Source organism: Variovorax sp. P1_G12 (assembly GCF_056405555.1).
Genome location: NZ_JBFUBW010000009.1, coordinates 56,182 through 109,919 on the forward strand (window position 1 = coordinate 56,182; position 53,738 = coordinate 109,919).

Genomic DNA, 53,738 nt, shown 5'->3' on the forward strand with positions numbered 1-53,738 from the left:
TTGACGGATGCATGCATGAGGATCTCCTGGAGTTGCACAGGCCCCACGCCCTGCGCCGTGCCATGGGCGGCGCGTGGGGCCTGTTGCCACTCTAGGCCGCCAGTCTGAGACGGGAATGAGCGAAGAATGAGTTCAGGATGAGCCCGGCAGATACACCCGCGCCCGCAGGCCCGCGCCATCGGACCGGTTCGCGAGCACGATGCGCAGGCCATTTCGCAGCGCGGCCGCCTGCGCGATGGCCAGGCCCAGTCCGCTGCCGCCGGCCGGCGCGCCCGCCACGCGGAAGAAGCGGTTGAAGACACGCTCGAGCTGGTCGGCCGGAATGCCCGGCCCGTCGTCGAGCACGTCGACCACCGGATGTCCATCGACCAGGTGCAGCCGGACGTCGACCACGCCGCCTTCCGGCGCATAGCGCACCGCGTTGTCAATGAGGTTGTCGAACACGCTGCGCAGTTCGGCCGGGGGCGCCAAGACGAGCGGTGCGATACCGCCTTCGAAGCCCACGTCGATGCGCCGCTGGTCGGCCAGGACCATCAGCTGGCCCATGCTGTCGCGCAGCAGCGTCGCCACGTCGACCGGTCCACGCGCGCTCGCCGCGGGCGCGTCCTGGCGCGACAGCCGCAGCAATTGCTCGATGAGATGCTGGGCGCGCTTGACGCCGCTTTCGAGCTGGGCGAAGCGCTCGACAGCGGCGCCGGCCGGCACGTGGGCGCGCAGATTCTCGATCTGCAGGCCGATCGCGGCCATCGGCGTGCGCAGCTCGTGCGCCGCATCCTGCATGAAGCGACGCTGCGTCGACAGCGCATTGCGCAGCCGGCCGAGAAGGCTGTTGAAGGCGATGACCAGCGGCGCGATCTCCTCCGGCACGCTGGCGATGGGGACCTCGGCCGGATCGCCCTCGTTCTGCGCCGCCACATCGCGCGCGACGGCGCGCAGCGAGCGCGAGGCGGCCGACACGATGAACAGCAGGATCAGCAGCGTGACGGGCAGCATCAGCAGGATCGGCAGGCTCTCCAGCAGCGCGCGGCGCACGATGCGGTTGCGGCGGAAGCTGTCGTTCTGCACCACCTGCACGCGCGGCATGGCCGCGAGCGTTCCGGCCTCGGCGGTGAAGACGCGCCAGGCGTCCTCCCTCCGGGTGCCGGTGCGCACGTCGCTGAAACCCGGCTCCGGCTGCAGCGCCAGGTCGAGCCCGGGCCACGAGGAGGCGAGCAGCGTGCGGCCGTCCGCGCTCCAGATCTGGACGACGAAGCTGCCGCGGCGGATGGCGTCATCGCCGGAGGCAGGCTGCAAGGCCGGAGGCCGGCGGTGGCTCGCGTGCGAATCGGCCACCAGGCGCATCTGGTCGTCCATGAAGTTGTTGACCAGCCGGCCGTAGGCCCCGTACGAGAGCCAGACCGTGGCCGCGATCGCCACCAGGTGCAGCGCAACGAGCCACAGCAGCAGCCGTCCGCGCAGCGACTGGAGCCGAAAGGGCGCCCTCACGCCGGAACGACCCGCCAACCGAGCCCGCGCACGTTGCGTATCGCCTCGGCGCCGAGCTTGCGCCGCATGCCGTGGATCACGACGTCGATCGCATTGCTGGTGACCTCCTCGCCCCAGCCGTAGATGCGGTCCTCGAGTTGCTCGCGCGACAGGATCGCGCCGGGGCGCTCCAGCAGGGCGTGCAGCAGCGCGAACTCGCGCGCGGTCAGGACCTCGCGCACGCCGTTGACGATCACGTCGCGCGTGGTCAGGTCGAGCTGGAGCGCCGCGGTGCCGATCACCGAGTGCGCCGCGCCGTCGCGGCGCCGCACCACGGCGCGCATGCGCGCCAGCAACTCGCGCAGCTCGAACGGCTTGAGCAGGTAGTCGTCGGCGCCGAGGTCGAGGGTCTGGATGCGGTCGTCGAGCCCGTCGCGCGCGGTGAGCACCAGCACCGGCGTGGCGTCGCCGCGCTTGCGCGCGCGGCGCAGGACTTCGGTGCCGTCTTCCTGGGGCAGACCGAGGTCGAGCAGCACGCAGGTGTAGCCGCCGTCGGCCAGGGCGCTGTGCGCCAGCACGCCGTCGCGCACCCAGTCGACCGACCATCCGGCGTTGTCGAGCGCATGCACGAGGCTGCGGCCGATCATTTCGTCGTCTTCCACGAGCAAGGCGCGCACAGGATCTCTCCTTGAGTCCGACACACAATCGCGGGTGAGGCTACGCCTGATTTCTTAGTCCCGCATGAGCGCGTCTTGCTGCACCGCAACAGAATTGGTCAGGTGGTCTTCAGTGAGCGCGCGCAGGATGACCGCTCCGTCACACATCGTTTCAGGAGCACCCCGAATGAATTCTGCCCTCAAGACATGGCTGGTCGCGGCCGGCCTTCTGGGCGCGCTCGGCGCCCAGGCCCAGCAGCTTCCGGCAAGCGCGCCGGCAGGAAGCACCGTCCAGTGCAAGGATGGGAGCTTTGCCTCGCCCGACACCAAGTCGGGCGCCTGCCGTGGTCACAAGGGCATCGAGACCTGGTACGGAAAGGCCGACGCCAAGGCGGCCGCAGCGCCCGCTGCGGCTGCGGCGCCGGCGGCCCAGACCCAGTCGGCGGCCGTCAACAAGACCGGCGTCGCCCCCAGCACCAGCGCAGCCACCAAGGCGCCCGCCAAGGCCGATCCTTCGACGATGGCCGCAGCGCCCGGTGGCGGCGCCGGCAAGGTCTGGGCCAACAGCGAGACCAAGGTCTACCACTGCATGGGCGACCGCTACTATGGCAAGACCAAGAAGGGCGAGTACCTGAGCGAAGCGGACGCCAAGGCCAAGGGGATGCACGCGTCGCACAACAAGGCATGTGGTTGAGCTCACCCCAAGTTGGCTCACTTCGTGTAGCCGCCCACCCCCTCGCCGGGGGCGATACCAGCGGCCCGGCAAAGCCGGTTCCGCGGTATTCCTGGTATTCCTGGAACTGGACGACGCGGCGGCCTAGAAGCGCTCGTTGAGCCCGAGGTAGCGCCACTGCCCGACCGGCAGGTTGCCCAGCACCACGTGGCCGATGCGGATGCGCTTCAGGCCCACGACCTTGAGCCCGACCTGCTCGCACATGCGGCGGATCTGGCGCTTCTTGCCTTCGGTCAGCACGAAGCGCAGCTGCTCGGGGTTCTGCCAGTCGACCTTGGCCGGCTTCAGTGGCTGGCCGTCCAGGCTCAGGCCGTGGCGCAGCCGGGCCAGTTCCTCGCGCGGAAAAGCGGCTTGCGAGTTCTGCGCCACCGGGCCGTAGGAGACCCGCACCAGGTATTCCTTCTCGATGCCCGAGTCCTCGCCGATCAGCTGACGCGCCACGCGGCCATCCTGCGTCAGCACCAGCAGGCCGACCGAGTCGATGTCGAGCCGGCCGGCGGGCGCCAGGCCGCGAAGCTGCGGCGGCGAGAAGCGGTTGCGGCTCGGGTCCTCGCGCCAGTGGGTGCGCGGGTTGATCAGCACGATCGCCGGCTCGTGGCCGTCCTCGGCCTGGCCGCTGACGTAGCCCATCGGCTTGTGCAGCAGGATCGTGACCTGCTGCTGTTGCTGGTTCTGCGCCTTCTTGTCGACTTCGATGCGGTCGGCGGGCAGCACCTTGACACCCATTTCGGCCACCTGGCCATTGACCTTGACCCAGCCCTGGGCGATCCAGTCGTCGGCCTCGCGGCGCGAACACAGGCCCAGCTCGGCCATGCGCTTGTTGAGACGGGAGGGTGCGGGGATATCGGGCATGGGGACGTCTGGCTGGGGTTCGGATCGCGCTTCCCGCGGAAACGGCAGGCTCGGCGGAGCATTCTCCGCCATTCGCGCGCTCCGGGCGGACCGGCGACAGCGCCCTCGGCGCCGTGCGTTTTTCACGCAAGCCGCGGCTGTTGCAATCGGGCGCGCCGCGGCGTGATTTCCTTGCTGTGCGGGCGCGCATCGGGTGCGTACAACCGGTCCCATGAACTGAGCAAGGGGCACGCCATGGACACCGATGCCATCGCACTGATCGTCGACGAACCGATCGCCGGCCATTTTTACTGGGTGCTGCAGAAGCAGGACGGCGGCGACTGCCGGCCGATCGACGCCGCCGAGGGCCCGATGCCCACCTACGGCGCGGCCATGATGGCCGGGATCGCGGCGCTGCAGCGGCGCGCCGATGCGCGCGGGCCCGACGCGCGCGACATCCCGATCGTCACCGCCTACGTGGACCCGCGAGAGGATTTCGGGCCGCCCGCGATCCACTGACGCGGCTCGAACTCTCGGTTCGAGACGGCGGGCATCTCCAATCGCGAGCCCTGGGCACCTCTCGTTGGGGCACACTCCCGGCGCATGTGCGCCGCACCGCGGTGCCCGAACGACGAGACTCCCCGATGATCCGAAAGCTGCTCACCATCGCCGCCCTGGCGCTGGCATTCACCGCCGCGCAGGCCCAGCCCTACCCCGCCAAGCCGATCCGCCTGATCGTGCCCTTCCCGCCCGGAGGCGGCACCGACATCCTGTCGCGGCTGGTCGCCAACAAGCTCACGGAGACCAGCAAGTGGACCGTGGTGCCCGACAACCGCGCCGGTGCCGGCGGCACCATCGGCATTGCCGAGGCGGTGCGTGCGGCGCCCACCGGCTACGACATGGTGATGGGCCAGAAGGACAACATGGTGGTCGCGCCCTGGCTCTACAAGAACCTCAGCTACGACCCGACCAAGGACCTGACGGCCGTGGCGCACGTGGCCTACACGCCGGTGGTGATCGTCACCCGCAGCGAGTCGAAGTTCAAGACGCTGGCCGACGTCGTCGCCGCCGCGCGCGCGGCACCCGACTCGATCACCTACGGCTCGCCCGGCAACGGCACCACCATCCACCTGGCCGGCGAGATCTTCAAGACCGCCGCCGGCATCAAGATGCGCCACGTGCCCTACAAGGGCTCCAACGCCGCGATGATGGACGTGCTGGCCGGCAACGTCGACCTGATGGTGTCGTCGCTGCCTTCGGCCATGGGGCAGATCAAGTCGGGCAAGCTGCGGCCGCTGGCCGTGACCTCGGCGCGCCGCAGCAGCTCGCTGCCCGAGGTGCCCACGGTGGCCGAGCTGGGCTACAAGGACTTCGACGTCAGCACCTGGTATGGCCTCTTCATGCCCGCGGGCACGCCGAAGGACATCGTCGCCACCGTCAACGCCGAGGTCAACAAGCTGCTCGCGACCCCCGAAATGAAGGCCGCGATCGTGGCCCAGGGCGCCGAGCCGCAGGCGATGACACCGGAACAGCTCGAAGCCCTGCTCAAGAACGACTACCAGAAGTGGCGCGGCATCGTGCAGGCCTCTGGAGCAGTGATCGAGTAAACCCCCAGGTTGGCTCACTGCGTGTAGCCGCCCACCCCCTTGCAGGGGGCAACACCAGCGGCCCGGCGAAGCCGGTTCCGCGGTGGCACTCTTGCTCGCCCCCAGGTTGGGCTCACTGCGTGTAGCCCGCCCACCCCCTGCCGGGGGCAACACCAGCGGCCCGGCGAAGCCGGTTCCGCGGTGTTTCACCAACAGGCCTGGCTGCGCCGGCCGGGTGCGGTCAGTCTCGGATATCGGCCACTGGATTGCTGCCGAAATCGGGGCGCTCCAGGTACTTGAGGATCTTGGCGGCGGCTGATGCGGGCGTGTCCAGCAGGCCATCGGCCTTGAGCTTCTCGAAGCGCACGCGGTCCGGGAACATGTCGGCCTCGCTCCCGCGCAGGGCGACCTGCATGTCGGTGTCGATGATGCCGGGCGCCAGCGACACGATGCGCGCGCCGCGGGTCGCCGCCTTCTCTTCGAGCGCCACGGCGCGCGAGAAGTGGTCCATGCCGGCCTTGGCCGCGCAATAGGGCGCCTGGCTGCCCATCGCGTTGCGGCCCAGGCCGGACGAGATATTGAGCACCTTGCGGTCGGCGCGCCAGGTCTTGGTCGCGCCAAGGAAAGCGGACGCCAGCAGCATGGGCGCCTCCAGCCCGACGCGCAGCGCCTGCGCGAGCTCGCCCGCCACCGCCTCCGACAGCGGGCGCGGGCGGCCGACCGTGCCGGCGTTGTTGATCAGGGTGGCGCTGTCGAAGGCGCCTGCCTCGAGGCCTTGCAGCCAGGCGGCCAGCCGCGCCGCGGCCGGCACCGGATCGGAGAGGTCCAGTTGCCACTGTTCGAGTTCGGCGCCGGCTTCGCGGGCGCGGGCGGCGAGCTGCTCGTCGCTCCGGCGGGAAATGCACAGCAGGCGCTGGCCCGGTTGCAGCAACTGCTCGGCCATGGCGCGGCCCAGACCGCGGGAAGCGCCGGTGATGATGGTGAGGCGGGATGAAGTCATGGTGGTTTCGTGGATTTTCGTGAGCTAAGGCGCGCCGGCGGCTGTTGCGCCCTTCCCGGCCCTTCCAATGGTATCGGCGGCTGACTAGAATCGGCCCGCCTCCACACCCTCCCGGTCATGCCCACCTACTACCAAGCGGCAAGCGAGCCGAGCCACTTCGCCAAGCGCTTCGGTCTCGCCTGCAGTCCGGAGGCCTCGCTGATCCGCCCGGGCCAGCAGGGTTGGTTCGTGCGGCGCCCTCGCGCCGACGGCACGGCAAAGCACCCCTTGGCCCGCTGCGAGATCGCCCCCGGGCGCTGGGGCCTGATCCCCCTGTTCAGCAAGGACGGCCAGGATCTCCACACCCACGAGGCGCGCAGCGAGACCGCCTTCGCCGAGCGCAATTTCTACCAGCCCTGGAAGCGCGGCCATCGCTGCGTGATCCTCGCCGATGCCGTGTTTCAGTCCGGCGACAGCGACGACTCGACCGTGCGCGTGTCGCGCATCGACGGCCAGCCGCTCGCACTGGCCGGCCTCTGGAACGGCTGGCGCTCGCCGGCCGGCGAGTGCGTCGAGAGCTTCGCGCTCCTGACCTTCGGCTTGCCGGACCATCCGCAACAGCAGCGCCGCACCGCCATCCTGCGGGATGCCTGGATCGACGACTGGCTGCATTGCCCGGTGGAGGAAACCACGGCCTACCTGCGCCCCTACATCGACGAGAAGCTGGCGCGGGACACGCTGCCGGTCGACGTCGCGAGCTAGTCCGCCAAGCGCAGCGCCTCGATCAGTCCGGCGATGTTGCCGACCTCGAGCTTCTCGTAGATCGCCTGGATCTGGTTGCGCACGGTGGCCGGCGAACGGGTCAGCGTCTGCGCGATCTCCTTGTGGGTGTCGCCCTTGGCAATCAGCTTGGCGATGGTGAACTCGCGTGCGGTCAGGCCGTCGGCGCGGCAGCGCGGCCGGGCCTTGAGGAACAGCAGCTGCTGTTCGATGCGCGCGTCCACCACCAGCGCACGGCCGCGAAAGCGCTCACCGTTCTGCTGGAAATGGGCCGACAGCTCGGCCGGCAGCCGGCGCTCCTGCCAATCGTCCCATTCCTCGCCCGCGAGCGCCGCGAAGCGCGCATCGGCGTGGTAGACGACGCCGCGCAGATCGGCGATCGCGCTGCCGCGGGCCACTGCGCCCGGCTCCACCGGACTGAGGCGCTCCAGGTGCATCTTGCGGTTGATCGCCAGCGCCTCCATCACGTGCGGCGCCAGCAGTTCGAGCCGGGCGATCTCCTCGGGCGTGTAGCCGGCATCGCGGTTGGCCCGATAGAGCAGGATCCAGTGGGCGAATCGGGTCGACGGGTCGATGACCGTGGTGGCCAGCATGTTCTCGATCTCGAATCGCCGCATGACGTCGCGGATCTCGCGCTGGCCAGGCTCGCAGAACCAGCGATCGAGGCTGAAGCCGCGCGTCGCCCGCGGCTGGGCGAACATGCCCGCGACCGCCGTGTCCAGGTGCTTCACCGGCTCGTAGGCCGTCAGCATGTCGGGCGATTTGTTGTGCAGGTGCACGGTGTGGATATCGGGTCCGTCCTGCGAGGGGGCCGCAGTGCCCCATAGCGAGGAGTCGAAAGGCAGCACCCCCTTGACGAGATCGAGCGCCGCATCCTGGAAGTCGGCGATCGGCAGCTCCTGGGCCATGCGGTAGAGCCGCAGGAGCAATTGGCTGTAGCGCTGCAATTCGTCAAGTGTTGCCATCTGTGCGTGTTGTTGTGGTTGGAAATATCGCGGGTGGATTGTCCATGCCGGCCGGCAGGCACGCTCGGGCGGGGCTACGGCACGCCCATCCCTGCGGTCCCGCTCGCGCGCAGCGCCGCCAGGTCGAGCACGCGCAGCCCGCCATACTCGACCCGGATGGCGCCCTGCGCCTGCAGCGTGCGCAAGGCCTCGTTGACCCGCTGGCGCGACAGCCCGATCAGGTAGGCCAGCTCCTGCTGCGTGATGCGCAGCAGCTCGCCCACGCCGGGAAACAGCACCGGGTTGAACAGCGCCGCGAGATTGCGCGCCACGCGCGCGTCGGGGTCGTTGAGGCGATCGGTCTCGCGCGCCGCGATGAACTGGGCCAGCCGCTCGTTGAGCTGGTTCATCACGAAGCGGTTGAAGCCGATCGAGTGGTCGAGCAGCCAGTGGAAATCGTCGATCGGCAAGCCCGCCACCACGCTGTGCCGCAGCGCCTGGACGTTGTAGCGGTAGGGCTCGCGCTTGAGCACCGTGCCCTCGCCGAACCAGCCGCCCGGCGGCAGGCCGCTGTACGTCATCGAGGTGCCGTCGGCGTTGTCGTTGCTCATCTTGAGCAGGCCCGCGACGACGCCGAACCAGTAGGTCGGCGGCCGGCCGATGCGGCAGACGAGATCGCCCGGCTCGGCATCGCTGACCACCACGGCCGCCTCGGCGCGGCGGCGCTCGGCGGGCGTGAGCGCGTTCATCCAGGGGATGTTGTCGAGCTCGCCGCCGCTGGCCGGACGCACCCGGTCACGGATCGAGGAAGTGCCGCTGTCAGTGCCGACATGCATCGGGAAACTCCGGAGAGTGTTGTCCCTAGGATTGTCGTTGAAACGACAAGCTGGCGTCAAAGTTGGTCCTAAAGTCCGCCCATCGTGCAGACCACCGCCACCACTTTTCCTCGCCTTCTGCTGAGCCATGCCGCGCAGCAGCCCAACGCACCCGCCGTGCGCGAGAAGGATCTCGGCATCTGGCAGACCTGGAGTTGGGGGGCCGCGGCGCGCGAGGTGCGCGAGCTGGCCTGCGGCCTCGCCAGCCTGGGCTTCAAGGCCGGCGACAACCTCGCGATCATCGGCGCCAACCGGCCGCATCTCTACCTCGCGGTGGTCGCGGCGCAGTGCCTGCGCGGCGTGCCGGTGCCGCTCTACCAGGACGCGGTGGCGGCCGAGATGGTCTTCATGCTGCAGGACGCCGCGGTCGAGTTCGTGATCGCCGAGGACCAGGAGCAGGTCGACAAGCTGCTCGAGTGCCGCGAAGCCGCGCCGGCGATCCGCCACATCGTCTATGACGATCCGCGCGGCCTGCGCCACTACAACCAGCCGGGCGTCCTGGGCTACGCGCAGCTGTGCGAACTGGGCCGGGCCTGGGACGCGGCGCATCCGGGCTTCTTCGAGCAGAGCGTGGCGAGCGGCGAGCCCGGCGACGTTGCCGTGATCCTCTACACCTCGGGCACCACCGGGCGGCCCAAGGGCGTGTGCCAGACCCATGCGAGCTTCATCGCGGCGGGGCGTGGCGGCGTCGAGACCGACAAGCTGGGCCCCGGCGACAACATCATGAGCTACCTGCCGATGGCCTGGGTCGGCGACCACCTGTTCTCGGTGGCGCAATGGCTGGTGGGCGGCTTCACCCTCAACTGTCCCGAGTCGGCCGAGACCGTGATGAACGACATGCGCGAGATCGGGCCGAGCTACTACTTCGGCCCGCCGCGCACCTTCGAGGGCCTGCTGACGGCCGTGTCGATCCGCATGGAGGACGCCGCCGCGCCCAAGCGCTGGCTGTACGCGAAATTCATGGCACTGGCGCGGCGCGTGGGCGCCGACATCCTCAACGGCGCGCCGGTCGGCTTCGGCGACCGCGTGCTGTACGGTCTCGGCAACCTGATGGTCTACGGGCCGCTGCGCAACGTGCTGGGCATGAGCCGCATTCGCGTGGCCTACACCGCGGGCGCGGCGATCGGCCCCGACCTGTTCCGCTTCTATCGCTCGATCGGCGTCAACCTGAAGCAGTTCTACGGCCAGACCGAAACCTGCGCCTACGTCTGCCTGCAGCAGGACGGCAAGGTCAAGCTGCAGACCGTGGGCAGCGCGGCGCCCGGCATCGAGCTGCGGATCGCCGACGACGGCGAGGTGCTGGTGCGCGGCGTGTCGGTGCTGAAGGAATACTACAAGCGGCCCGACGCGACCGCCGAGGTGCTCGATGCCGACGGCTACTTCCACACCGGCGACGCCGGCGTGCTCGATGCCGAAGGGCACCTGCGCATCATCGACCGGGCCAAGGACGTGGGCCGGATGCGCGGCGGCGCGATGTTCGCGCCCAACTACATCGAGAACAAGCTCAAGTTCTTCCCGCAGATCAAGGAAGCGGTGTGCTTCGGCGACCAGCGCCAGGAAGTCTGCGCCTTCATCAACATCGACTTCGAGGCGGTGGGCAACTGGGCCGAGCGGCGCGGACTGGCCTACGGCGGCTACGTCGACCTCGCGGGCAAGCCCGAGGTGCTGACGCTGGTGGCCGAGTGCATCGCCCAGGTCAACGCCGACCTGGCGAGCGAGGAAGGCATGGACGACACGCAGATCGCGCGCTTCCTGGTGCTGCACAAGGAACTCGACCCGGACGACGACGAACTCACGCGCACACGCAAGGTGCGGCGCGGCTTCATCGCCGACAAGTATGCGGTGCTGGTCGAGGCGCTGTATGCCGGCAAGACGGAGCAGTTCATCCAGACGCAGGTCAAATTCGAGGACGGCCGCACCGGCGCGGTCAGCGCGACCTTGAAGATCGTCGAGGCCAAGCGCTTCCCCCCCATGAAGGCAGCGGCATGAGCAGCAGGAAAGTCGGCGAGGTCATCCTCGACGTGCAGAACATTTCCCTGAGCTTCGGCGGCGTGAAGGCGCTGACCGACATCAGCTTCGACGTCCGCGAGCACGAGGTGCGCGCGATCATCGGGCCCAACGGCGCCGGCAAGAGCTCGATGCTCAACTGCATCAACGGCGTCTACCAGCCGCAGCAGGGCCAGATCACTTTCCGCGGCCAGCACTTCAAGCACATGAACTCGCGCCAGGTGGCCGAGATGGGCGTGGCGCGCACCTTCCAGAATCTGGCGCTGTTCAAGGGCATGAGCGTGCTCGACAACATCATGACCGGGCGCAACCTCAAGATGAAGAGCGGACTGCTGGCCCAGGCGCTGCGCTGGGGGCCGGCTCAGCGCGAGGAGATCGCGCAGCGCGAGTTCGTCGAACGCATCATCGACTTCCTCGAGATCCAGCTGCATCGCAAGACGCCCGTGGGCCGCCTTCCCTACGGCCTGCAGAAGCGCGTCGACCTCGGCCGCGCGCTGGCGATGGAGCCGCAGGTGCTGCTGCTCGACGAGCCGATGGCCGGCATGAACGTGGAGGAAAAGCAGGACATGAGCCGCTTCATCCTCGACGTCAACGACGAGTTCGGCACCACCATCGTGCTGATCGAGCACGACATGGGCGTGGTGATGGACATCTCGGACCGCGTGGTGGTGCTGGACTACGGCAAGAAGATCGGCGACGGCACGCCCGACGAGGTTCGCAACAACGAGGACGTGATCCGAGCCTATCTCGGGACGGAACACTGATGGGCTTTTTTCTCGAAACACTGTTCGGCGGCCTGATGGCCGGCATGCTCTACGCCCTGGTGGCGATCGGCTTCGTGCTGATCTTCAAGGCCTCGGGCGTCTTCAACTTCGCGCAGGGCGCGATGGTGCTGTTCGCGGCGCTCACGATGGCGCGCTTCGCCGAATGGATCCCGCGCTGGACCGGCCTCGAGAACATGCTGCTGGTCAATCTTCTGGCGGCCTGCGTGGCGGCCGCGGCGATGGTCGTCGTGGCCTGGCTGGTCGAGCGGCTGGTGCTGCGCCACCTGGTGAACCAGGAAGGCATCACGCTGCTGATGGCGACGCTGGGCATCAGCTACTTCCTCGACGGCGCCGGCCAGTTGCTGTTCGGCAGCAGCACCTACAAGATCGACGTCGGCATGCCGAAGGACCCGATGATCGTGCTCGAAAACACCTTCCAGGGCGGCCTGCTGCTGAGCAAGGAAGACCTCTACGCCGCGGGCATGGCGGCGGTGCTGGTGGTGCTGCTGTCGCTGTTCTTCCAGAAGACCAAGACCGGCCGGGCCCTGCGCGCAGTGGCCGACGACCACCAGGCCGCGCAGTCGATCGGCATTCCGCTGTCGCGCATCTGGGTGATCGTGTGGTCGGTCGGCGGCCTGGTCGCGCTGGTGGCCGGGATCATCTGGGGCTCCAAGCTCGGCGTGCAGTATTCGATCTCGCTGGTGGCGCTCAAGGCCTTCCCGGTGGTGATCCTCGGCGGCCTGACCTCGGTGCCGGGCGCCATTCTCGGCGGGCTGATCATCGGCGTCGGCGAGAAGCTGTCCGAGATCTACATCGGGCCGATGGTCGGCGGCGGGATCGAGAACTGGTTCGCCTACGTGCTGGCATTGGCTTTCCTGCTGGTCCGCCCGCAGGGTTTGTTCGGCGACAAGATCATCGACCGCGTCTAGGGCTTCAAGAACATGTTCTATCGCGAAAACGGTCAGTTCAAGACCAGCTACCAAAGCGACCTGCAGATCTTCCCGGTCGCGCAGGACCGCATCGCGCTCGCGCTGTTTGCGCTGGTGGCTTTCGTCGCCGTGCCGATGCTGGCCAGCGACTACCTGTTCCGGGCCGTGCTGGTGCCCTTCCTGATCCTGTCGCTGGCGGCCATCGGGCTCAACGTGCTGGTCGGCTACTGCGGACAGATCTCGCTCGGCACCGGGGCCTTCATGGCGGTCGGAGCCTATGCGGCCTACAACCTGAACGTGCGCATCGAGGGCATGCCCCTGCTGCTGTCGCTGATCGGCGGCGGGCTCTGCGCGATGGTCTTCGGCATCCTGTTCGGCATTCCGAGCCTGCGCATCCGAGGGCTCTATCTGGCAGTGGCGACGCTGGCGGCGCAGTTCTTCGTCGACTGGTTCACCAACCGCGTGGCCTGGGTCACGAACGGCTCCTCTTCGGGCTCCGTCAGCATCTCGGCCCTGAGCCTGTTCGGCCTTCCGCTCGACACGCCGGCGCGCAAGTACCTGCTGTGCCTCTCGCTGCTGGTGCTGCTCGGCCTGATGGCCAAGAACCTGGTGCGCGGCGCCATCGGCCGCGAATGGATGGCGATGCGCGACATGGACGTGGCGGCCGCGGTGATCGGCATCCGCCCGGTCTACGCCAAGCTCAGCGCCTTCGCGGTGAGCTCCTTCATCGTCGGCGTCGCCGGCGCGCTGTGGGGATTCGTGCACCTGGGGTCCTGGGAGCCGGCGGCCTTCGGCATCGACAAGTCCTTCCAGCTGCTGTTCATGGTGATCATCGGCGGGCTCGGATCGATCGTCGGCGCGGTGTTCGGCGCCGCCTTCATCGTGCTCCTGCCGCTGTTTCTGAACCTGGTGCCGCACTGGCTCGGCCTGTCGATCTCGACCGGCACCGCCTCCTTTCTCGAACACATGATCTTCGGCGCGCTGATCGTCTTCTTCCTGATCGTCGAGCCGCATGGCCTGGCGCAGCTGTGGTCCACCGCACGGCAGAAGCTGCGCCTGTGGCCCTTCCCCCATTGACCGCATCGATTCCGCACCCCGTCCATTCAACAACAGGAGACAACGCATGAAGTTCCAGTCCATTGCCCTCGCGGCGGCCATCGCGGCTGCCGGGCTGTCGTCCGCGATGCTGCCGACGCCCGCCCAGGCCCAGGCGGCGGGCGAGCAGTTCATTCCGCTCTTGGTCTACCGCACCGGCCAGTTCGCGCCGCTGGGCATCCCCTGGGCCGACGGCAAGCAGGACTACCTGAAGCTGGTGAATGCGCGCGACGGCGGCGTCAACGGCGTCAAGCTGGCGTACGAGGAATGCGAGACCGCCTACGACGCCGCCAAGGGCGTCGAATGCTACGACCGGCTGAAGGCCAAGGGCACCGGCGCCTCGGGCTTCGACCCCCAATCGACCGGCATCACCTTCGCGGTCACCGACAAGGCCTTCAACGACAAGGTCTCGATCGAGACCATGGGCTACGGGCTCTCGCAGTCGGTCGACGGCACGGTGTTCGAATGGAACTTCCCGCTGCTGGGCACCTACTGGACCGCCACCGACGTGATCCTGCAGGACATCGCCAAGAAGGAGAAGGGCACCCTCAAGGGCAAGAAGATCGCGCTGGTCTACCACGACTCGCCGTACGGCAAGGAGCCGATCCTGCTGCTGCAGAAGCTGGCGGCGCAGGACGGCTTCGAGCTGGCGTTGTTCCCGGTCACGCCGCCCGGCGTCGAGCAGAAGTCGACCTGGCTGCAGATCCGCCAGCAAAAGCCCGACTACGTGCTGTTCTGGAGCGCGGGCGTGATGACGCCGGCCGGCATCCGCGAGGCCCAGGCCAGCGGCTTCCCGCGCGAGAAGATGTACTCGGTCTGGTGGGCCGGCTCCGACCATGACGTGAAGGACATCGGCGCGGGCGCCAAGGGCTACAACACGGTGACGATCCACAACAGCGCGTCGCGCGACAAGGTGCACGACGACCTGAAGAAGTTCGTCTACGACAAGGGCCAGGGCTCGGCGCCGAGCACCAGCGAGATCGGCGTGATGGCGCACACCCGGGGCATGATGATCGCGATGCTGCAGGTCGAGGCGATCCGCGCCGCGCAGGAGAAATTCGGCAAGGGCAAGGCGCTGACGTCCGAGCAGGTGCGCTGGGGCTACGAGAACCTCGACCTCACGGCCGACAAGCTCAAGGCGCTCGGCTTCGGCGAGATCATGCGGCCGGTCAAGACCTCCTGCAGCAACCACATGGGCACCGACTGGGCCCGCGTCGCGCAATGGGACGGATCGAAGTGGGCGGTGCAGCCCGACTGGTACCAGGCACGCAAGGCCAACCTCGACCCGCTGGTGGCGGAGTACTCGGCCAAGTACGCCAAAGACAAGAACATCAAGCCGCGTTCCTGTTCATGACCACCCCCGTTGCTTGCTCACTTCGTGTAGGCGCCTCCCCCCTCGAGGGGGCAACACCAGCGGCCCGGCAAAGCCGGTTCCGCGGTGTTCCCCGAACGGGCATCGCTTCGCTTGCCGTCCTCAAGCCTTCATGATCTCCGGACCACGTCATCCATGACCAGCGTCACCGCATCCACCCCTTCCGCAGCGCCGCCGCTGCTGGACGTCAATGGCATCGAGGTCATCTACAACCATGTGATCCTGGTGCTCAAGGGCGTCTCGCTCACGGTCCCCGAGGGCGGCATCGTCGCGCTGCTGGGCGGCAACGGCGCCGGCAAGACGACCACGCTGCGCGCCGTATCGAATCTGCTGGCGGGCGAACGCGGTGCGGTGACCAAGGGCACGATCCAGCTGCGCGGCGAGCGCATCGAGGCGCTCTCGCCCGCGGAGCTGGTGAAGCGCGGCCTGGTCCAGGTGATGGAGGGGCGCCACTGCTTCGCCCACCTGACGATCGAGGACAACCTGATGACCGGCGCCTACACGCGCAGCGACGGCAAGGCCGCGATCGCGCAGACGCTGGAAAAGGTCTACGCCTACTTTCCGCGCCTGAAGACGCGGCGCACCTCGCAGGCGGCCTACACCTCGGGCGGCGAGCAGCAGATGTGCGCCATCGGCCGCGCGCTGATGGCGAACCCGAACATGGTGCTGCTCGACGAGCCCTCCATGGGGCTGGCGCCGCAGATCGTCGACGAGGTGTTCGGCATCGTGAAGGACCTGAACGAGAAGGAAGGCGTGACTTTCCTGCTGGCCGAGCAGAACACCAACATGGCGCTGCGCTATGCCGACTACGGCTACATCCTGGAGAACGGCCGCATCGTGATGGACGGTGAGGCGAAGAGCCTGCGCGAGAACGAGGACGTCAAGGAGTTCTACCTCGGCGTCGGCGGCGCGGACCGCAAGAGCTTCCGCGACGTGAAGAGCTACAAGCGCAGAAAGCGGTGGCTGGCATGAATGTGGCTCGCCACGAATGGGGCAGTGACTTGTTGGATGGGAGCCAACGGCGATGACCGACTACTACGACGCGCTCGAAGCGCGCGACCCCGAGGAGCGCGAGCGCGACCTGCTCTCGGCGCTGCCGAAGCAGATCCTTCAGGCACAGACGGCGACCGCGGCCTTCGCGAAGATCCTCGACGGCGTGAAGCCGGCCGAGATCACGAGCCGTGCGGCGCTGGCGAAGCTGCCGGTGACGCGCAAGTCCGAACTGCTGGCACTGCAGAAGGAGCGCCGCGCGAGCGACCCCTTCGGCGGCTTCTCGGCGATCCGCTTCGGGTCGCGCATGACGCGCGTGTTCGCGAGCCCCGGCACGATCTATGAACCCGAGGGCGAGGCGAGAGACTACTGGCGTACCGCGCGCGCGCTGTACGCGGCGGGCTTCCGCGGCGGCGAGTTGGTGCACAACAGCTTCAGCTACCACATGACCCCCGCCGGCTCGATCATGGAAAGCGGCGCGCACGCGCTCGGCTGCACCGTGTTCGCGGGCGGCACCGGGCAGACCGAGCAGCAGGTGGAGGCGATCGCCGAACTGCGGCCCGCGGGCTACATCGGCACGCCGAGCTTCCTGAAGATCCTGATCGAGAAAGCGGCCGAGAAGAACCTCGCCCTGCCCTCGCTCACCAAGGCGCTGGTGTCGGGCGAGGCCTTCCCGCCCAGCCTGCGCGACTGGATCGCCGAGCGGGGCGTGGCCGGCATGCAGTGCTACGCAAGCGCCGACCTGGGCCTCATCGCCTACGAGACCAGCGCCCGCGAAGGCCTGGTGCTCGACGAAGGCGTGGTCGTCGAGATCGTGCGGCCGGGCACCGGCGATCCGGTGCCGCAAGGAGAGGTCGGCGAAATCGTCGTCACCACCCTGAATCCCGACTACCCGCTGATCCGCTTCGGCACCGGCGATCTGTCCGCCGTGCTGCCCGGGCACTGCCCCACGGGCCGCACCAACGCACGCATCAAGGGCTGGCTCGGTCGGGCCGACCAGACCACCAAGGTGCGCGGCATGTTCGTTCATCCCGCCCAGGTGGCCGAGATCGCACGACGCTTTCCCGAAGTGCAGCGGGCGCGGCTGGTGGTCGAGGGCGAGATGGCCGACGACCGCATGACGCTGAAGGTCGAGTGCCCTGCGGCCCCCGAAGGCCTGGCCGGGCGCATCGCCGAGGCGATCCGCGACGTCACCAAGCTGCGCGGCACCGTCGAGTTCGTGGCGCCCGGCAGCCTGCCGAACGACGGCAAGGTGATCGAAGACGCGCGCAGCTACCAATAAGAGGGCAAAGGTGGCAAGCTGCCAGCAGGAGCACCGATATGACCATCCATGACCTGTACCAGCAGAAACTGGCGCCCGCCGCCGAGGCGATCCGCCACGTGCGCGACGGCGACCTGATCATCGTCCCCACCGGGGTCGGCGAGCCGCCCGCGCTGCTCACCGCCCTGTCCGAGCAGCGGCTCGACTTCCAGGACGTCAAGGTGGCGCAGATCCTCGCGATGCGCAAGTACGCCTACATCGACCCGACCACCACGCAGCACGTCCGCCACGTCGCGCTGTTCTTCGGCGGCGCGACCCGCGCGGGCGGGCAGGAAGGCTGGATCGACTTCATTCCGAACTACTTCTCGGAGATCCCGGCGCAGATCGAGCGCGGCCAGATTCCCGCCGACGTGGTCTTCAGCATGGCCTCGCCGATGGACGCCCATGGCTACTTCGCGCTCAGCCTGGGGGCCGACTACACCATGGCGGCCGTCGCCCGGGCACGCGCGGTGGTGCTCGAGGTGAATCCCAACGTGCCCTTCACGTACGGCAACTGCCACGTCCACATCTCGCAGGTCGCGGCGCTGGTCGAAAGCAGCGACCCCGTGCTCGAGGTCGGACTGCCGACGATCGGCCCCGTGCAGCAAGCCATCGGCAAGCATGTCGCCGACCTGATCGACGACGGCTCGACGTTGCAGATCGGCTACGGCGGCATCCCCGACGCCGTGGTCATGCAACTCACGGAAAAGCGCGACCTCGGCATCCACACCGAGATGCTCGGCGACGGCATCCTGAAGCTGATCGAATCGGGCGCCGTCACCAACCGCCGCAAGAACTACCTGCCCGGCAAGACGGTGGCCACCTTCGCGCTCGGTTCGAACAAGCTGTACCGTTTCATGGACCGCAATCCGGGGGTGGAGATCCACCCGGTCGACTTCACCAACGACCCGTCGCAGGCGGGCCGCAACGACAAGCTGATCGCCATCAACGCCACGCTGCAGATCGACCTGCTGGGGCAGTGCGGCTCGGAAAGCCTGGGCCATGCGCCCTTCTCCGGCACCGGCGGCCAGTCCGACTTCGTTCGCGCCGCCAACCGTTCGCGCGGCGGCAAGGCCTTCATCGTGCTGCCCTCGACCGCCAAGGGCGACACCGTCTCGCGGATCGTCCCCTCGCTCTCGCCCGGCACCCATGTCAGCACGAGCAAGAACGACATCAACTACGTCGTCACGGAATACGGCATCGCCCAGCTGCGCGGCAAGTCGGCCAAGCAGCGGGCGCAGGAACTGATCGCGATCGCCCATCCGGACTTCCGCGCCGAACTGACCGAACAGGCCAGGCGTTCGAAGCTGCTTTGAGGCTCGGGACCACGCGGAGGCCGTGGCCCCGGCGCAGGTTCAGCGACGATCGCCGGAGATGTAGTGCTGCAGCTGCTCGATGATGAAGGTCTGCTCTGAAATGATGCTCTTGACCAGATCCCCGATCGAGATCAGTCCGACCAGCTTGCCGTTGTCGATGACCGGCAGGTGGCGGATGCGGCTCTGGGTCATCAGCGCCATGCAGTCCTCCGTGGTCTGGTCCGGCCGCACGTAGATCACGGCCGGCGTCATGACATCGCGCAACGGCGTGTCCCTGGACGAACGGGCCAGCAGCACGACCTTGCGCGCGTAGTCGCGCTCGGTCACCATGCCGACGATCCGCTCGCCCTCCATCACGAGAAGCGCGCCGACGTTCTTCTCCGCCATCAACGCGACCGCTTCGAACACAGTTGCCGAAGGCGCGATCGAATACACGGTCGCATCGCCCTTGGACATGAGAATTTCCGCCACAGTTTTCATGTGTGTATTCTGCGCGGGCCGGGCAGCCGCCACAAGCCGGCGCGAGATACCCGCGCCGGCCGCAACAACATCGAAACACCCTCAGGCCGGGCCGGGAAGGCGCCCGACCCCCTCGACCAGCAGCGGCAGAATTTCTTCCGCCTTGCCGTGCAGCACCGCGGTCGCCGAATGGTCGAGCGCCAGCGGCTCGGCGTTGAGCGTGATGAGCTGGCCGCCGTTCACCAGCGCCTGCTGCGGAAGATCCGCGGCGGGGTAGACCACCGCCGTGCTGCCGACCAGCAGGAAGACGTCCGATTCCTGCGCGGCGATCTGGGCGTCGAGCAGCACTCCCTTGTTCAGCATCTCGCCGAACATCACCACGTCCGGACGCGCGCGCCGGCCGCAGCGGATGCAGCGTTGGAAGAGCCAGGGGCCGCGACGGTTGCCGCAGTGGTCGCAGCGCCAGCGCCGAAGCGAGCCGTGCAACTCGAGCACGTCGGCGGCGCCTGCGCGGGTCAGGAGGCCGTCCACGTTCTGGGTCACGAGCCGGGTCGAGGGCCGCAGCCGCTGCAGCTGCGCCAGCGCGAGATGCCCGGGATTGGGCCGTGCCTCCTCGACCGCAAGAAGGCGCTGGGCCCAGAAGCGGGTGAAGCCCGCGGGGTCCCGCTCCAGATCCTCCGCATGGGAGAAGCGCACCGCCTCCTGGCTCATCCAGAGGCCGTCGGCATCGCGGTAGGTCGGAATGCCGGAGGCCTTGGACAGGCCGGCCCCCGAGAAAACCACGATGCGCCGGGCCGAACGCAGCAGTTCGCCGGCGAGCTCGAGCGCGATGCCTTCAGTCATTCGAGCCGCGGTCCATCTACTTGTCGAGCCCCGCCAGGCAGACGTACTTGATCTCGAGGAAGTCGTCGAGGCCGTACTTCGAGCCCTCGCGGCCCAGGCCCGATTGCTTGACCCCGCCGAAGGGCGCCTCGGCGGTCGAGATCAGGCCGGTGTTGACGCCGACGATGCCGCATTCGAGCGCCTCGGCGACGCGCATGATGCGGCCGATGTCTCGGCTGTAGAAGTAGGAGGCGAGCCCGAATTCGGTGGCGTTGGCCAGCGCGATCGCCTCGTCCTCGGTGTCGAAGGCGAAGACCGGCGCCAGCGGTCCGAAGGTCTCCTCGCGCGCCACCAGCATGTCGGCGGTGGCGCCGCCGATCACGGTCGGCTGGTAGAAGCGGCCGCCCAGCGCATGGCGCTTGCCGCCGGCCAGCACCTGGCCGCCCTTGGCGAGCGCGTCGGCCACGTGCTCCTCGATCTTGGCTACCGCCTTGTCGTCGATCAGCGGCCCCTGCGTGACGCCCGGCTCGGTGCCGTCGCCGACCTTGAGTGCGTTCACCTTGGCAACCAGCTTCCGCGTGAAGGTCTCCAGCACGCCGCGCTGCACGTAGATGCGGTTGGCGCAGACGCAGGTCTGGCCGGTGTTGCGGTACTTGGAGACCATCGCGCCCTCGACCGCGGCGTCGACGTCGGCATCGTCGAAGACGATGAAGGGCGCATTGCCGCCGAGCTCCAGCGAGAGCTTCTTGATCGTGTCGGCCGACTGCTTCATCAGCGTGCGGCCGACCTCGGTCGAGCCGGTGAACGTGAGCTTGCGCACGATCGGGCTGCGCGTCATCTCGCCGCCGATCTTCGAGGCCGAGCCGGTCAGCACCGACAACAGCCCCTTGGGCACGCCCGCGCGGTCGGCCAGGTCGGCGAAGGCCAGCGCCGAGAACGGCGTCTGGGTCGCCGGCTTGACCACCATCGCGCAACCGGCGGCCAGCGCCGGGCCGGCCTTGCGCGTCAGCATCGCGGTCGGGAAGTTCCAGGGCGTGATCGCCGCCGTGACCCCGACCGGCTGCTTGAGCGCCAGGATGCGGCGGTCGGACTGCGGCGCGGGGATGGTGTCGCCGTACACCCGGCGCGCCTCCTCGGCGAACCATTCGATGAACGACGCCGCGTAGGCGATCTCGCCCTTGCTCTCGGCCAGCGGCTTGCCCTGCTCGGTGGTCATGATCAGCGCCAGGTCGTCCTGGTTGGCGAGCATCAGGTCGTTGAGCTTGCGCAGGATGGCCGAGCGCTCCTTGGCCGGGCGCCTGGCCCAGGCGCGCTGCGCGACTTCGGCGGCGGCGATGGCGCGCACGGTCTCGGCGGTGCCGCACATCGGCACGCTGCCGATGTCCTGGCCGTTGGCAGGATTGCTCACGGGAATGGTCTGGCGGTCGTCCGCATCGACCCATTCGCCCGCGATGAAAACCTGCTGGCGCAGCAGGCTTGGATCCTTCAGTTTCAACATGGCTTTGCACTCCAGCTCTGGCATGACAGGCAGGCACGATACCCGCGATGGCGCCGGCCCACATCGACGCGGCGGAAAATCACGGTTCGTGCGCATTCCTTGGCCTGGATCAGGACTTGGGGAAAATCAGCTTTCGTCAGGTTCCGGTCAGCCGATAAACTCGCTGCCTTTTCAACTCGGAGACAGCATGAAGAAACTGCTCGCTATCACGGCGATCGCCGCCGCCGCCGTGGGCGTCCATGCCCAGGAATTCCCGGGCAGCAAGCCCATCAGCATCGTGGTGCCGTTCTCCGCCGGCGGCCCGACCGACCGCGTCGCACGCGACCTCGCGGAAGCGCTGCGCAAGCCGCTGGGCGGCATCAGCATCGTGATCGACAACGTCCCCGGCGCCGGCAGCTCGATCGGCGCGGCCAAGGTGGCGCGCGCCAATCCGGACGGCTACACCCTGCTCTTGAACCACATCGGCATGTCGACCATTCCGACGCTGGTGCGCAACGTGCCGTTCAAGGTCGAGACCGACTTCGAATACCTGGGCATCGTCAACGACGTGCCGATGACGCTGATCGCCAAGCCGACGATGGCGGCCAACAACTACAAGGAACTGAGCACCTGGATCGCCGCCAACAAGGGCAAGATCAACCTCGGCAACGCCGGCATCGGCTCGGCCTCGCACCTGTGCGGCCTGCTCTACCAGAGCGCGATGAAGACCGAGATGACGGCGGTGCCGTACAAGGGCACGGCGCCCGCGATCACCGACCTGATCGGCGGCCAGATCGACCTGCTGTGCGACCAGACCACCAACACCTCGCCGCAGATCGAGGCCAAGAAGGTCAAGGCCTATGCCGTGACCACGCCCAAGCGCCTGACGACGCCGCTGCTGAAGCACCTGCCGACGCTCCAGGAAGAGGGCCTGAAGGACTTCGAGGTGACGATCTGGCACGGCCTCTACGCGCCCAAGGGCACGCCGCCGGCGGTTGCCAAGAAGCTCAACGACGCGCTCAAGGTCGCCCTCAAGGACCCCGAGTTCATCAAGAAGCAGGAAGGCCTGGGCGCCGTGGTGGCGACCGATGGCCGCATCGAGCCCGAAGGCCACAAGAAGTTCGTGGCGGCGGAAATCGCAAAATGGAGCCCGATCATCAAGGCCGCAGGGGTCTATGCGGACTGATCACAGGACCTGAAAAAGGCAAAGCCGCCGGCGCGAAAGCCCGGCGGCTTTTTTCATGCGCAGTTACTTCGGGCGTATGGCGTCCGCAGTCCCCTGGATGAAAGCCTTGATCTTCTCGACGTCCTCGGCGGTCAGCTTGCCGCTGAAGTCCGGCATGCCCCGGTCGGTCGCCGGACCCTTGAAGACGAACTTGTCGAGGTTCTCGATGTACGACGAGTTCATGTAGCCCAGGTTCGGGATGTTGCCGCCGCGGTCGACGCCGGGCACCCCGTGGCAGAAGACGCAGTTGCTCACGTACAGGTAGGTCCCGGCCTCCACTTTGGCGGGGTCGTACTTGACGCCCTGCAGCAGCTTGTCCATGCGGTACTGCACGAACTCCGGCTTGGGCGCATTGCCCCCGACCGCGAAGGTGTAGACCGTGCCCGGGCCCTGCCGCTCGGTGGCCCGCTGCGCCAGCCCGTAGACGCCGCCCCAGCCGACCGCCACCGACACGTACTGCTTGCCGTCGACCATGAAGGTGGCCGGCGCCGCCACCACACCGGTGCCGGTGGGCGTCTCCCAGAGCTTCTCGCCGGACTTGGCGTTGTAGGCCACCAGCCGACCATCCGCCGTGCCCTGGAACACCAGGTTGCCGGCCGTCGTGAGGGTGCCGCCGTTCCACGGCGACACGTAGTCGACGCCCCAGGCCTCCTTCTGCGCGATCGGGTCCCACGCGACCAGCCGGCCCATCGGCTTGCTGGTCGGCGGCTCGGCGTTGGCGAACTTGGCGGTGTTCCAGCCCAGCGCCGCGTGCGGCCGGCCCGGTGCGTTCTCGTTGAACTTCCAGGCCTTGTCATCCATCAGGTTCAGCGGCACGTGCTGCGCCGGCAGATAGGCCAGCCCGGTCTGCGGATTGAAGGACATCGGGTGCCAGTTGTGGGCGCCGAAGGGGCCGGGGATGCTGTCGTTGGGCTTGGTGCCATCGCGCGCCGAGGCCACCTCGATCGGCCGGCCGTTCTTGTCGTAGCCCGTGGCCCAATTGACCTGGACGAAGTTCTTCGCCGAGATGAACTTGCCGTTGGTGCGGTCGATGACGAAGAAGAAGCCGTTCTTGGGCGCGTGCAGGATCACCTTGCGCGGCTTGTTGTCGATCTTGATGTCGGCCAGGATCATCGGCTGGGTCGAGGTGTAGTCCCAGTTGTCGCCGGGCGTCTCCTGGTAGTGCCACTTGTACTTGCCGGTGTCGGGGTCGAGCGCCACGATCGACGCCAGGTAGAGGTTGTCGCCGCCCTTCGGGCTGCGCAGGCTGCGGGCCCAGGGCGAACCGTTGCCGGTGCCCACGTACATCAGGTTGAGTTCGGGGTCGAAGGTGAGCGAATCCCAGGCAGTGCCGCCGCCGCCCGACTCCCAGTACTTGTTGCTCGGGTCCCAGGTCTTCGCCGCCTTGGCCATCGAGGCGTCCTCGAAGGGCTTGGACGGATCGCCCGGCACCACGAACCAGCGCCACTTCTGCTCGCCCGAGGCGGCGTCGTAGGCCGTGACGTAGCCGCGCACGCCGTACTCGGCGCCGCCGTTGCCGATGATCACCTTGCCCTTGAAGACGCGCGGCGCGCCGGTGATGGTGTAGGCGCGGCTGTGGTCGATGATGGTGTCCTTCTCCCACACCACCTGCCCGGTGGCGGCGTCGAGCGCGATCAGGCGGCCGTCGTAGGCGCCCACATAGACCTTGCCCTGGTGCAGCGCCACGCCGCGGTTGACCACGTCGCAGCAGCCCTTGAAGCCCTTCGAGCGGTCGACCTTCGGGTCGTAGCTCCAGATCTTCTTGCCGGTGCGCGCATCGATCGCATGCACCACGCTCCAGGAGGCGGTGACGTACATGATGCCGTCGACCACCAGCGGCGTGGCCTCGACGCCGCGCGTGGATTGCAGGTCGTAGGACCAGACCAGGCCCAGGTCCTTCACGTTGCCGGTGTTGACCTGGTCGAGCTTGCTGAAGCGGGTCTCGGCGAAGTCGAGGCCGTAGCTGGGCCAGTCGGGCGTCTTGGCCGCATTGGCCCGGATGAAGGCGCCGTCCACGCGCTGCGTGGCGGCCTTGATGTGCTCGGGCGAGCCTTTGGCCGTCTGCGCCAGGGAATCGCTCGCGGCGCCCAGGCACAGCAGCGCGCCGAGCGCCAGCGCGGCGTGATATTTCGTCATCGTGTCGTCTCCTGTCGTTGCAAGACGAAGGATCGTGCGCGCCGGCACTTTGATCATCCTCGGGATTTCCCTAGACCCGGATTGTTCCATTGCGGAACAAATTCGACCCTCTTCCTTGCTCTGGAGTCGCCCCGTGGCCCTTTCGACGCGCACCCCGGCCGGCGGCCCACTTCAGCTGTTCGCCACCACGCCGGCCGAACGCGTGGCGCTGGCGCGGACCCAGTTCTTCGAGGAGGGCGTGCGCCCTTCCGGGCTGGTCGGCGAGGCCGTGATCCAGTCCTGGATGCGCTGTGCGCGCGCCCATGCCGACACCCGCCGCGCGGTGGCCTTCGATGCGGTCACGCCGAGCCGCCTGCATGCCACGCTGGCGCGCAACCGCGAACTGCTGGCGGCCGCGAGCAGCGAGCTGGTGGACATGGAGAGCGCGCTGGCGGGCACCGATTGCCGCGTGCTGCTGACCGATGCGCAGGGCGTGATCGTCCACGTGACGCACCATCCGGCCGCGGCCCAGCAGCCGATCATGCACCGCACGGCGCGGCTGGGCGTCAACATCGCCGAGAGCGTGGTCGGCACCACCGCGCCCGGCATCGTGGCGAGCACCGGCCAGGCCTGCACGGTCGATGGCGCCGAGCACTATTTCGAATGCCTGCGGGCCATGCAATGCGCCGCGGCACCGATCCGCGACGTGCACGGGCAGCTGGCCGGCGTGCTCGACCTGTCGGTGGAATCGCGCCGCTTCGGCTTCGACGCGGCCTCGATGGTCGCTCTCTACGCCACCACGATCGAGAACCGCCTGCTGCTGGCGCAGTCGCGCGACCGCCTGGTGCTGCGCTTCCAGGCCAACCCGACGCTGCTGGGCACACCGCTCGAGGCGCTGGCCGGCATCGCCCCCGACGGCACCGTGGCCTGGCTCAACGCGGCCGGTGCACGGCTGATCGGCGGCCTGCCCGAGGCGGGACCCTGCGACGTCGAGTTGCTGTTCGGCCTCGACGTCGCCGGGCTGCTGCGCCTCGGGCGCCGCGAAGCCGCACTTCCGGTGCGGCTCGCGAGCGGGCTCGGCGTCTGGCTGCAGGCCCGGACACATGCGCAGGACGGCATCGATTTCCGCCACGCCGTGAGCGTGCCCGCCGCAGCGACGGTGCCGCCACCCGAGGCGCCGACTGCCGCCGCCGACGCGCCGCCGCAATCGGTCGAAGCCAGCGATCCGAACGCAAGCGATGCCACCCTGCAAGGACACAGCCGCAAGCTGATCGAGGAAACCCTGGCCGCGCACCACGGCAACATCTCGCATGCGGCGCGGCAGCTGCGGGTGTCGCGCGGCACGCTCTACCGGCGGCTCAGGCGCTGGCGCGACGACGACAGCGCCGAGGAGCGAGCGGCACATCGCCCGGAGTGACCGCCGACGGCGCAGCCTCCCGGGGGGCTTTTTTCATTGCGCGTCGACCGCCGCCGCGCGCTCGCGCCGCGCCTTCGAATCCGGATGCAGCGGACGCAGGTACTCATGGAGCGCCAGCGCGGCCGCGCCGACCGCGGGCGCCCACTCGCCATAGCGCGCCGGACGCACCACCGGCGGCGGCAGGCCGGCGCTTTCGGCGTAGCGCCGCACGGTCTCGATCGCGCCCGCCAAAAAGCCCGGGTGCGCCTCGCAGGACTTGCCGCCGACCACGATCGCGCGCGGCTCGAACGTCACCCACAGGTTCTGCAACAGCACCCCGAGGTAGCGGGCGGCGCGCGCCGGGCCGTCCGCATCGCGGTCGAGCACGCGCGAGCCGAGGAACACTTCGGCGCAGCCCTGGCGCCCGCACGAACAGCGCGGGCCGTCGATCTGCAGCACGGTGTGTCCGATCTCGCCGGCCATCCCGCGCGCGCCGATGAACAGGCGGTCGTTGAGCACGATGCCGGCGCCGACGCCGACGTCGCAGCTGACGAAGATCAGCGGGTCCTCGCCCTCGCCGTCCGAGAACTCGAATTCGCCGAGCGCGGCCGCGTCGGCGTCGTTCTGCAGCTGCACCGTGACACCCGACACGCCTTCGCGCGCCAGCGCTTCGGTCAATCGGGGCAACAGGCTCAGTTGACGCCAACCCAGGTTGGGCGCGAAGCGCACCGTGCCGGTGGCGTCGTCCACCGCGCCCGGCACGCCGACGCCGATGCCCGACAGCCGCAAGCCCGCGGCCAGGAGGTGCGCGTGCGCCGCCGCCACCATGCGCGCGACCTGCGCGCACACCACCGGCGGCGCATGATCGGCCAGCGGCTGCGATTCGGAGTACAGCACCTCGCCCCGCAGCGACACGCAGACCACGCGCACCACCTCGATCGCAATCTCGACGCCGACCAGCGCGCGCACGCCGACGTGGATGGACAGCGGCGTCGACGGCCGGCCCAGGCCGTCGGCCACCGGTGGGCCGGTTTCATCGAGCCAGCCGTCGTCGAGCAGCTCGCGCACCAGCAGGCTCACGGTCGACTTGGTCAGGCCGCTTTCCGCGGCGAGCCGGGCGCGCGACAGCCCCGGCCGCGCCCGCAGCAGGCGCAGCAGCACGCTGCGGTTGATGCGCTTGACCAGCTGCTGGTCGCCCGTGGTCTTCATCCGTCCCTGGCCTCAGGCCGCTCGCCGGGCCGCCCCAAGGGCGGACTGCGCCCCCTCGGGGGGCAGCGACGACACGCAGTGCGAAGCGTGGGGGCTCATGTGCCCTTCGCGTGCTCGGCTTGCGCCTTGCCCTCGGGCCGCTTGCCGGCAATGATCATTCCGAGCACCTCGTCCTCGGTCACGTCGGCCGTGCGGTAGGTGCCGACCAGCCGGCCGTTCTTCATCACCGCGAGGCGGTCGCTGAGGCCGAACACGTCGGGCATGTCGTGGGTGATCAGGAAGATGCCGACGCCGTCGGCCTTGAGCTGCTTCACCAGCGCGCCGACCATCGCGGTCTCCTCGGGCCCGAGCGCGGCGCAGGGCTCGTCCATGATCAGGATGCGGGCGTTGAAGTACAGCGCCCGCGAGATCGCCACCACCTGCCGCTGGCCGCCCGACAGGCGCCGCACCGGCACCCGGATGTTGGTGAAGTTCTTGTTCAGGCGCTGGAACACGCGGCGCGCCTGGCCTTCCATGAAGTGATCGTCGAGCGTGCGCCAGGGCGTGAGCTTCTCGCGACCGAGGAACAGGTTGGCGACCGAGTCGAGGTTGTCGGCCAGCGCCAAGGTCTGGTAGATGGTCTCGATGCCCTGCGCCTGGGCTTCGGAGGGCGTGCGGATGTTGACCTTTTCGCCTGCGATCAGCGTGTCGCCGGAGTCGATCGGATAGGCGCCCGCGAGCATCTTCATCAGGGTCGACTTGCCGGCGCCGTTGTGGCCCAGCAGCGCCACCACTTCGCCGGGGTAGAGGTTGACGCTGACGCCGTCGACCGCCTTGACGCCGCCGAAGGCCTTGCGGATCTCGCGCAGTTCGACCAGGGGAGGATGGGTCGTCATCTCAGTTCTCTCCGAACTTCTTGCGATACAGAACATCGAAGACGACGGCGACGATCAGCACCTGGCCGATGATCACCATCCGCTTGCCGATCGGCACGTCGAGCAGCAGCATGCCGCTGTCGAGCGACTGCATGATCAGCGCCCCCAGCACCGAGCCGAAGATCGAGCCGCTGCCGCCGGCCAGCGCCGTGCCGCCGATCACCGCCGCCGCAATCACGTACAGCTCCATGCCGGTGCCGAGCGAATTGGTGCCGGCGTTGAGCCGCGCGATCGAGACGATCGCGGCGATGGTCACCAGCACCGCCAGCAGCGCGAACAGCATCAGCGTCACGCGCTGGACCGGAATACCGACCAGCGCCGCCGCGTCGGGGTTGCCGCCCATCGCGAACACATAGCGCCCGAAGCGCGTGCGATGCACGATGAAGGACAGCACCACGGCCACCACGGCCCAGATCAGCACCGGAATCGGGATGCCCTGGGCCTCGGTCTTCGACGAGATCTGGTAGTTGTTCATGGTGGCGGCGAAGGCGAACACCACCGCCGCGGGCAACGCGGCCAGCAGCAGGTCCAGCCACAGAGGCTCGACCGGCATCTCGTGGCGCTGCCGCGCGCGCCGTTTCTGCAGCATGCGCGCGAAGATCACGACGGCCACCAGCGCCGCCAGCACCCAGGTTGCCGTGGTGCCGATGCCGCCGTCGTAGCCGCCACCGAGGCGCTGGAAGAACTCGTCGTTGACCGGCTGCGTCTTGCCGTCGGCCACCAGGAAGGCAGCGCCGCGGAACGACATCAGCCCACCCAGCGTGACCACGAACGACGGCACGCCGAGCACCGCGGTCAAGCCGCCCTGGTAGAGCGACACCAGCAGCGCCACCGCCAGCCCGGCCAGGCAGGCGGCCGGCCACGACCAGCCCGCGCTGTACTGCAGGTAGGCGATCAGCACGCCGACGAAGCCCATCACCGACCCGACCGACAGATCGATGTGGCGCGCCACGATGACCAGCACCATCACGGTCGAGACGATACCGACCACCGCGGTCTGCTGCGCGATGTTGTAGAGGTTCTCGGGCGACAGGAACACGCCGCCCGACATCACATGGAAAACGATCGCCATCGCCACCAGCAGCACGCTCATCAGCAGCAGCCGGAGATCGACCCCGCTGCGACGCCACATGCTCGATGACGAGTTCATGGGGATCGCCTCCTTCCAAGAACACCGTGGAACCGGCTTTGCCGGGCCGCTGGTGTTGCCCCCGGAGAGGGGGTGGGCGGCCACACGAAGTGGGCCAACCTGGGGGTGAACTTCATTTGCAGGCGGGAGGGGCCTTGTCGCCGCTCACGCCCTTGCAGAGCTCGTCCTTCTTGATCCAGCCCGCCTTCACGACCACGTCGAGGTTGTCGCGCGTGATCGGCACCGGGGTCAGGAAGCGCGAAGAGATTGCCAGCTTCTTTTCGCCACCGCTCCAGTCGACGGCCTTCTCGGCCGGCTTGCCGCCGGCCAGCGCGACTGCCGCCGAGGCGGCCTCGCGGCCCAGCTCGCGCGAGTCCTTCCAGACCGAGACGGTCTGCGTGCCAAGCGCGATCCGGTTCAGCGCCGCGAAGTCGGCGTCCTGGCCCGACACCGGAATGCCGCGGATGCCCTTGGCCGTGAGCGCCGCCACCGCGCCGCCGGCCGTGCCGTCGTTCGAGGCCACCACCGCATCGACCTTGTTGCCGGCCTTGGTGAGGATCTGCTCCATGTTCTTCTGCGCCACCTCGGGCTTCCAGCCGTCGGTGAACTCGTCGCCGACGATCTTGATGTCGCCCTTCTTGACCGCCTCGGCGATCACCTCCTGCTGGCCGGCCCGCAGGAAGTTGGCATTCGGATCGGTCGGCGAGCCCTTGATCATCACGTAGTTGCCCTTGGGCTGGACCGTGTAGACGGCGCGCGCCTGCATCCGCCCGACCTCGGTGTTGTCGAAGGTGATGTAGAAAACGCCGGGCGTCTCGATCAGCCGGTCGTAGGCCACCACCGGCACCTTCTGCTTCATCGCCTTGTTGACCGCCGGCAGGATCGCGTCCTTGTCCATCGCGAGCACGATCAATGCCTTGGCGCCCTTGGACATCAGGCCCTCGATGTCGCCGAGCTGCTTCTCGGGCGAGCCGCCGGCGTCGGCGCTGATGTACTTGGCGCCGAGCTTCTCGAGCTGGGCCTTGATCGCGGCCTCGTCGGTCTTCCAGCGCTCTTCCTGGAAATTGGACCAGCTCACGCCGACCACGGTCTGGGCAGCGGCGCCGAGGGCGCTGAGGCCCAGGGCCAGGACGGCCAGGGCAGGAAGGGTGCGGGCGAGATTCATGGGGTGGTCTCCAGCTTTGGGGTTGTGCGGCTTATTAGTTTGAGCAACGAACTAACTATGTCTGCCGCTCGGTGCGGCGGCATCAGGACAATCCCTGCGGGTAAATGCGCTGCCGCCTGATTAGTCACAACCGATACGATTTCTGGCTGAGAGCACGTGGTGCATAAGCCGGAGACAAGATGGATTCTGAGGTTTCAGCGCCGGAGCGCCTGGCGCTCTACCGCACGATGGTGCGCATTCGCGCCTTCGAGAACGCCGCCGAGGCGGCCAGCCAGGGCGGCGTCAGCGCCTATGGACAGGAAGCGGCGGGAGCCGCCAAGGTGCGCGGGCCGCTGCATCTGTCGACCGGCCAGGAGGCCGTGCCGGCCGGCGTCTGCGCCCACCTGGTGCCCGCCGACTACCTGACTTCCACCCACCGTGGCCATGGCCATACGCTGGCCAAGGGCGCCGACCTGAGCCGCATGATGTGCGAGCTGTTCGGCAAAGCCAGCGGCTTCAACGGCGGCAAGGGCGGCTCGATGCACATCGCCGACTTCTCGGTCGGCATGCTGGGCGCCAATGGCGTGGTCGCGGCCGGCCTGCCGATCGCGGTCGGTGCGGCGCACGCCCAGAAACTGCAGAAGAAGGACGCCATCACGGTCTGCTTCTTCGGCGACGGCGCGATCAATCGCGGGCCCTTCCTCGAATCGCTGAACTGGGCCCGCGTGTACCGGTTGCCGGTGCTGTTCGTCTGCGAGGACAACCGCTGGAGCGCCACCACCGCCAGCGGCCCGATGACCGCCGGCGACGGCGCCTCGGCCCGTGCCGAGGCGCTCGACATCGCGGCCACCCAGGTCGACGGCAACGAGGTGTTCGCGGTCCACGCCGCGGCCCGCCGGCTGGTCGCCGAGGTGCGCGCCGGTGGCGGTCCGCGCCTGCTGCACGCCCTCACCTACCGCGTGAAGGGCCATGTCTCGGTCGACCCCGCCGCCTACCGGGATCCGGCCGAACTGGCGTCGGCGCTCCAGACCGACCCGATCGCACGGGCGCGCGAACGGCTGGTCGCGAGCGGCATCGAGCCCGCCGCGCTGGCCGCGATCGAGAACCAGGCCCACGCCGAGGTCGAATCGGCCCTCGCCACCGCCGACGCCGCGCCCTGGCCCGACGCCGGCGCTGCCTTCACCGACGTGCAGACCACCGGAGCCGGACAATGGATATGACACAGGACCTGTCGGCCACCGCGGTCCGGCAGCTCAGCTACGCCGAAGCCGCCGTGCTGGCGGTGCAGCGCGAGATGGAAGCCGACCCGCGCGTGGTGGTGCTCGGCGAGGACGTCGGCCGCGGTGGCATCTTCGGCCAGTACCGGGGCCTGCAGCAGCGCTTCGGCGCCGAGCGCGTGATCGACACGCCGATCTCCGAGGCCGCCATCATGGGCGCCGGTGTCGGCATGGCGCTGGCGGGGCTGCGGCCGGTGGTCGAGATGCGGGTGGTCGATTTCGCGCTCTGCGGCATGGACGAGCTGGTCAACCAGGCCGCCAAGAACCGCTTCATGTTCGGCGGCCAGGGCCGCGTGCCGCTGGTGGCCCGCATGCCCGGCGGCATCTGGGATGCCTCGGCGGCGCAGCATTCGCAGTCGCTCGAAGCCTGGTTCGCGCACCTGCCGGGCGTGGTGGTGGTCTGCCCGGACACGCCGCAGGACAACTATTCGCTGCTGCGCGCCGCGCTGCAGTGCGGCGATCCGGTGGTCTACATCGAGCACAAGACCTTGTGGAGCGCGCAGGGCCCGGTCGACGAAAGCCTCGAGGTGCCGCTCGGCAAGGCCGCCCACCGGCGCCGCGGCGACGCGCTCACGCTGGTGAGCTGGGGTCGGCAAATCCAGGCCTGCAGCACCGCCTGCGAGACGCTGGCGGCCGAAGGCATCGAGGTCGACCTGATCGACCTGCGCACGCTGTGGCCGTGGGACCGCGAGGCGGTGCTCGACTCCTGCGGCCGCACCGGGCGCCTGCTGGTGGTTCACGAGGCGGTCCAGGCCGCGGGCTTCGGGGCCGAGATCGCGGCCACCGCGGCCGAGGCGACCGGCTGCCGCATCGCCCGGCTCGGTGCGCCGCGCATTCCGGTCGGCTACGCGCCGGTGCTCGAAGCCCAGTCGCGGGTCGGCGCCGCGCAGATCGTCAACGCCGCCCGGAGCTTGCGCGGATGAACCCGGCGGGCGCCGAGGCGGTGGAAGACATGGTCTTCCTGAAGCTGGTGCGGGTCGTCAACCTGACGGCGCGGCCCTTCCAGCAGCGCGTCGGCCGCGAGCACCAGCTCACGCTCAACGAATGGCGCGTGATGGCGTTGCTCGGCGGCTGTCCCGGCCTCACGGCGACGCAGCTCGCCGACCTCACCGGGCTCGACAAGATGGCGGTGAGCCGTGCCCTCGCGGGTTTGCAGCGCGCCAGGCGCCTGCACCGGCACGAGGATCCGACCGACCAGCGCCGCAGCCGGCTCCACCTGAGCAGCGCCGGCAAGGCCGTCTACGCGGCGGTCGTGGTGCAGGCGCGCCAGCGCGAGGCCGAACTGTTCGCAGGCGTCGCCGCCGAAGAACTGCAGCAGCTCAACGGCACGCTCGACAAGCTGATCGCCTCGGTGGCGGATGCACAGGCCTCAGGCTGAGAAGCCGCCGTCGATGCTGAGGCTGGCGCCGGTCACGAACGCGGCCTCGGGGCTCGCGAGGTAGGCCACCATGCCGGCGATCTCCTCGCCACGGCCGTGCCGCGGCAGCGCCATCAGCGCGTGCATCGATTCGGCGTTCGGACCGCCGGCCGGATTCATCTCGGTATCGACGGGGCCGGGTTGCACGTTGTTGACCGTGATGCCGCGCGGCCCGAGGTCGCGCGCCAGCCCGCGGGTCAGGCCGCTGAGTGCCGACTTGCTCATCGCATAGGCGGCGAAGCCGGGCCAGGGCATGCGCTCGGCGTTGGTGCTGCCGATGGTGATGACGCGGCCGCCCTCGCCCATGTGGCGCACGGCCGCCTGCGTGGCGACGAACACCGCCCGCACATTGACGTCGAGCGTGCGGTCGAAGTCCTCGAGCGTCATCTGGTCGACGCTGCCGCCGAGAAAGACACCGGCGTTGTTGACCAGGATGTCGAGCCGGCCGAAGGTCTTCGCCGCCAGCGCGACCGCCGCGCCGAGCGCGCCGGCATCGGCGCTGTCGGCCTGGATCGCCAGCGCATGGCCGCCGGCGGCCTCGATCTCGCTGGCCAGCGCCCGGGCCGCGGCCTCATTGGCGGCATAGGTGAATGCGACCGCGGCGCCGTCGCGAGCAAGGCGCCGCACGACGGCGGCACCGATGCCGCGCGAGCCGCCGGTGACGAGGGCGACCTTGCCGGCCTGGAGGGGTTGGAGGGGTTGAAGGGCTTGAACAGAGGGGACGGTGGACATGATTTGCTCCTGAAGCAGTGGGTATGGCCTCAGTGTCGGTATTCCATTGCGCTCGCGGAAGCCATCAATCTGCCGCATTAAATTCAACTATCAGTTGAAAATGACGGAATGCAGCCTCTCAGCCACCTCGAATCCTTCGTCCGCAGCGCCGAGGCCGGGAGCTTTTCAGCTGCTGCCCGCCAGCTCGGCCTCACCCCCGCGGCCGTGAGCAAGAACGTGGCGCGGCTGGAGACCGGCCTCGGCGTGCGGCTGTTCCAGCGCAGCACCCGCAAGCTGACGCTGACCGAAAGCGGCGAGCGCCTGTTCCGTCAGATCGGCGGCGCCCTCGGCACGCTGGTCGACGCCGTCGCCGGCATCGCGCAGGACGACGGCGCGCCCGCCGGCACCCTCAAGGTCAGCATGGGCCAGGCTTTCGGCCGCGCCTACCTGCTGCCGCTGCTGTCCGACTTCCTGGCGCGCTATCCGGCCGTGCTGCCCGACTGGCACTTCGACAACCGGCAGGTCGACCTGATCGGCGAAGGCTTCGATGCCGGCGTCGGTGGCGGCATCGAGCTGACACAGGGCCTGGTGGCGCGCGAGTTGGCGCGCATCCACATCGTGGCCACCGCCGCTCCGAGCTACCTGGACGGCAAGCCGCTGCCGCGCCGTCCGGGCGACCTCGCCGCCCACGAGGGCATCGTCCGCCGCTCCTCCCCGACCGGCCGCGTGCGGGCCTGGACGCTGCGCAACAGGGCCGGCGACGAAGGCGTGGCAGAGACCCGGCCGCGGCTGATCTTCAGCGACCCCGAAGCGATGCGCGATGCCGCGGTCATGGGCCTGGGCGTGGCACTGCTGCCGATGGCATTTGCCCTGCCCGCCCTGCAGAGCGGCGCGCTGGTGCGCCTGCTGCCCGGCTGGTATGCGGACAACGGGCCGATCTCGCTCTACTACCCGAGCAAGAAGCTGCTGCCGGCCAAGACCCGGGTCTTCGTCGATTTCGTGGTCGAACGGCTGCGCGAGCAGGACTTCGCGCGGCGCATGCTGGGCGGCTGAGGCCCGGCGGTCGTTTTCGGACCGCCCGGGGTTTCCACCTGCGACGCCAGGGCGGCTTAGCCGCTACAAACAGCCCATGACCTTCTCCCCCTCTTTTCCGCGCCGCGCCGCCCTGACGCTGGCGGCGACCGCCGCACTGATCCTCCTGGCCGGCCCTGCGGCGGCCCAGGCCACCTGGCCGAACAAGCCGGTGCGGATCGTGGTGCCCTTCGCACCCGGCGGCACCACCGACATCCTGGCCCGCGCCGTGGCGCCCGAGCTGTCGAAGGCCTTCGGCCAGCAGTTCATCGTCGACAACCGCGCCGGCGCCGGCGGCAACGTCGGCGCCGAGATCGTCGCCCGGGCGCCGAACGACGGCTACACGCTGTTGATGGGCACGGTCGGCACGCACGGCATCAACCGCGCGCTGTACCCCAAGCTGCCCTACGACCCGATCAAGGACTTCGCGCCGGTCACGCTGGTGGCGGCGGTGCCCAACGTGATGGAAATGAACGCCGACAAGGCGCGCGCGCTCAACATCAACAACGTCGCCGACTTCGTCAAATACGCGAAGGCGAATCCCGGCAAGCTCAACATGGCCTCGAGCGGCAGCGGCACCTCGATCCATCTGGCGGGCGAGCTCTTCAAGAGCATGACCGGCAGCTACATGACCCACATCCCGTACCGCGGATCGGGCCCGGCGCTGATGGACATGGTGGGCGGCAATGCCGACGTGATGTTCGACAACCTGCCGTCCTCGATGCAGCAGATCAAGGGCGGCAAGCTCAAGGCGCTGGCCGTCACCAGTTCGCAGCGTTCGCCGGCCCTGCCCGACGTGCCGACCGTCGAGGAAGCCGGCGGCCCCGCGCTCAAGGGCTACGAGGCCAGTTCGTGGTTCGGCCTGCTGGCCCCGGCCGGCACGCCGCCGGACATCGTCAACCGCATCCAGCAGGAAGTGGCGAAGGCGCTGGCCGCCCCCGCCGTGAAGGAAAAACTGGTCGCCCAGGGCGCCATCCCCAGCGGCAATTCACCCGCCGACTTCGCCAAGCTGATCGACTCCGAGCACACCAAGTGGGCGAAGGTCGTCAAAGCCTCCGGCGCGAAAGTGGACTGACCCCCAGGTTGGCTCACTGCGTGTAGCCGCCCGCCCCCTTCCAGGGGGCGCAGTCAGCGGCCCGGCGAAGCCAGTTCCGCGACTGCCCACGAACAGGCGTGCGCTTCGCGCCGCCGCCGAACGACCAAACGGCTGATTGACTTGGCCGGCGCAGCCAGGCCCGTTGGTGAAACACCGCGGAACCGGCTCCGCCGGGCCGCTGGTGTTGCCCCCGGTAGGGGGTGGGCGGGCTACACGAAGTGAGCCCAACCTGGGGGCGAGCTCAAGTATTCCAGATGACATCCTTGCCGTCGGCCAGCGAGTCCTTGAGCATGTGCAGCAGCGGTGCGGCTCGCTGGTGCAGGCCGATGTGCTGCTTCTCGGCTTCGTTGTCGTGGCCCTCGACCGCATAGTCGTCGGCATTGTGGACATTGCGGCTCTCGCGCGCCACGGCCGCCTCGAGCGCCGAAATGGCGGCCGGCATCTGTGCTCCCGTGATGACGCCCTCGTGCGCCGGCGCCTTGCCGATGATTTCGAGCAGCTGGCGCGCGTGGATTTCGAGCATCACGAAAGGGGGGGTGGCTCGCGATTGGAATCGATACAGCATGGTGCCTCTCTTATTTGTAGATGTGGTCGCGAACGAAAGGGTACTCCGATTGCGCGCCACGCAGCGCGCGCGCCTCGACCCGGCCGTCCGGGCGGGTCGACAGCATCTGGTGCAGCGAGATCCAGCCCTGTTCGAAGCACATCGCCGAGCCGGCCAGGTAGAGCCGGTAGGCGCGCAGGATGCGCTCGGCGTTCTCCCCCTGGCGGCCGCCGCCCCGCTGGAGCACTTCGCGCGCCTCGCCGAGCCGCGCCTCGAGGGCGTCGGACCAGGCCCACAGCGTGCGCGCATAGTGCGGCCGCAGGTTCTCGGTATCGACCATCTCCAGCCCCGCAGCCGCGGTCTCGCGCAGCACGTGGGTCACGTGCAGCAATTCGCCGCCCGGGAAGATGTACTTCTCGATGAAGTCGCCCATGCCGGCGCCGAGCTGATGGTAGTCGAGCTGGCCCGAGGTGATGCCGTGGTTCATCACCAGGCCGCCGGGCGCCAGCAGCGAATGGAGCTTGCGGAAGTAGGTCCCCATGTTGGCGCTGCCGACGTGCTCGAACATGCCGACCGACGAGATCTTGTCGAAGGGCTTGGCACTGTCGAGCTGGCGGTAGTCGCGCAGCTCGACCCGCACCCGGCCCTGCAGCCCCTTCTCCTCGATCAGGTGCTGCACGTGGGCATGCTGGTTCTTCGACAGCGTGATGCCGGTGGCGTCCACGCCGTAGTGCTCGGCCGCCCACATCAGCAGCGCGCCCCAGCCGGAGCCGATGTCCAGGTAGCGCTCGCCCGGCTTCAGCATCAGCTTGCGGCAGATGTGGTCGAGCTTGGCCTCCTGGGCCTGCGACAGCGTCATGTCGGCGCTGCCGAAATAGGCGCACGAATAGACCCGCCGCGGATCGAGCCACAAGGCGTAGAAATCGTCGGAGACGTCGTAGTGGAACTCGATCTGGGCCGCATCCTTGCCCAGCGAATGCGAGCCGCGTGACTTGGCGCGGCGCTGCAGGCGGCTCCACCAGCTGGTGTTGGTCTCGGCCGGATTGCCGGGCAGCAGGCCGACCGCGGCATCGATCAGGTCGCGCATGGCGCCCTCGATCTGGATGCGGCCCTCGACGTAGGACTCGCCGATGGAGCCGATCTGGCGACCCGCCAGCTTGGTCAGCTCGGACCAGTCCTTGAAAGCCAGGGTGACACGGGCCCCGGCCTTGGCCACCTGCCGGCCATCGGGGAGTTGCAGCGCGATGGGAACGGACAGCGAGGAAAGCTGGGACTCGATCTTCGGTATCAGGCTTTGCATACAGAACATTCTTGCCAGCGAAATGAGGCTCGTCAACCGGTGGAGCCGGGAACCTCGGGCTTCCCATGGTTGACACGAGATCGTTTATGTCTAAACTATTTATCCATGAATAGCTTCACACCGAATCTTCGCCGCGTGCTCTGCATCGGCGGCGGCCCCGCTGGGCTCTACTTCGCGCTTCTGATGAAGGCCCGGCAGCCTTCGCTGGAGGTCACGGTGATCGAGCGCAACCGCCCGTTCGACACCTTCGGCTGGGGCGTGGTGCTGAGCGACCAGACGCTGGCCAACCTCGCCGCCGCCGACGCCCCCACCGCGGCGCTGATCGGTCGCGAGTTCCATCACTGGGACGACATCCAGGTCTTCTTCAAGGGCCGGCAGGTGCGTTCGGGCGGCCATGGCTTCTGCGGCATCGGGCGCAAGCGGCTGCTCAACATCCTGCAGGAGCGCTGCCTCGAGCTCGGCGTCGAGCTGGTGTTCGAGACCGACGCCACCGACGACCAGGCCCTGGCGGCGCAGTACAAGGCCGACCTCGTGATCGCGAGCGACGGGCTCAACAGCCGCATCCGCCAGCGCTACGCCGAGGTCTACCAGCCCGACATCGACCTGCGCCAGTGCCGCTTCGTCTGGCTCGGCACCCACCAGACTTTCGACGCCTTCACCTTCGCCTTCGAGCAGACCGAGCACGGCTGGTTCCAGGCCCACGCCTACCAGTTCGACGACAAGACCTCGACCTTCATCGTCGAGACGCCCGAGGCCGTCTGGCAGGCCCACGGACTCGACAAGATGGAGCAGCCCGAAGCCATCGCCTTCTGCGAGAAGCTGTTCGCCAAGTACCTGGGCGGCCACACGCTGATCAGCAACGCCACCCACCTGCGCGGCTCCGCCAACTGGATCCGCTTCCCGCGCGTGGTCTGCGCCCACTGGACGCACCACATCGAGGTCGACGGCAAGACGGTGCCGGTGGTGCTGATGGGCGACGCCGCCCACACGGCGCACTTCTCGATCGGCTCGGGCACCAAGCTGGCGCTCGAGGACGCGATCGACCTGGCGAACGAATTCGAAAGCGGCGGCGACATCGGCCCGGTGCTCGAGGCCTACGAGGCCCGCCGCAGCGTCGAAGTGCTGAAGATCCAGAACGCGGCGCGCAACTCCACCGAGTGGTTCGAGAACGTGCCGCGCTACACCGGCATGGAGATCGAGCAGTTCGCCTATTCGCTGCTCACGCGATCGCAGCGCATCAGCCACGAGAACCTGCGCCTGCGCGACACGCAATGGCTGGGCGGCTATGAGCAGTGGCTGTCGGGCGGCAAGCCGATCGCCCCGATGCTGATGCCGCTCAAGGTGCGCGGGCTCGAGCTCAAGAACCGCATCCTGGTCTCCCCGATGGCGACCTACAGCGCGGTCGACGGCGTGCCGCAGGACTTCCTGCTGGTGCACCTGGGCGCACGCGCGCTCGGCGGCGCCGCGATGGTGATGGTCGAGATGACCAGCCCGACGCCCGAAGGCCGCATCTCGCCGGCCTGCACCGGGCTCTACAACGACGCCCAGCAGGCGGCGTTCCAGCGCATCGTCGACTTCGTCCACGGCCAGTCGAGCGCGAAGATCGGCATGCAGCTCGGCCACAGCGGACCCAAGGGCTCGACCCAGGTCGGCTGGGAAGGCACCGACGAGCCGCTCGAGGACGGCAACTGGCCGCTGCTGGCCGCCAGCGCACTGGCCTATGGCGAGCAGAATCAGCTGCCCGCGGCGATGACCCGGGCGGAGATGGACCTGATGCGCGACCAGTTCGTCGCCTCCGCCCGCCGCGCCGCCGAGATCGGCTTCGACTGGCTCGAACTGCACTGCGCCCACGGCTACCTGCTGTCGGCCTTCCTGAGCCCGCTGACCAACCTGCGCAGCGACGACTACGGCGGCAGCATCGAGAACCGCCTGCGCTACCCGCTCGAGGTGTTCCGCGCGATGCGCGCCGCCTGGCCGGCCGAGCGCCCGATGAGCGTGCGGATCTCGGCCCACGACTGGGCGCCGGGCGGCAACACCGACGCCGACGCGGTCGTGATGGCACGTGCCTTCAAGGCGGCCGGCTGCGACTTCATCGACGTCTCCTCGGGCCAGACCACGCGCGCCGCCAAGCCGGTGTACGGCCGCATGTACCAGACGCCCTTCGCCGATCGGATCCGCAACGAGGTCGGCATCTCGACCATCGCGGTGGGCGCCATCACCGACGCCGACCAGGCCAACAGCATCATCGCCGCGGGCCGCGCCGACCTCTGCGCGATCGCCCGGCCGCACCTGGCCGACCCGGCCTGGACGCTGCACGAAGCCGCCAAGCTGCAAAGCCGCGAAGTCGACTGGCCGAAGCAGTACCTGAGCGGGCGCGACCAGATGTACCGCGAGATCGCCAAGCAGCAGCAGCTCGCGGCGGCGCTGGCGGCCGCTCCGCGCGCCGCCGAAGAGGAACACTGACATGAAATGCCCCCACGCTCATCACTTCGTGTATCGCTGCCCCCCGAGGGGGCGCTCAGTGCCCTTCGGGCGGCCGGGCGGGCACTGACATGGACCTCGAAGCCCGCGCCCACAGCGAGCACCCGGACGAGCTCCGGCTCTGGCTGCGCCTGCTGACCTGCACCCAGCTGATCGAGAAGCAGGTCCGCAACGAGCTGCGCGAGCAGTTCGCCACCACGCTGCCGCGCTTCGACCTGATGTCGCAGCTCGAGCGCGCGCCCGAGGGACTCAAGATGAACGAGCTGTCGCGCCGCATGATGGTCACGGGCGGCAACGTCACCGGCATCACCGACCAGCTGGTCGCCGAGGGCCTGGTCGAGCGCGTCGACGTCGCCGGCGACCGCCGCGCCTGGCGCGTGCGACTCACGGCACGCGGCCGCAAGCTGTTCAACGAGATGGCGCAACAGCACGAAGCCTGGATCTGCGACGCCTTCGCGTCGCTGACCCCGAAGGAAATCACCCAGCTCCACAAGCTGCTCGGCAAGGTCAAGCAGCATTCTCATCAACAAATGGCGGAGGCCCTATGAAGCACTACATCGGCGCGGCAAGTCCCATGCGCGCACAGTTCGAACCCAAGGCCGGCTACCAGGCCGAGCATTTCTCGTGGGCCTTCGAGGCCGGCGTCGGCACCGTGACGCTGAACCGTCCCGAGCGAAAGAACCCGCTGACCTTCGACTCCTACGCCGAGTTGCGCGACCTGTTCCGGGCGCTGAGCTTCGCCACCGACGTCAAGTCGATCGTGGTCACCGGCGCGGGCGGCAACTTCTGCTCCGGCGGCGACGTGCACGAGATCATCGGCCCACTGACGCAGATGAAGATGCCCGAACTGCTCGAGTTCACGCGCATGACCGGCGACCTCGTCAAGGCCATCCGCCATTGCCCGCAGCCGATCGTCGGCGCCATCGACGGCGTCTGCGCCGGTGCCGGCGCCATGATCGCGCTGGCCTGCGACCTGCGCTACGGCTCGCCCGCCACCCGCACCGCCTTCCTGTTCACGCGGGTCGGACTGGCCGGCGCCGACATGGGCGCCTGCGCGCTGCTGCCGCGCATGATCGGCCAGGGCCGCGCTTCCGAGCTGCTCTTCACCGGCCGCGCCATGACCGCCCAGGAAGGCCATGCCTGGGGCTTCTTCAATGCACTGCACGAGAGCGATGCCCTGCTCGGCGCCGCCACGGCGGTCGCCCGCGACCTGGCCGAAGGCCCCAGCTTCGCCCACGGCATGACCAAGACCATGCTGTCGCAGGAATGGTCGATGACCATCGACCAGGCGATCGAGTCCGAGGCCCAGGCGCAGGCGATCTGCATGCAGACCGGGGACTTCAAGCGCGCCTACGAGGCCTTCGCCGCCAAGCGCAAGCCCGCCTTCCAGGGAGATTGACCTCATGGCCGCCTCCGCTGTAGATCCGTCGACGGCGCATCTCGCGCTGCCCTTCTTCGACGCCGCGCACCGCACCCTCGCGCGCGAGCTGCTGCCCTGGGCCGCGGCGCAATCGGTGGACGAGCGCGACGACCGCGCCGCCTGCCGCGACTGGGTGCGGCGCCTCGGCGATGGCGGCTGGCTGCGCTATTGCGTGCCGGCGAGTTCCGGCGGCGCGCTCGAGCGCCTCGATTCGCGCGCCCTGGTGCTGCTGCGCGAGACCCTCGCCTTCCACTCGCCGCTGGCCGACTTCGCCTTTGCGATGCAGGGGCTTGGAAGCGGCGCCATCACGCTCGCCGGCACCGGCACGCAGCACGCCGACTACCTGGCCCCGGTGGGCCGCGGCGACAAGATCGCGGCCTTCGCGCTGAGCGAGCCCGAGGCCGGCTCCGACGTCGGCGCGATGGCGATGCGCGCCGAGCCCAGCGCCGACGGCTGGCGCCTCACCGGCGACAAGACCTGGATCAGCAACGGCGGCATCGCCGACTTCTACTGCGTGTTCGCCAAGACCGATCCGAGCGCCGGCTCGCGCGGGATCACGGCCTTCATCGTCGATGCGAACACGCCCGGCCTCGACACCTCCGCGCACATCGAGGTCATGGCGCCGCATCCGCTCGCGACCCTGCGCTTCGACGGCTGCACGGTGCCGCGCACGGCCCAGCTCGGAGAGCTCAACGGCGGCTTCAAGCTGGCGATGCGCACGCTCGACATCTTCCGCGCCTCGGTGGCCGGCGCCGCGCTCGGCATGGCCCGCCGCGCCCTGTCCGAAGCCGTCCAGCATGCGCAGAAACGCAAGATGTTCGGCCAGACGCTGGCCGACTTCCAGCTCACGCAGGCCAAGCTCGGCGAGATGGCGGCGCTGATCGACAGCGCGGCGCTGCTGACCTACCGCGCGGCCTGGATGCGCGACGACAGCGAGCGCCGCGGCGAGCCCGCCGTCGGCGACCTGACGGCGGCCGCCGCCATGGCGAAGATGTGCGCCACCGAGAATGCCAGCCGGGTGATCGACATGGCCCTGCAGATGCACGGCGGCCTGGGCGTCAAGGTCGGCACCAAGGTCGAGAGCCTCTACCGCGACATCCGTTCGCTGCGCATCTACGAGGGCGCGACCGAAGTCCAGCAACTGATCATCGGCAAGGCCGTGTTGCGTCCGTCGCCGGGCCGCCCCAAGACGGACGGCGCCCCCTCGGGGGGCAGCGACGACGCGCAGCGCGGAGCGTGGGGGCCAGGGAGGAATTCATGACCGCCAGCGCGCAAACCGACCGCTTCGTGCATGACCGGCTGCCGCCGGCGGAGCAGTTGCCGATCTTCCGCTACGACCTGCCCGAACTGCAGTTGCCCGACCAGCTGAACCTGGTCGAGGAACTGCTCGACAAGGCAATCGCCCGGGGCCTTGGCGACCAGCCGATGCTGCGCGCTCCCGGCCGCACGCTGAGCTATGCCGAGGCGGCGACGGAGGTCAACCGCATCGCCCAGGTGCTGACCGAGGACCTGCGCCTGGTGCCGGGCAACCGGGTGCTGCTGCGCGGAGGCAATTCGATCGCGATGGCGCTGGCCTGGCTCGCCGTGGTCAAGGCCGGCCTGATCGCGGTCGCCACCATGCCGCTGCTGCGCGCCAAGGAGCTTGGCGAGATCGTCGAGAAGGCCCAACCCACGGTCGCGCTGTGCGAAGAGAAGCTGCTCGACGAACTGGAGATGGCGCAACGGGCTCACCCGGTGCTGCGCACGATCGTGGCGTTCGATCGGTTGGACGCCCCCGACTCCCTGGCTGCGCGCGCCGCGGCGAAGAGCGGCGTCTTCCAGGCCTGCCCCACGGCCGCCGACGACATCGCGCTGTTGGCCTTCACATCAGGGACCACCGGCAAGCCCAAGGCGCCGGTGACCACGCACCGCGACGTGCTCGCGATGTGCCAGACCTGGCCGCGCCATGTGCTGCAGGCACGCAGCGACGACATCGTGATCGGTTCGCCGCCGCTGGCCTTCACTTTCGGCCTCGGCGGGCTGCTGGTGTTCCCCCTGTGGGCCGGCGCCTCGGTGTACTTCCACGACAGGCCCTACACGCCAGAGACCATGGTTCAAGTGATCCGGGAGATCGGGGCCACGATCTGCTACACGGCGCCCACCTTCTACCGCCAGATGGCGGCCTTCGCGAAGGCGGCTGGCGTCCCCAGCCTGCGGATCAGCGTGAGCGCAGGCGAAGCACTGCCCGACGCCACGCGCCAGCTCTGGAAGCAGGCCACCGGCCTCGAGATGCTCGACGGCATCGGCGGCACCGAGGTGTTCCACATCTACATCTCGGCCGCCGGCGCGCAGGTGCGCCGCGGCGCGGTCGGCAAGGCCGTGCCGGGCTTCACGGCCAGGGTGGTCGACGACGAGGGCCACGAAGTCCCGCGTGGCACGGTCGGCAAGCTGGCGATCATCGGACCGGTGGGTTGCCGCTACCTGGACGATCCGCGGCAGGCCGACTACGTCCGGGGCGGCTGGAACTATCCCGGCGATGCCTTCGTCGAGGACGAGGACGGCTACTTCTTCTACCAGTCGCGCGCCGACGACATGATCGTCACCGCCGGCTACAACGTGGGCGGCCCCGAGGTCGAGGACGCACTGCTCAGGCACCCGGCGGTCGCCGAATGCGGCGTCATCGGCAAGCCCGACGAGGAGCGCGGCATGATCGTCAAGGCCTTCTGCGTGCTCAAGCCCGGGCACACCGGCGATGCGGCGCTGACCAAGGCCCTGCAGGAGCACGTCAAGGCCAGCATCGCGCCCTACAAATACCCCCGCGAGATCGCGTTCGTGGCCCAGCTGCCGCGCACCGAAACCGGAAAACTCCAGAGATTCAAACTGAGGCAAATGACATGATCAAGCAACTGCAACCCCCAGGCTGGCTGCCGCCCAAAGGCTATGCGAACGGCATCGCCGCGCGCGGGACGACGGTGTTCGTCGGCGGCCAGATCGGCTGGAATTCGCAGCAGCAATTCGAGTCCGACGACTTCATCGAGCAGGCGGGCCTGGCGCTGCGCAACATCGTCGAAGTGCTGCGCGAAGGCGGAGCCGGCCCGGAGCACATGGTGCGCATGACCTGGTACATCACGGATCGCGACGAGTACAACCGCCGCCTCGGCGAGCTGGGCCCGGTCTACCGCGAGGCGATGGGCCGAAATTTCCCCGCAATGACCTGCGTGCAGGTGGCGGCGCTGGTCGAGGCGCGCGCAAAAATCGAGATCGAGGTCACGGCGGTATTACCTGACTGACCCCCAGCCTCGCCCACTTCGTGTGGCTCGGGCACCCCCTTCCAGGGGGCAATACCAGCGGCCCGGCGAAGCCGGTTCCGCGGTGTTTCCCGAAAGGGACCCACTGCATCGCCAGTCGGAAATCCCAGAAACAAAAAAGCCCACTGGAAAGTGGGCTTTTTTGCTTCGTCGACAACCTGGTAGGGTTATCGGGAATTTGGTTGCGCGAGCAAGATTTGAACTTGCGACCTTTGGGTTATGAGCCCAACGAGCTACCAGGCTGCTCCATCGCGCGGCAAGATGGAATTATATACTATTCGGCGCCGTTTTGCTCGGCGCCCGAAACTTCTTCAGAGATTTCGGGGCGATCGACCAATTCGACCAGGGCCATGGGTGCATTGTCGCCCACGCGGAAACCCATTTTCAGAATGCGCGTATAGCCGCCCGGACGTGCCTGGTAGCGCGGACCGAGTTCGCCGAACAGCTTGACGACGCTGTCGCGGCTGCGCAGGCGGTCGAAAGCGAGGCGCTTGTTGGCGAGCGTGGGCTTCTTGGCCAGGGTGATCATCGGCTCGATGACGCGGCGCAGTTCCTTGGCCTTGGGGACCGTGGTCTTGATGACTTCGTGCTCGATGAGCGAATTCATCATGTTCTGCAGCATCGCGAGGCGGTGCGAGCTGGTGCGGTTGAGTTTGCGGAGTCCGTGTCCGTGACGCATGGTGCTTTTTCCTTTACTTTATAAAAACAGGCAGCCGTGTCAGGTACTGCCCGGTGCACTGGCCCTCTTCTTCAGGGCCAACTTCGAATTATCGCTTGTCCAGGCCGGCCGGCGGCCAGCTCTCGAGCTTCATGCCCAAGGTCAGGCCGCGCGAGGCGAGCACTTCCTTGATTTCGTTGAGCGACTTGCGGCCCAGGTTCGGGGTCTTGAGCAGCTCGTTCTCGGTGCGCTGGATCAGGTCACCGATGTAGTAGATGTTCTCGGCCTTCAGGCAGTTGGCCGAACGCACCGTGAGTTCGAGCTCGTCGACCGGGCGCAGCAGGATCGGATCGAACTGCTGGGCGCTGCGTGGTGCCGGCGCATCGAATGCAGCGAGTTCGCCGCCTTCGAGCTGTGCGAACACGGCCAGTTGCTCGACCAGGATCTTGGCCGAGGCGCGGACCGCGTCTTCGGCGGTGATCGCACCGTTGGTCTCGATTTCGACCAGCAGCTTGTCGAGGTCGGTACGCTGTTCGACACGGGCGCTTTCGACCGTGTAGCTCACGCGCTTGACCGGCGAGAACGAGGCGTCGAGCACGATCCGGCCGATCGACTTGGTCGGCTCGTCGGCGTAGCGGCGCATCGTGCCGGGCACGTAGCCACGGCCCTTCTCGACCTTGATCTGCATGTCGAGCTTGCCGCCTTGCGACAGGTGCGCGATGACGTGGTCGGGATTGATGATCTCGACGTCGTGCGGCGTCTGGATGTCGGAAGCCGTGACCGGGCCTTCGCCGTCCTTGCGCAGGCTCAGCGTGACTTCATCGCGGTTGTGGAGCTTGAACACCACGCCCTTGAGGTTCAACAGGATGTTGACGACGTCTTCCTGCACGCCATCGATCGACGAGTACTCGTGCAGCACGCCCGCGATCGTCACTTCGGTGGCCGAGTAGCCGACCATCGACGACAGCAGAACGCGGCGCAGTGCATTGCCGAGCGTGTGGCCGTAGCCGCGCTCGAACGGCTCGAGCGTGACCTTCGCCTTGTTGGGCGCGAGTTGCTCGACCTGGATGGTCTTGGGTTTCAGCAGGGTTGTTTGCATGCAGGACTTCCTCTCAATACCCCCGGCTCGTTACACCGGTAAGGCTGGTGAAGCGCCCGGCGGGAGTACTTCCCGGCGGGAACAAAAAATCAAAAGTACGGGCCGCGTCAGCGGCACGTTATCGTCCGTTTAACGCGAATACAGTTCGACGATCAGCGATTCGTTGATGTCGGCCGCGAATTCGTCGCGATCGGGGACCTTCTTGAAGGTGCCTTCAGCCTTGTCGGCATTGACGTCGACCCAGGCGGGCATGCCGACTTGGGCGGCCAGCTGCAGCGCTTCGGCCACGCGGGTCTGCTTCTTCGACTTGTCGCGCACGGCGATCACGTCGCCGGTCTTGACCAGGTACGACGGAATGTTGACCGACTGGCCATTGACCGTGATCGCCTTGTGCGACACGAGCTGACGTGCTTCGGCGCGGGTCGAGCCGAAGCCCATGCGGTAGACCACGTTGTCCAGGCGCGATTCGAGGATGAACAGCAGGTTGGCGCCGGTGTTGCCACGGCGGCGGTCGGCTTCCTCGAAGTAGCGGCGGAACTGCTTCTCGAGCACGCCGTACATGCGCTTGACCTTCTGCTTTTCGCGCAATTGCAGGCCGAAGTCGGAGGTGCGCTGACCCGAGGTGCGGCCGTGCTGGCCGGGCTTGGAGTCGAACTTGGCCTTGTCCTGGATTGAGCGGCGGGCGCTCTTCAGGAACAGGTCGGTGCCTTCGCGGCGGGAGAGTTTGGCCTTGGGGCCGAGGTAGCGTGCCACTTGATCTTCCTTCTATGTCATCTGCCGCAGGGTGACTGCGGGAGCCATCAGCGGCGTGCCGATGGCGGTGGGCTTGTTGAAAAACAAAAAATGCGCAGCCGCTGTGAAGCAGGCTGCGCCGAGCATTGTCGCCTTAGATGCGACGACGCTTTTGCGGACGGCAGCCGTTGTGCGGAACCGGGGTCACGTCGGCAATGGAATTGATCCGGATGCCGAGCGCAGCCAGGGCGCGCACCGACGATTCGCGACCCGGGCCGGGGCCCTTGATCTCGACGTCGAGGTTCTTGATGCCTTGGTCGACCGCAGCGCGGCCGGCCACTTCAGAGGCGACCTGCGCAGCGAACGGCGTCGACTTGCGCGAACCCTTGAAGCCTTGACCACCCGACGACGCCCACGACAGAGCGTTGCCCTGGCGGTCGGTGATCGTGATGATCGTGTTGTTGAACGAGGCGTGCACGTGGGCGATGCCGTCCGCAACGTTCTTGCGAACCTTCTTGCGAACGCGTTGTGCCGCGTTGTTGGCAGGAGCTTTAGCCATGGTCTATCCTTATTTCTTCAGGGACTGCGCTGCCTTGCGCGGACCCTTGCGAGTGCGGGCATTGGTGCGCGTACGCTGGCCGCGCATCGGCAGGCCGCGACGGTGACGGAAGCCGCGGTAGCAGCCGATGTCCATCAAGCGCTTGATGTTCATCGTCGTTTCGCGACGCAGGTCACCTTCGATGGTGAAGAGAGCGATCTGGTCGCGGATCTTCTCGAGATCGGCGTCGGTCAGATCCTTGATCTTCTTCGCATAGTCGATGCCGCTCGCTTCGCAGATCTTGCGTGCGCGGGTGCGACCGATGCCGAAAATGGCGGTCAGGCCGATTTCAGCGTGCTTGTGCGGCGGAATGTTGATGCCAGCAATACGTGCCATGTGCGTCCTCTATATCTCTAACAATCAACCCTGGCGCTGCTTGTGGCGCGGGTCGGTACAGATCACGCGCACCACACCCTTGCGGCGGATGATCTTGCAATTACGGCAGATGGTTTTGACCGAAGCCGAAACTCTCATTTCTTTCTCCTAAGACTCTGTTCAACTCGGCGAACCATTCGCCTGAAAATTCGTTGCGTTCAAGACCCGTACGACTACGACGTCTTGAAGTTGGCTTTCTTCAGCAGCGACTCGTACTGCTGCGACATCATGTAGTTCTGCACCTGGGCCATGAAGTCCATCGTCACGACCACGATGATCAACAAGGACGTCCCGCCGAAATAGAACGGCACGTTGTACTTGAGGATCAGGAACTCCGGCAGCAGGCAGACGAAGGTGATGTACACCGCGCCGGCCAACGTCAGTCGAACCAGGATCTTGTCGATATAGCGCGCGGTCTGGTCACCCGGGCGAATGCCTGGAATGAACGCACCGCTCTTCTTCAGGTTGTCGGCGGTCTCGCGGCTGTTGAACACCAGCGCCGTATAGAAGAAGCAGAAGAACACGATCGCGGTGGCGTACAGCAGCACGTAGATCGGTTGCCCCGGCTGCAGCGCGCTCGCGATGTCCTTGATCCAGCGCATGCTCTCGCCGGTGCTGAACCAGCCCACGACCGTCGTCGGCAGCAGGATGATAGACGACGCGAAGATCGGCGGGATCACGCCGGCCATGTTCAGCTTCAGCGGCAGGTGCGACGACTGACCGCCGTAGACCTTGTTGCCGACCTGTCGCCGCGCATAGTTCACGAGGATCTTGCGTTGGCCGCGTTCGACGAACACCACGAAGTAGGTCACCAGCACGACCACCGCGACGATGAACAGCGCGACGATCACGTTCATGGCACCGGTGCGAACCAGTTCCAGCAGTCCGCCGATCGCGTTCGGCAAGCCGGCCGCGATGCCGGCGAAGATCAGGATCGAGATCCCGTTGCCGAGACCGCGTTCGGTGATCTGCTCGCCGAGCCACATCAGGAACATCGAGCCTGCCGTCAGGCTGATCATTGCGGTGAGCCGGAAGCCGAAGCCGGGCGAAATCACCAGGCCTGCGGAAGACTCGAGCGCCACTGCGATGCTGAAGGACTGGAACAAGGCCAGACCCAGCGTGCCGTAGCGCGTGTACTGCGTGATCTTGCGCCGCCCCGACTCGCCTTCCTTCTTCAGCTGCTCGAAGGTCGGCACCACGTAGGTCATCAGTTGCATGATGATCGACGCGGAGATGTACGGCATGATGCCCAACGCGAACACGGTGAAGCGCGACAGCGCACCGCCCGAGAACATGTTGAACAGGCTCAGGATGCCGCCCTGCTGACCTTGGAACAGCTGCGCCAGTTGGTCCGGGTTGATGCCCGGCACCGGGATGTGAGCCCCGACGCGATAGACCACGAGCGCGAGCAGCAAAAAGACCAGCCGGCGACGCAGGTCGCCGAACTTGCCTGTCTTTGCGAGCGTTGCCGCGTTGGTTGCCACGAAGAACTTCTTTCAGTCCGAGTGTTTAGGCGACGCTGCCGCCAGCGGCCTCGATCGCGGCCTTGGCGCCGGCGGTCGCGCCGATGCCCGTCAGCTTGACGGCCTTGGTGAGCTCACCGGTCTTGATGATCTTGACGACCTTCGCGATCTGGCCCACGAGACCCGCTTGCTTGAGCGCCAGCAGGTCCACTTCGGCCAGGCCGAGCTGCTCGAGCGCGGTCAGCGTGACTTCGGCGTTGTACTTCAGCAGTTGCGACTTGAAGCCACGCTTGGGCAGGCGGCGCTGCAGCGGCATTTGACCGCCTTCGAAGCCCACCTTGTGAAAACCGCCTGCGCGCGACTTCTGACCCTTGTGACCGCGACCCGCGGTCTTGCCGATGCCGGAGCCGATGCCGCGGCCGACACGGCGCTTTGCATGCTTGGCGCCGTCGGCCGGCTTGATGCCATTGAGTTCCATATGCGTCTCTCTCAGTGGCTCTGGTTAGAGCACTTTGACCAGATAACTGATCTTGTTGATCATGCCGCGCACTGCGGGCGTGTCCTGCAGCTCGCTCACGCTGTTGAGCTTGCGCAGGCCCAGGCCGCGCACGGTGGCGCGATGCGATTCCTTGGTGCCGATCGGGCTCTTGACCAATTGGACCTTGACGGTTTGTTGTTGCGTCGTCATGTTGCTGCTCCGGTTCAGGCGAAGAGCTCTTCGACCGTCAGACCGCGCTTGGCGGCGACTTCGGACGCGGTCGTCGAGTTCTTCAGGCCGTCCAGCGTGGCGCGGACCATGTTGTAGGGGTTCGACGAACCATGGCTCTTGGCCACGATGTCGGTGATGCCCATCACTTCGAACACGGCGCGCATCGGGCCGCCGGCGATGATGCCGGTACCCTTCGGGGCCGGGATCATGACGACCGAAGCGGCGCCGTGATGGCCGGTCACGCGGTGATGCAGCGTGCCGTTCTTGATCGAGATCTTCGCGAGGTTGCGGCGGGCTTCTTCCATCGCCTTCTGCACGGCGGCCGGCACTTCCTTCGACTTGCCCTTGCCCATGCCCACGCGGCCGTCGCCGTCACCCACCACGGTGAGTGCTGCGAAACCGAGGATACGACCACCCTTCACCACCTTGGTGACGCGGTTGATCGCGATCATCTTCTCGCGCAGACCGTCCTCGGGGCCTTCGTTCTGCGTTCTTGCCTGAATCTTTGCCATTTTGAATCTCGTGTCCGGTTAGAACTGCAGGCCGGCTTCGCGGGCCGCATCGGCCAGCGCCTTGACGCGGCCGTGGTAGGCGAAACCTGCGCGGTCGAAGGCGACCTTCTCGACGCCGGCAGCCTTCGCCTTTTCAGCGATGCGCTTGCCGATGGCGGTGGCCGCGGCAGCGGTGGCACCCTTGCCCGAAGCGCCCAGCGAAGCACGCATTTCGGCTTCGGCGGTCGATGCGGTGGCGATCACCTTGGAGCCGTCGTCGGAGATGACGGTGGCGTAGATGTGCAGGTTGGTGCGGTTCACCGTCAGGCGCGCCACGCCCTGCGTCGCAATGCGAATGCGGGTCTGGCGCGAGCGGCGAAGGCGCTGTGCTTTTTTGGTCAACATCATTTTGCTGCCCCTTATTTCTTCTTGGTCTCTTTGATCACGATCTTCTCGTCCGAATAACGGATGCCCTTGCCCTTGTAGGGCTCAGGCGGACGAATAGCGCGGATCTCAGCGGCCACTTGGCCGACGCGTTGGCGGTCGGCACCCTTGATGATCACTTCGGTCGGGGTGGGTGTTGCCACCGTGATGCCTTGCGGCATGTCCTTGTTGACCGGATGCGAGTAGCCGACCTGGAGGTTCAGCTTGCTGCCCTGCGCCGCGGCCTTGTAGCCGACGCCGACCAGGTTGAGCTTCTTCTCGAAGCCCTTGGTCACACCGACCACCATGTTGTTCACGAGCTGGCGCAGCGTGCCGCTCATCGCATTCGCTTCACGCGAATCGTTGGCGGGCTCGAAGCTCAGCTGGCCGTCCTTGGAGACGACGTTGACCAGGGCATTGCGCGGCAGGTTGAGCGAACCGCCCGTACCCTTGACGCTGATCTGGTCTTCCTTGATCGACACATCCACGCCTGCGGGGATGGCGACTGGCATTTTTCCTACTCGGGACATTTCAGTAACTCCTCGATGTCTCGGTTAGGCGACGTAGCACAGGACTTCGCCACCGACACCGGTAGCGCGCGCCTTGCGGTCGGTCATCACGCCCTGGGGGGTCGTGACGATCGCGACGCCGAGGCCGTTCTGAACTTGCGGGATGGCTGCGCTGGCCTTGTAGACGCGCAGGCCGGGACGGCTCACTCGCTCGATGCGCTCGATGACCGGACGGCCAGCGTAGTACTTCAGCGTGATGACGAGTTCGGACTTGCCGGCTTCGGTCTTGACCTGGAAACCGTCAATGTAGCCTTCGTCCTTCAGGACCTGCGAGATCGCGATCTTCACCTTGGAAGACGGGACCGACACAGTGGGCTTCGCCACCATCTGCGCGTTACGGATACGCGTCAGCAGGTCGGCAATGGGATCACTCATGCTCATGTTTTTTACTCCTGCCTGGCTTACCAGCTGGCCTTGGTGACACCGGGGATGTCGCCAGCGAAAGCCAGTTCACGGATCTTGGCGCGGCCCAGACCGAATTGACGGAAGGTGCCACGCGGACGACCGGTGATTGCGCAGCGGTTGCGCTGGCGCGTCGGGTTCGCGTTGCGCGGCAGCTTTTGCAGGCCCAGACGGGCAGCAGCGCGCTCTTCATCGCTCTTCTTGAAGTCGTTGGCGATCGCCTTGAGTTCGGCGTGCTTCGCCGCGTACTTGGCGACCAGGTTGTCGCGCTTGAGTTCGCGCTGGATCAAAGATGCTTTAGCCACAGGTCGCCTCAGTTCTTGAACGGGAAACGGAAGCCAGCGAGAAGCGCCTTGGCTTCTTCATCGGTCTTGGCCGTCGTCGTGATGCTGATATTGAGACCGCGCAGGGCATCGACCTTGTCGTATTCGATCTCGGGGAAAATGATCTGCTCTTTGACGCCGATGTTGTAGTTGCCGCGGCCGTCGAAGGCGCGACCCGAGATCCCGCGGAAGTCACGAACGCGCGGCAGCGCCACGGTCACGAAACGATCCAGGAATTCGTACATCTGAACGCCACGCAGCGTGACCATGCAGCCGATCGGCTGGTTCTCGCGAATCTTGAAGCCGGCGATGGCCTTCTTCGACTTGGTCACGACCGGCTTCTGGCCGGCGATCTTGGTCAGGTCGGCGACAGCGTTGTCGAGAACCTTCTTGTCGGCGACGGCCTCACCCACGCCCATGTTGAGCGTGATCTTGGTCAGGCGCGGAACCTGCATCGGCGAGGTGTAACCGAATTTCTCGGTCAGATCCTTGGCGATCTTTTCGCGGTAGTGTTGTTGGAGACGTGCCATGTGAGTACTCCTTAGGCCAGCTTGATTTCGTCGCCGCTGGACTTGAAGACGCGCACGCGCTTGCCGTCCGAGACCTTGATGCCCACGCGATCGGCCTTGCCGGTCGCAGCATTGAAGATCGCCACGTTGGATTGGTGAATGGGCATGGTCTTTTCAACGATGCCACCGGTCGTACCCTTGAGGGGGTTCGGCTTGGTGTGCTTCTTGACCATGTTGATGCCGTCGACGATCAGGTAGGAATCGTCCTTGCG

General features: G+C 67.6%; 59 protein-coding genes and 1 tRNA gene (2 of these 60 only partly in view). 25 read left to right on the forward strand and 35 right to left on the reverse strand.

Going from position 1 to position 53,738, the window contains the following annotated elements:
• The 3 genes from AC1D2O_RS12205 to AC1D2O_RS12215 all read right to left on the reverse strand — a co-directional run.
• Positions 1–17, reverse strand: partial view of a hypothetical protein gene (locus tag AC1D2O_RS12205; protein WP_478157080.1) — the start only. 322 nt of this gene lie to the left of the window's left edge; 17 of the gene's 339 nt are visible here — the first part of the coding sequence; its start codon is at positions 15–17; the stop codon falls past the left edge of the window.
• A 115-nt stretch (positions 18–132) separates the two neighbouring features.
• Positions 133–1,485: a sensor histidine kinase gene (locus AC1D2O_RS12210; RefSeq protein ID WP_478087585.1), complete on the reverse strand. Its 1,353-nt coding sequence runs from the start codon at positions 1,483–1,485 to the stop codon at positions 133–135.
• Entirely contained in the window at positions 1,482–2,141 is a 660-nt protein-coding gene (locus tag AC1D2O_RS12215; RefSeq protein WP_478157082.1) for a response regulator, read from the reverse strand. The genes AC1D2O_RS12210 and AC1D2O_RS12215 overlap by 4 nt, the downstream gene beginning before the upstream one ends.
• Positions 2,142–2,307: 166 nt before the next feature.
• Between AC1D2O_RS12215 and AC1D2O_RS12220 the strand changes: the two genes are divergently transcribed.
• On the forward strand, positions 2,308–2,814 hold the full coding sequence (locus tag AC1D2O_RS12220; RefSeq protein ID WP_478088460.1) for a DUF3761 domain-containing protein: 507 nt from the start codon (positions 2,308–2,310) through the stop codon (positions 2,812–2,814).
• Positions 2,815–2,937: 123 nt separating this feature from the next.
• Here the strand turns inward: AC1D2O_RS12220 and AC1D2O_RS12225 are convergent, their stop codons facing one another.
• A complete protein-coding gene (locus AC1D2O_RS12225) occupies positions 2,938–3,705 on the reverse strand; it encodes a pseudouridine synthase (protein ID WP_478088459.1) in 768 nt (255 codons plus the stop codon).
• Between the two features lie 234 nt (positions 3,706–3,939).
• On the opposite strand from AC1D2O_RS12225, the gene AC1D2O_RS12230 reads away from it, so the two are divergent.
• Positions 3,940–4,203: a hypothetical protein gene (locus AC1D2O_RS12230; RefSeq protein WP_478088457.1), complete on the forward strand. Its 264-nt coding sequence runs from the start codon at positions 3,940–3,942 to the stop codon at positions 4,201–4,203.
• A 125-nt stretch (positions 4,204–4,328) separates the two neighbouring features.
• Positions 4,329–5,291: a Bug family tripartite tricarboxylate transporter substrate binding protein gene (locus tag AC1D2O_RS12235; protein ID WP_478088456.1), complete on the forward strand. Its 963-nt coding sequence runs from the start codon at positions 4,329–4,331 to the stop codon at positions 5,289–5,291.
• A 220-nt stretch (positions 5,292–5,511) separates the two neighbouring features.
• Here AC1D2O_RS12235 and AC1D2O_RS12240 read toward each other — a convergent pair whose 3' ends face one another.
• Positions 5,512–6,270: an SDR family NAD(P)-dependent oxidoreductase gene (locus AC1D2O_RS12240; protein ID WP_478088455.1), complete on the reverse strand. Its 759-nt coding sequence runs from the start codon at positions 6,268–6,270 to the stop codon at positions 5,512–5,514.
• A 117-nt stretch (positions 6,271–6,387) separates the two neighbouring features.
• On the opposite strand from AC1D2O_RS12240, the gene AC1D2O_RS12245 reads away from it, so the two are divergent.
• Positions 6,388–7,011: an SOS response-associated peptidase family protein gene (locus AC1D2O_RS12245; protein ID WP_478088453.1), complete on the forward strand. Its 624-nt coding sequence runs from the start codon at positions 6,388–6,390 to the stop codon at positions 7,009–7,011.
• Here AC1D2O_RS12245 and AC1D2O_RS12250 read toward each other — a convergent pair.
• Together AC1D2O_RS12250 and AC1D2O_RS12255 are read right to left on the reverse strand one after the other, a co-directional pair.
• A complete protein-coding gene (locus AC1D2O_RS12250; RefSeq protein WP_478088451.1) occupies positions 7,008–7,994 on the reverse strand; it encodes a helix-turn-helix transcriptional regulator in 987 nt (328 codons plus the stop codon). The genes AC1D2O_RS12245 and AC1D2O_RS12250 overlap by 4 nt on opposite strands.
• 74 nt (positions 7,995–8,068) lie before the next feature.
• The gene (locus tag AC1D2O_RS12255) at positions 8,069–8,809 is read right to left on the reverse strand and encodes a Crp/Fnr family transcriptional regulator (protein ID WP_478088449.1); all 741 of its coding nucleotides are present in this window, start codon (positions 8,807–8,809) and stop codon (positions 8,069–8,071) included.
• Positions 8,810–8,893: 84 nt separating this feature from the next.
• Between AC1D2O_RS12255 and AC1D2O_RS12260 the strand changes: the two genes are divergently transcribed.
• The 8 genes from AC1D2O_RS12260 to AC1D2O_RS12295 all read left to right on the forward strand — a co-directional run bounded on the left by AC1D2O_RS12260 (position 8,894) and on the right by AC1D2O_RS12295 (position 18,621).
• On the forward strand, positions 8,894–10,837 hold the full coding sequence (locus AC1D2O_RS12260; protein ID WP_478157084.1) for an AMP-dependent synthetase/ligase: 1,944 nt from the start codon (positions 8,894–8,896) through the stop codon (positions 10,835–10,837).
• Positions 10,834–11,619, forward strand: coding sequence for an ABC transporter ATP-binding protein (locus AC1D2O_RS12265; RefSeq protein WP_478088445.1), 786 nt, complete (start codon positions 10,834–10,836; stop codon positions 11,617–11,619). Before AC1D2O_RS12260 ends, AC1D2O_RS12265 begins: the two co-directional genes overlap by 4 nt.
• On the forward strand, positions 11,619–12,548 hold the full coding sequence (locus AC1D2O_RS12270) for a branched-chain amino acid ABC transporter permease (RefSeq protein WP_478157086.1): 930 nt from the start codon (positions 11,619–11,621) through the stop codon (positions 12,546–12,548). Before AC1D2O_RS12265 ends, AC1D2O_RS12270 begins: the two co-directional genes overlap by 1 nt.
• 12 nt (positions 12,549–12,560) lie before the next feature.
• Positions 12,561–13,625, forward strand: coding sequence for a branched-chain amino acid ABC transporter permease (locus AC1D2O_RS12275; protein ID WP_478088441.1), 1,065 nt, complete (start codon positions 12,561–12,563; stop codon positions 13,623–13,625).
• 46 nt (positions 13,626–13,671) lie between these two features.
• Positions 13,672–14,997: an ABC transporter substrate-binding protein gene (locus AC1D2O_RS12280; protein ID WP_478088439.1), complete on the forward strand. Its 1,326-nt coding sequence runs from the start codon at positions 13,672–13,674 to the stop codon at positions 14,995–14,997.
• 153 nt (positions 14,998–15,150) lie between these two features.
• Positions 15,151–15,987 (forward strand): ABC transporter ATP-binding protein, encoded by an 837-nt coding sequence (locus tag AC1D2O_RS12285; protein ID WP_478088437.1) that lies wholly within the window; start codon positions 15,151–15,153, stop codon positions 15,985–15,987.
• A gap of 52 nt (positions 15,988–16,039) precedes the next feature.
• The gene (locus AC1D2O_RS12290) at positions 16,040–17,287 is read left to right on the forward strand and encodes a phenylacetate--CoA ligase family protein (protein WP_478088436.1); all 1,248 of its coding nucleotides are present in this window, start codon (positions 16,040–16,042) and stop codon (positions 17,285–17,287) included.
• Between the two features lie 38 nt (positions 17,288–17,325).
• Positions 17,326–18,621, forward strand: a complete 1,296-nt coding sequence (locus tag AC1D2O_RS12295; protein ID WP_478088434.1) for an acetyl-CoA hydrolase/transferase family protein — start codon at positions 17,326–17,328, stop codon at positions 18,619–18,621.
• Between the two features lie 39 nt (positions 18,622–18,660).
• On the opposite strand, the gene AC1D2O_RS12300 is transcribed toward AC1D2O_RS12295, so the two are convergent.
• The 3 genes from AC1D2O_RS12300 to AC1D2O_RS12310 form a co-directional block, all read right to left on the reverse strand.
• Positions 18,661–19,101 (reverse strand): CBS domain-containing protein, encoded by a 441-nt coding sequence (locus AC1D2O_RS12300; protein WP_478088432.1) that lies wholly within the window; start codon positions 19,099–19,101, stop codon positions 18,661–18,663.
• Between the two features lie 81 nt (positions 19,102–19,182).
• The gene (locus AC1D2O_RS12305; RefSeq protein WP_478088430.1) at positions 19,183–19,923 is read right to left on the reverse strand and encodes an SIR2 family NAD-dependent protein deacylase; all 741 of its coding nucleotides are present in this window, start codon (positions 19,921–19,923) and stop codon (positions 19,183–19,185) included.
• 16 nt (positions 19,924–19,939) lie between these two features.
• Positions 19,940–21,400 (reverse strand): NAD-dependent succinate-semialdehyde dehydrogenase, encoded by a 1,461-nt coding sequence (locus tag AC1D2O_RS12310; RefSeq protein WP_478157088.1) that lies wholly within the window; start codon positions 21,398–21,400, stop codon positions 19,940–19,942.
• Between the two features lie 187 nt (positions 21,401–21,587).
• On the opposite strand from AC1D2O_RS12310, the gene AC1D2O_RS12315 reads away from it, so the two are divergent.
• Complete coding sequence (locus AC1D2O_RS12315) at positions 21,588–22,565, forward strand: tripartite tricarboxylate transporter substrate-binding protein (RefSeq protein WP_478093763.1); 978 nt, start codon at positions 21,588–21,590, stop codon at positions 22,563–22,565.
• 63 nt (positions 22,566–22,628) lie between these two features.
• On the opposite strand, the gene AC1D2O_RS12320 is transcribed toward AC1D2O_RS12315, so the two are convergent.
• A complete protein-coding gene (locus tag AC1D2O_RS12320; RefSeq protein ID WP_478093761.1) occupies positions 22,629–24,740 on the reverse strand; it encodes a PQQ-dependent dehydrogenase, methanol/ethanol family in 2,112 nt (703 codons plus the stop codon).
• Positions 24,741–24,873: 133 nt separating this feature from the next.
• Between AC1D2O_RS12320 and AC1D2O_RS12325 the strand changes: the two genes are divergently transcribed.
• Positions 24,874–26,136 (forward strand): helix-turn-helix domain-containing protein, encoded by a 1,263-nt coding sequence (locus tag AC1D2O_RS12325; RefSeq protein ID WP_478157090.1) that lies wholly within the window; start codon positions 24,874–24,876, stop codon positions 26,134–26,136.
• Between the two features lie 33 nt (positions 26,137–26,169).
• Here AC1D2O_RS12325 and AC1D2O_RS12330 read toward each other — a convergent pair whose 3' ends face one another.
• The 4 genes from AC1D2O_RS12330 to xylF all read right to left on the reverse strand — a co-directional run bounded on the left by AC1D2O_RS12330 (position 26,170) and on the right by xylF (position 30,532).
• Positions 26,170–27,324 (reverse strand): ROK family transcriptional regulator, encoded by a 1,155-nt coding sequence (locus AC1D2O_RS12330; protein WP_478157091.1) that lies wholly within the window; start codon positions 27,322–27,324, stop codon positions 26,170–26,172.
• Between the two features lie 95 nt (positions 27,325–27,419).
• Complete coding sequence (locus tag AC1D2O_RS12335) at positions 27,420–28,199, reverse strand: ATP-binding cassette domain-containing protein (RefSeq protein ID WP_478088646.1); 780 nt, start codon at positions 28,197–28,199, stop codon at positions 27,420–27,422.
• 1 nt (position 28,200) lies between these two features.
• Positions 28,201–29,388, reverse strand: a complete 1,188-nt coding sequence (locus tag AC1D2O_RS12340) for a sugar ABC transporter permease (protein WP_478088647.1) — start codon at positions 29,386–29,388, stop codon at positions 28,201–28,203.
• Positions 29,389–29,500: 112 nt separating this feature from the next.
• A complete protein-coding gene (gene xylF / locus AC1D2O_RS12345; RefSeq protein ID WP_478088649.1) occupies positions 29,501–30,532 on the reverse strand; it encodes a D-xylose ABC transporter substrate-binding protein in 1,032 nt (343 codons plus the stop codon).
• A gap of 179 nt (positions 30,533–30,711) precedes the next feature.
• On the opposite strand from xylF, the gene AC1D2O_RS12350 reads away from it, so the two are divergent.
• From AC1D2O_RS12350 to AC1D2O_RS12360, 3 genes are read left to right on the forward strand one after another with little or no spacing between them, the layout of a single operon-like run.
• Positions 30,712–31,731 (forward strand): thiamine pyrophosphate-dependent dehydrogenase E1 component subunit alpha, encoded by a 1,020-nt coding sequence (locus AC1D2O_RS12350; RefSeq protein ID WP_478088650.1) that lies wholly within the window; start codon positions 30,712–30,714, stop codon positions 31,729–31,731.
• A complete protein-coding gene (locus AC1D2O_RS12355) occupies positions 31,722–32,711 on the forward strand; it encodes an alpha-ketoacid dehydrogenase subunit beta (protein WP_478088651.1) in 990 nt (329 codons plus the stop codon). The genes AC1D2O_RS12350 and AC1D2O_RS12355 overlap by 10 nt, the downstream gene beginning before the upstream one ends.
• Positions 32,708–33,166 (forward strand): MarR family winged helix-turn-helix transcriptional regulator, encoded by a 459-nt coding sequence (locus AC1D2O_RS12360; protein ID WP_478088654.1) that lies wholly within the window; start codon positions 32,708–32,710, stop codon positions 33,164–33,166. The genes AC1D2O_RS12355 and AC1D2O_RS12360 overlap by 4 nt, the downstream gene beginning before the upstream one ends.
• Here AC1D2O_RS12360 and AC1D2O_RS12365 read toward each other — a convergent pair.
• Entirely contained in the window at positions 33,158–33,937 is a 780-nt protein-coding gene (locus AC1D2O_RS12365) for an SDR family oxidoreductase (protein WP_478088655.1), read from the reverse strand. The genes AC1D2O_RS12360 and AC1D2O_RS12365 overlap by 9 nt on opposite strands.
• 108 nt (positions 33,938–34,045) lie before the next feature.
• Between AC1D2O_RS12365 and AC1D2O_RS12370 the strand changes: the two genes are divergently transcribed.
• Positions 34,046–34,969, forward strand: a complete 924-nt coding sequence (locus AC1D2O_RS12370) for a LysR substrate-binding domain-containing protein (protein WP_478088656.1) — start codon at positions 34,046–34,048, stop codon at positions 34,967–34,969.
• 76 nt (positions 34,970–35,045) lie between these two features.
• Positions 35,046–36,062, forward strand: a complete 1,017-nt coding sequence (locus AC1D2O_RS12375; protein WP_478088658.1) for a Bug family tripartite tricarboxylate transporter substrate binding protein — start codon at positions 35,046–35,048, stop codon at positions 36,060–36,062.
• 262 nt (positions 36,063–36,324) lie between these two features.
• On the opposite strand, the gene AC1D2O_RS12380 is transcribed toward AC1D2O_RS12375, so the two are convergent.
• Both AC1D2O_RS12380 and AC1D2O_RS12385 read right to left on the reverse strand, forming a co-directional pair.
• Positions 36,325–36,648, reverse strand: a complete 324-nt coding sequence (locus tag AC1D2O_RS12380; protein WP_478088659.1) for a DUF1840 domain-containing protein — start codon at positions 36,646–36,648, stop codon at positions 36,325–36,327.
• A gap of 10 nt (positions 36,649–36,658) precedes the next feature.
• Entirely contained in the window at positions 36,659–37,927 is a 1,269-nt protein-coding gene (locus AC1D2O_RS12385) for a class I SAM-dependent methyltransferase (RefSeq protein WP_478088660.1), read from the reverse strand.
• 105 nt (positions 37,928–38,032) lie between these two features.
• Here AC1D2O_RS12385 and AC1D2O_RS12390 point away from each other — a divergent pair, with 105 nt between their 5' ends.
• The 6 genes from AC1D2O_RS12390 (at position 38,033) to AC1D2O_RS12415 (ending at position 45,097) form a co-directional block, all read left to right on the forward strand.
• A complete protein-coding gene (locus tag AC1D2O_RS12390; RefSeq protein ID WP_478157093.1) occupies positions 38,033–40,390 on the forward strand; it encodes a bifunctional salicylyl-CoA 5-hydroxylase/oxidoreductase in 2,358 nt (785 codons plus the stop codon).
• A gap of 89 nt (positions 40,391–40,479) precedes the next feature.
• Positions 40,480–40,956 (forward strand): MarR family winged helix-turn-helix transcriptional regulator, encoded by a 477-nt coding sequence (locus tag AC1D2O_RS12395; protein WP_478088664.1) that lies wholly within the window; start codon positions 40,480–40,482, stop codon positions 40,954–40,956.
• On the forward strand, positions 40,953–41,807 hold the full coding sequence (locus tag AC1D2O_RS12400) for an enoyl-CoA hydratase family protein (protein ID WP_478088666.1): 855 nt from the start codon (positions 40,953–40,955) through the stop codon (positions 41,805–41,807). Before AC1D2O_RS12395 ends, AC1D2O_RS12400 begins: the two co-directional genes overlap by 4 nt.
• A gap of 4 nt (positions 41,808–41,811) precedes the next feature.
• Positions 41,812–43,089 carry an acyl-CoA dehydrogenase family protein gene (locus AC1D2O_RS12405; RefSeq protein ID WP_478088668.1) on the forward strand — a complete coding sequence of 426 codons (1,278 nt, stop codon included), beginning with the start codon at positions 41,812–41,814 and terminating at the stop codon, positions 43,087–43,089.
• A complete protein-coding gene (locus tag AC1D2O_RS12410) occupies positions 43,086–44,705 on the forward strand; it encodes an AMP-binding protein (RefSeq protein WP_478157095.1) in 1,620 nt (539 codons plus the stop codon). The genes AC1D2O_RS12405 and AC1D2O_RS12410 overlap by 4 nt, the downstream gene beginning before the upstream one ends.
• A complete protein-coding gene (locus AC1D2O_RS12415; RefSeq protein ID WP_478088674.1) occupies positions 44,702–45,097 on the forward strand; it encodes a RidA family protein in 396 nt (131 codons plus the stop codon). The genes AC1D2O_RS12410 and AC1D2O_RS12415 overlap by 4 nt, the downstream gene beginning before the upstream one ends.
• A 197-nt stretch (positions 45,098–45,294) precedes the next feature.
• Here the strand turns inward: AC1D2O_RS12415 and AC1D2O_RS12420 are convergent.
• The 17 genes from AC1D2O_RS12420 to rplX form a co-directional block, all read right to left on the reverse strand.
• Positions 45,295–45,371 (reverse strand) — tRNA-Met (locus AC1D2O_RS12420).
• An 18-nt stretch (positions 45,372–45,389) separates the two neighbouring features.
• Positions 45,390–45,794 (reverse strand): 50S ribosomal protein L17, encoded by a 405-nt coding sequence (rplQ, locus tag AC1D2O_RS12425; RefSeq protein WP_478087513.1) that lies wholly within the window; start codon positions 45,792–45,794, stop codon positions 45,390–45,392.
• Positions 45,795–45,882: 88 nt separating this feature from the next.
• Complete coding sequence (locus tag AC1D2O_RS12430; RefSeq protein WP_093382585.1) at positions 45,883–46,872, reverse strand: DNA-directed RNA polymerase subunit alpha; 990 nt, start codon at positions 46,870–46,872, stop codon at positions 45,883–45,885.
• A gap of 129 nt (positions 46,873–47,001) precedes the next feature.
• A complete protein-coding gene (gene rpsD, locus AC1D2O_RS12435) occupies positions 47,002–47,625 on the reverse strand; it encodes a 30S ribosomal protein S4 (protein ID WP_478087515.1) in 624 nt (207 codons plus the stop codon).
• Positions 47,626–47,758: 133 nt separating this feature from the next.
• Positions 47,759–48,163, reverse strand: a complete 405-nt coding sequence (gene rpsK, locus AC1D2O_RS12440; RefSeq protein ID WP_162565645.1) for a 30S ribosomal protein S11 — start codon at positions 48,161–48,163, stop codon at positions 47,759–47,761.
• A 9-nt stretch (positions 48,164–48,172) separates the two neighbouring features.
• Positions 48,173–48,538, reverse strand: a complete 366-nt coding sequence (rpsM, locus tag AC1D2O_RS12445) for a 30S ribosomal protein S13 (RefSeq protein WP_286371094.1) — start codon at positions 48,536–48,538, stop codon at positions 48,173–48,175.
• A gap of 24 nt (positions 48,539–48,562) precedes the next feature.
• Positions 48,563–48,676, reverse strand: a complete 114-nt coding sequence (gene rpmJ, locus AC1D2O_RS12450; protein ID WP_038201958.1) for a 50S ribosomal protein L36 — start codon at positions 48,674–48,676, stop codon at positions 48,563–48,565.
• 74 nt (positions 48,677–48,750) lie between these two features.
• Positions 48,751–50,061: a preprotein translocase subunit SecY gene (secY, locus tag AC1D2O_RS12455; protein WP_478157097.1), complete on the reverse strand. Its 1,311-nt coding sequence runs from the start codon at positions 50,059–50,061 to the stop codon at positions 48,751–48,753.
• A 25-nt stretch (positions 50,062–50,086) separates the two neighbouring features.
• Complete coding sequence (gene rplO, locus AC1D2O_RS12460) at positions 50,087–50,518, reverse strand: 50S ribosomal protein L15 (RefSeq protein WP_442281998.1); 432 nt, start codon at positions 50,516–50,518, stop codon at positions 50,087–50,089.
• Between the two features lie 24 nt (positions 50,519–50,542).
• Positions 50,543–50,728, reverse strand: coding sequence for a 50S ribosomal protein L30 (gene rpmD / locus AC1D2O_RS12465; protein ID WP_286606142.1), 186 nt, complete (start codon positions 50,726–50,728; stop codon positions 50,543–50,545).
• Between the two features lie 14 nt (positions 50,729–50,742).
• On the reverse strand, positions 50,743–51,261 hold the full coding sequence (gene rpsE / locus AC1D2O_RS12470; protein ID WP_028250822.1) for a 30S ribosomal protein S5: 519 nt from the start codon (positions 51,259–51,261) through the stop codon (positions 50,743–50,745).
• Between the two features lie 18 nt (positions 51,262–51,279).
• Entirely contained in the window at positions 51,280–51,645 is a 366-nt protein-coding gene (rplR, locus tag AC1D2O_RS12475) for a 50S ribosomal protein L18 (RefSeq protein WP_442282243.1), read from the reverse strand.
• Positions 51,646–51,659: 14 nt separating this feature from the next.
• On the reverse strand, positions 51,660–52,193 hold the full coding sequence (gene rplF, locus AC1D2O_RS12480; RefSeq protein ID WP_442281997.1) for a 50S ribosomal protein L6: 534 nt from the start codon (positions 52,191–52,193) through the stop codon (positions 51,660–51,662).
• Positions 52,194–52,217: 24 nt separating this feature from the next.
• Positions 52,218–52,613 (reverse strand): 30S ribosomal protein S8, encoded by a 396-nt coding sequence (rpsH, locus tag AC1D2O_RS12485; RefSeq protein WP_442281996.1) that lies wholly within the window; start codon positions 52,611–52,613, stop codon positions 52,218–52,220.
• 20 nt (positions 52,614–52,633) lie between these two features.
• Positions 52,634–52,939 (reverse strand): 30S ribosomal protein S14, encoded by a 306-nt coding sequence (gene rpsN / locus AC1D2O_RS12490; RefSeq protein WP_478087523.1) that lies wholly within the window; start codon positions 52,937–52,939, stop codon positions 52,634–52,636.
• 8 nt (positions 52,940–52,947) lie between these two features.
• On the reverse strand, positions 52,948–53,487 hold the full coding sequence (gene rplE, locus AC1D2O_RS12495) for a 50S ribosomal protein L5 (RefSeq protein WP_286371087.1): 540 nt from the start codon (positions 53,485–53,487) through the stop codon (positions 52,948–52,950).
• 11 nt (positions 53,488–53,498) lie between these two features.
• Positions 53,499–53,738: the 3' portion of a 50S ribosomal protein L24 gene (rplX, locus tag AC1D2O_RS12500; RefSeq protein ID WP_286601597.1), read on the reverse strand. 78 nt of this gene lie beyond the right edge of the window; 240 of the gene's 318 nt are visible here — the last part of the coding sequence; its start codon lies beyond the right edge, outside the window; its stop codon occupies positions 53,499–53,501.

Coding starts and splice junctions, on each gene's coding strand:
- rpsH (WP_442281996.1), bottom strand. CDS start 52,613: ATGAGCATGAGTGATCCCATTGCCGACCTGCTGACGCGTATCCGTAAC.
- AC1D2O_RS12240 (WP_478088455.1), bottom strand. CDS start 6,270: ATGACTTCATCCCGCCTCACCATCATCACCGGCGCTTCCCGCGGTCTG.
- xylF (WP_478088649.1), bottom strand. CDS start 30,532: ATGAATCTCGCCCGCACCCTTCCTGCCCTGGCCGTCCTGGCCCTGGGC.
- AC1D2O_RS12380 (WP_478088659.1), bottom strand. CDS start 36,648: ATGCTGTATCGATTCCAATCGCGAGCCACCCCCCCTTTCGTGATGCTC.
- AC1D2O_RS12395 (WP_478088664.1), top strand. CDS start 40,480: ATGGACCTCGAAGCCCGCGCCCACAGCGAGCACCCGGACGAGCTCCGG.
- AC1D2O_RS12405 (WP_478088668.1), top strand. CDS start 41,812: ATGGCCGCCTCCGCTGTAGATCCGTCGACGGCGCATCTCGCGCTGCCC.
- AC1D2O_RS12340 (WP_478088647.1), bottom strand. CDS start 29,388: ATGAACTCGTCATCGAGCATGTGGCGTCGCAGCGGGGTCGATCTCCGG.
- rplO (WP_442281998.1), bottom strand. CDS start 50,518: ATGGAACTCAATGGCATCAAGCCGGCCGACGGCGCCAAGCATGCAAAG.
- AC1D2O_RS12295 (WP_478088434.1), top strand. CDS start 17,326: ATGACCATCCATGACCTGTACCAGCAGAAACTGGCGCCCGCCGCCGAG.
- rpsE (WP_028250822.1), bottom strand. CDS start 51,261: ATGGCAAAGATTCAGGCAAGAACGCAGAACGAAGGCCCCGAGGACGGT.
- AC1D2O_RS12320 (WP_478093761.1), bottom strand. CDS start 24,740: ATGACGAAATATCACGCCGCGCTGGCGCTCGGCGCGCTGCTGTGCCTG.
- AC1D2O_RS12430 (WP_093382585.1), bottom strand. CDS start 46,872: ATGCAAACAACCCTGCTGAAACCCAAGACCATCCAGGTCGAGCAACTC.
- AC1D2O_RS12375 (WP_478088658.1), top strand. CDS start 35,046: ATGACCTTCTCCCCCTCTTTTCCGCGCCGCGCCGCCCTGACGCTGGCG.
- AC1D2O_RS12235 (WP_478088456.1), top strand. CDS start 4,329: ATGATCCGAAAGCTGCTCACCATCGCCGCCCTGGCGCTGGCATTCACC.
- AC1D2O_RS12330 (WP_478157091.1), bottom strand. CDS start 27,324: ATGAAGACCACGGGCGACCAGCAGCTGGTCAAGCGCATCAACCGCAGC.
- AC1D2O_RS12250 (WP_478088451.1), bottom strand. CDS start 7,994: ATGGCAACACTTGACGAATTGCAGCGCTACAGCCAATTGCTCCTGCGG.
- AC1D2O_RS12305 (WP_478088430.1), bottom strand. CDS start 19,923: ATGACTGAAGGCATCGCGCTCGAGCTCGCCGGCGAACTGCTGCGTTCG.
- AC1D2O_RS12280 (WP_478088439.1), top strand. CDS start 13,672: ATGAAGTTCCAGTCCATTGCCCTCGCGGCGGCCATCGCGGCTGCCGGG.
- AC1D2O_RS12335 (WP_478088646.1), bottom strand. CDS start 28,199: ATGACGACCCATCCTCCCCTGGTCGAACTGCGCGAGATCCGCAAGGCC.
- AC1D2O_RS12310 (WP_478157088.1), bottom strand. CDS start 21,400: ATGTTGAAACTGAAGGATCCAAGCCTGCTGCGCCAGCAGGTTTTCATC.
- rpmJ (WP_038201958.1), bottom strand. CDS start 48,676: ATGAGAGTTTCGGCTTCGGTCAAAACCATCTGCCGTAATTGCAAGATC.
- rpmD (WP_286606142.1), bottom strand. CDS start 50,728: ATGACGACGCAACAACAAACCGTCAAGGTCCAATTGGTCAAGAGCCCG.
- AC1D2O_RS12245 (WP_478088453.1), top strand. CDS start 6,388: ATGCCCACCTACTACCAAGCGGCAAGCGAGCCGAGCCACTTCGCCAAG.
- AC1D2O_RS12385 (WP_478088660.1), bottom strand. CDS start 37,927: ATGCAAAGCCTGATACCGAAGATCGAGTCCCAGCTTTCCTCGCTGTCC.
- AC1D2O_RS12255 (WP_478088449.1), bottom strand. CDS start 8,809: ATGCATGTCGGCACTGACAGCGGCACTTCCTCGATCCGTGACCGGGTG.
- AC1D2O_RS12225 (WP_478088459.1), bottom strand. CDS start 3,705: ATGCCCGATATCCCCGCACCCTCCCGTCTCAACAAGCGCATGGCCGAG.
- AC1D2O_RS12410 (WP_478157095.1), top strand. CDS start 43,086: ATGACCGCCAGCGCGCAAACCGACCGCTTCGTGCATGACCGGCTGCCG.
- AC1D2O_RS12365 (WP_478088655.1), bottom strand. CDS start 33,937: ATGTCCACCGTCCCCTCTGTTCAAGCCCTTCAACCCCTCCAACCCCTC.
- AC1D2O_RS12315 (WP_478093763.1), top strand. CDS start 21,588: ATGAAGAAACTGCTCGCTATCACGGCGATCGCCGCCGCCGCCGTGGGC.
- AC1D2O_RS12265 (WP_478088445.1), top strand. CDS start 10,834: ATGAGCAGCAGGAAAGTCGGCGAGGTCATCCTCGACGTGCAGAACATT.
- rplF (WP_442281997.1), bottom strand. CDS start 52,193: ATGTCCCGAGTAGGAAAAATGCCAGTCGCCATCCCCGCAGGCGTGGAT.
- rplQ (WP_478087513.1), bottom strand. CDS start 45,794: ATGCGTCACGGACACGGACTCCGCAAACTCAACCGCACCAGCTCGCAC.
- AC1D2O_RS12360 (WP_478088654.1), top strand. CDS start 32,708: ATGAACCCGGCGGGCGCCGAGGCGGTGGAAGACATGGTCTTCCTGAAG.
- AC1D2O_RS12390 (WP_478157093.1), top strand. CDS start 38,033: ATGAATAGCTTCACACCGAATCTTCGCCGCGTGCTCTGCATCGGCGGC.
- AC1D2O_RS12370 (WP_478088656.1), top strand. CDS start 34,046: ATGCAGCCTCTCAGCCACCTCGAATCCTTCGTCCGCAGCGCCGAGGCC.
- AC1D2O_RS12400 (WP_478088666.1), top strand. CDS start 40,953: ATGAAGCACTACATCGGCGCGGCAAGTCCCATGCGCGCACAGTTCGAA.
- rplR (WP_442282243.1), bottom strand. CDS start 51,645: ATGTTGACCAAAAAAGCACAGCGCCTTCGCCGCTCGCGCCAGACCCGC.
- AC1D2O_RS12275 (WP_478088441.1), top strand. CDS start 12,561: ATGTTCTATCGCGAAAACGGTCAGTTCAAGACCAGCTACCAAAGCGAC.
- AC1D2O_RS12350 (WP_478088650.1), top strand. CDS start 30,712: ATGGATTCTGAGGTTTCAGCGCCGGAGCGCCTGGCGCTCTACCGCACG.
- AC1D2O_RS12290 (WP_478088436.1), top strand. CDS start 16,040: ATGACCGACTACTACGACGCGCTCGAAGCGCGCGACCCCGAGGAGCGC.
- AC1D2O_RS12230 (WP_478088457.1), top strand. CDS start 3,940: ATGGACACCGATGCCATCGCACTGATCGTCGACGAACCGATCGCCGGC.
- rplE (WP_286371087.1), bottom strand. CDS start 53,487: ATGGCACGTCTCCAACAACACTACCGCGAAAAGATCGCCAAGGATCTG.
- AC1D2O_RS12415 (WP_478088674.1), top strand. CDS start 44,702: ATGATCAAGCAACTGCAACCCCCAGGCTGGCTGCCGCCCAAAGGCTAT.
- AC1D2O_RS12300 (WP_478088432.1), bottom strand. CDS start 19,101: ATGAAAACTGTGGCGGAAATTCTCATGTCCAAGGGCGATGCGACCGTG.
- AC1D2O_RS12355 (WP_478088651.1), top strand. CDS start 31,722: ATGGATATGACACAGGACCTGTCGGCCACCGCGGTCCGGCAGCTCAGC.
- AC1D2O_RS12220 (WP_478088460.1), top strand. CDS start 2,308: ATGAATTCTGCCCTCAAGACATGGCTGGTCGCGGCCGGCCTTCTGGGC.
- rpsM (WP_286371094.1), bottom strand. CDS start 48,538: ATGGCACGTATTGCTGGCATCAACATTCCGCCGCACAAGCACGCTGAA.
- AC1D2O_RS12285 (WP_478088437.1), top strand. CDS start 15,151: ATGACCAGCGTCACCGCATCCACCCCTTCCGCAGCGCCGCCGCTGCTG.
- rpsK (WP_162565645.1), bottom strand. CDS start 48,163: ATGGCTAAAGCTCCTGCCAACAACGCGGCACAACGCGTTCGCAAGAAG.
- AC1D2O_RS12270 (WP_478157086.1), top strand. CDS start 11,619: ATGGGCTTTTTTCTCGAAACACTGTTCGGCGGCCTGATGGCCGGCATG.